Annotated in this window: 55 protein-coding genes (2 of these 55 only partly in view); 27 read left to right on the top strand and 28 right to left on the bottom strand. The window is 63.6% G+C overall.

Features of this window, described 5'->3' with window-relative positions; translation table 11 throughout:
- Positions 1-447 carry the 5' portion of an RNA polymerase sigma factor gene (locus AC6I6U_RS08375; RefSeq protein ID WP_497881503.1) on the bottom strand. The gene continues 75 nt to the left of window position 1, outside the view, so only the first 447 of its 522 coding nucleotides appear in the window; the start codon lies at positions 445-447; the stop codon falls past the left edge of the window.
- Positions 448-706: 259 nt separating this feature from the next.
- Here AC6I6U_RS08375 and aroQ point away from each other — a divergent pair, with 259 nt between their 5' ends.
- Together aroQ and AC6I6U_RS08365 are read left to right on the top strand one after the other, a co-directional pair.
- Positions 707-1,156, top strand: a complete 450-nt coding sequence (gene aroQ / locus AC6I6U_RS08370; protein ID WP_497881502.1) for a type II 3-dehydroquinate dehydratase — start codon at positions 707-709, stop codon at positions 1,154-1,156.
- Positions 1,153-2,007: a shikimate dehydrogenase gene (locus tag AC6I6U_RS08365; RefSeq protein WP_497881501.1), complete on the top strand. Its 855-nt coding sequence runs from the start codon at positions 1,153-1,155 to the stop codon at positions 2,005-2,007. The genes aroQ and AC6I6U_RS08365 overlap by 4 nt, the downstream gene beginning before the upstream one ends.
- Positions 2,008-2,030: 23 nt before the next feature.
- Here AC6I6U_RS08365 and AC6I6U_RS08360 read toward each other — a convergent pair whose 3' ends face one another.
- The 4 genes from AC6I6U_RS08360 to quiC form a co-directional block, all read right to left on the bottom strand.
- Positions 2,031-3,302, bottom strand: a complete 1,272-nt coding sequence (locus AC6I6U_RS08360) for a type II toxin-antitoxin system HipA family toxin (protein ID WP_497881500.1) — start codon at positions 3,300-3,302, stop codon at positions 2,031-2,033.
- Positions 3,299-3,820, bottom strand: a complete 522-nt coding sequence (locus AC6I6U_RS08355; protein ID WP_497881499.1) for a helix-turn-helix domain-containing protein — start codon at positions 3,818-3,820, stop codon at positions 3,299-3,301. The genes AC6I6U_RS08360 and AC6I6U_RS08355 overlap by 4 nt, the downstream gene beginning before the upstream one ends.
- Before the next feature lie 119 nt (positions 3,821-3,939).
- A complete protein-coding gene (locus tag AC6I6U_RS08350) occupies positions 3,940-4,617 on the bottom strand; it encodes a TetR/AcrR family transcriptional regulator (protein WP_497881498.1) in 678 nt (225 codons plus the stop codon).
- Between the two features lie 102 nt (positions 4,618-4,719).
- Positions 4,720-6,633, bottom strand: coding sequence for a 3-dehydroshikimate dehydratase QuiC (quiC, locus tag AC6I6U_RS08345; RefSeq protein ID WP_497881497.1), 1,914 nt, complete (start codon positions 6,631-6,633; stop codon positions 4,720-4,722).
- A gap of 270 nt (positions 6,634-6,903) precedes the next feature.
- Here quiC and AC6I6U_RS08340 point away from each other — a divergent pair, with 270 nt between their 5' ends.
- The gene (locus AC6I6U_RS08340) at positions 6,904-8,238 is read left to right on the top strand and encodes an MFS transporter (protein WP_497881496.1); all 1,335 of its coding nucleotides are present in this window, start codon (positions 6,904-6,906) and stop codon (positions 8,236-8,238) included.
- 153 nt (positions 8,239-8,391) lie between these two features.
- Here AC6I6U_RS08340 and pcaG read toward each other — a convergent pair whose 3' ends face one another.
- The 3 genes from pcaG to pcaQ form a co-directional block, all read right to left on the bottom strand.
- A complete protein-coding gene (pcaG, locus tag AC6I6U_RS08335) occupies positions 8,392-8,997 on the bottom strand; it encodes a protocatechuate 3,4-dioxygenase subunit alpha (RefSeq protein ID WP_497881495.1) in 606 nt (201 codons plus the stop codon).
- A gap of 11 nt (positions 8,998-9,008) precedes the next feature.
- Complete coding sequence (gene pcaH, locus AC6I6U_RS08330; RefSeq protein WP_497881494.1) at positions 9,009-9,728, bottom strand: protocatechuate 3,4-dioxygenase subunit beta; 720 nt, start codon at positions 9,726-9,728, stop codon at positions 9,009-9,011.
- Between the two features lie 128 nt (positions 9,729-9,856).
- Positions 9,857-10,786 carry a pca operon transcription factor PcaQ gene (gene pcaQ, locus AC6I6U_RS08325; protein WP_497881493.1) on the bottom strand — a complete coding sequence of 310 codons (930 nt, stop codon included), beginning with the start codon at positions 10,784-10,786 and terminating at the stop codon, positions 9,857-9,859.
- A 181-nt stretch (positions 10,787-10,967) separates the two neighbouring features.
- On the opposite strand from pcaQ, the gene ypfJ reads away from it, so the two are divergent.
- Positions 10,968-11,861 carry a KPN_02809 family neutral zinc metallopeptidase gene (gene ypfJ / locus AC6I6U_RS08320; RefSeq protein WP_497881492.1) on the top strand — a complete coding sequence of 298 codons (894 nt, stop codon included), beginning with the start codon at positions 10,968-10,970 and terminating at the stop codon, positions 11,859-11,861.
- 113 nt (positions 11,862-11,974) lie between these two features.
- Entirely contained in the window at positions 11,975-12,928 is a 954-nt protein-coding gene (locus AC6I6U_RS08315; RefSeq protein ID WP_497881491.1) for an alpha/beta hydrolase, read from the top strand.
- A gap of 25 nt (positions 12,929-12,953) precedes the next feature.
- Here the strand turns inward: AC6I6U_RS08315 and AC6I6U_RS08310 are convergent, their stop codons facing one another.
- The 3 genes from AC6I6U_RS08310 to AC6I6U_RS08300 all read right to left on the bottom strand — a co-directional run bounded on the left by AC6I6U_RS08310 (position 12,954) and on the right by AC6I6U_RS08300 (position 15,111).
- Entirely contained in the window at positions 12,954-13,550 is a 597-nt protein-coding gene (locus AC6I6U_RS08310; protein ID WP_497881490.1) for an HAD family hydrolase, read from the bottom strand.
- The gene (gene tesB, locus AC6I6U_RS08305) at positions 13,547-14,416 is read right to left on the bottom strand and encodes an acyl-CoA thioesterase II (protein ID WP_497881489.1); all 870 of its coding nucleotides are present in this window, start codon (positions 14,414-14,416) and stop codon (positions 13,547-13,549) included. The genes AC6I6U_RS08310 and tesB overlap by 4 nt, the downstream gene beginning before the upstream one ends.
- 125 nt (positions 14,417-14,541) lie before the next feature.
- Complete coding sequence (locus tag AC6I6U_RS08300; protein WP_497881488.1) at positions 14,542-15,111, bottom strand: GNAT family N-acetyltransferase; 570 nt, start codon at positions 15,109-15,111, stop codon at positions 14,542-14,544.
- Between the two features lie 93 nt (positions 15,112-15,204).
- On the opposite strand from AC6I6U_RS08300, the gene AC6I6U_RS08295 reads away from it, so the two are divergent.
- Both AC6I6U_RS08295 and AC6I6U_RS08290 read left to right on the top strand, forming a co-directional pair.
- Positions 15,205-16,125, top strand: a complete 921-nt coding sequence (locus AC6I6U_RS08295) for a histone deacetylase family protein (protein ID WP_497881487.1) — start codon at positions 15,205-15,207, stop codon at positions 16,123-16,125.
- A 345-nt stretch (positions 16,126-16,470) separates the two neighbouring features.
- Positions 16,471-17,721 (top strand): TIGR03862 family flavoprotein, encoded by a 1,251-nt coding sequence (locus tag AC6I6U_RS08290; protein WP_497881486.1) that lies wholly within the window; start codon positions 16,471-16,473, stop codon positions 17,719-17,721.
- A 131-nt stretch (positions 17,722-17,852) separates the two neighbouring features.
- Here the strand turns inward: AC6I6U_RS08290 and rhlE1 are convergent, their stop codons facing one another.
- On the bottom strand, positions 17,853-19,190 hold the full coding sequence (gene rhlE1 / locus AC6I6U_RS08285) for an RNA helicase RhlE1 (RefSeq protein ID WP_497881485.1): 1,338 nt from the start codon (positions 19,188-19,190) through the stop codon (positions 17,853-17,855).
- 58 nt (positions 19,191-19,248) lie between these two features.
- The gene (gene yedA, locus AC6I6U_RS08280) at positions 19,249-20,139 is read right to left on the bottom strand and encodes a drug/metabolite exporter YedA (protein WP_497881484.1); all 891 of its coding nucleotides are present in this window, start codon (positions 20,137-20,139) and stop codon (positions 19,249-19,251) included.
- 159 nt (positions 20,140-20,298) lie between these two features.
- Between yedA and AC6I6U_RS08275 the strand changes: the two genes are divergently transcribed.
- Positions 20,299-20,766 (top strand): Lrp/AsnC family transcriptional regulator, encoded by a 468-nt coding sequence (locus tag AC6I6U_RS08275; protein ID WP_497881483.1) that lies wholly within the window; start codon positions 20,299-20,301, stop codon positions 20,764-20,766.
- 235 nt (positions 20,767-21,001) lie between these two features.
- Here the strand turns inward: AC6I6U_RS08275 and AC6I6U_RS08270 are convergent, their stop codons facing one another.
- Entirely contained in the window at positions 21,002-21,499 is a 498-nt protein-coding gene (locus AC6I6U_RS08270; protein WP_497881482.1) for a BRO-N domain-containing protein, read from the bottom strand.
- Between the two features lie 465 nt (positions 21,500-21,964).
- On the opposite strand from AC6I6U_RS08270, the gene AC6I6U_RS08265 reads away from it, so the two are divergent.
- A complete protein-coding gene (locus AC6I6U_RS08265) occupies positions 21,965-22,252 on the top strand; it encodes a type II toxin-antitoxin system Phd/YefM family antitoxin (RefSeq protein WP_497881481.1) in 288 nt (95 codons plus the stop codon).
- Positions 22,242-22,532, top strand: a complete 291-nt coding sequence (locus AC6I6U_RS08260) for a type II toxin-antitoxin system RelE family toxin (RefSeq protein ID WP_497881480.1) — start codon at positions 22,242-22,244, stop codon at positions 22,530-22,532. Before AC6I6U_RS08265 ends, AC6I6U_RS08260 begins: the two co-directional genes overlap by 11 nt.
- A gap of 9 nt (positions 22,533-22,541) precedes the next feature.
- Here AC6I6U_RS08260 and AC6I6U_RS08255 read toward each other — a convergent pair whose 3' ends face one another.
- The 3 genes from AC6I6U_RS08255 to AC6I6U_RS08245 all read right to left on the bottom strand — a co-directional run bounded on the left by AC6I6U_RS08255 (position 22,542) and on the right by AC6I6U_RS08245 (position 24,606).
- Entirely contained in the window at positions 22,542-23,153 is a 612-nt protein-coding gene (locus AC6I6U_RS08255) for a 3'-5' exonuclease (protein ID WP_497881479.1), read from the bottom strand.
- A gap of 28 nt (positions 23,154-23,181) precedes the next feature.
- Positions 23,182-23,661, bottom strand: coding sequence for a LabA-like NYN domain-containing protein (locus AC6I6U_RS08250; protein WP_497881478.1), 480 nt, complete (start codon positions 23,659-23,661; stop codon positions 23,182-23,184).
- Positions 23,662-23,859: 198 nt separating this feature from the next.
- The gene (locus tag AC6I6U_RS08245) at positions 23,860-24,606 is read right to left on the bottom strand and encodes a DUF2076 domain-containing protein (protein ID WP_497881477.1); all 747 of its coding nucleotides are present in this window, start codon (positions 24,604-24,606) and stop codon (positions 23,860-23,862) included.
- A 180-nt stretch (positions 24,607-24,786) separates the two neighbouring features.
- Here AC6I6U_RS08245 and AC6I6U_RS08240 point away from each other — a divergent pair, with 180 nt between their 5' ends.
- A complete protein-coding gene (locus AC6I6U_RS08240) occupies positions 24,787-25,449 on the top strand; it encodes a YciC family protein (protein ID WP_497881476.1) in 663 nt (220 codons plus the stop codon).
- Between the two features lie 87 nt (positions 25,450-25,536).
- On the top strand, positions 25,537-26,619 hold the full coding sequence (locus tag AC6I6U_RS08235) for an endonuclease/exonuclease/phosphatase family protein (protein ID WP_497881475.1): 1,083 nt from the start codon (positions 25,537-25,539) through the stop codon (positions 26,617-26,619).
- 157 nt (positions 26,620-26,776) lie between these two features.
- Here AC6I6U_RS08235 and AC6I6U_RS08230 read toward each other — a convergent pair whose 3' ends face one another.
- Both AC6I6U_RS08230 and AC6I6U_RS08225 read right to left on the bottom strand, forming a co-directional pair.
- Positions 26,777-27,541 (bottom strand): SDR family oxidoreductase, encoded by a 765-nt coding sequence (locus AC6I6U_RS08230; RefSeq protein WP_497881474.1) that lies wholly within the window; start codon positions 27,539-27,541, stop codon positions 26,777-26,779.
- A 28-nt stretch (positions 27,542-27,569) separates the two neighbouring features.
- The gene (locus AC6I6U_RS08225; protein ID WP_497881473.1) at positions 27,570-28,367 is read right to left on the bottom strand and encodes an SDR family NAD(P)-dependent oxidoreductase; all 798 of its coding nucleotides are present in this window, start codon (positions 28,365-28,367) and stop codon (positions 27,570-27,572) included.
- A 109-nt stretch (positions 28,368-28,476) separates the two neighbouring features.
- On the opposite strand from AC6I6U_RS08225, the gene AC6I6U_RS08220 reads away from it, so the two are divergent.
- Positions 28,477-29,421, top strand: a complete 945-nt coding sequence (locus AC6I6U_RS08220; RefSeq protein ID WP_497881472.1) for a GlxA family transcriptional regulator — start codon at positions 28,477-28,479, stop codon at positions 29,419-29,421.
- A 58-nt stretch (positions 29,422-29,479) separates the two neighbouring features.
- On the opposite strand, the gene hrpB is transcribed toward AC6I6U_RS08220, so the two are convergent.
- Entirely contained in the window at positions 29,480-32,011 is a 2,532-nt protein-coding gene (gene hrpB / locus AC6I6U_RS08215; RefSeq protein WP_497881471.1) for an ATP-dependent helicase HrpB, read from the bottom strand.
- A 109-nt stretch (positions 32,012-32,120) separates the two neighbouring features.
- Between hrpB and pmcY the strand changes: the two genes are divergently transcribed.
- On the top strand, positions 32,121-32,540 hold the full coding sequence (pmcY, locus tag AC6I6U_RS08210; RefSeq protein WP_497881470.1) for a periplasmic Zn2+ metallochaperone PmcY: 420 nt from the start codon (positions 32,121-32,123) through the stop codon (positions 32,538-32,540).
- 22 nt (positions 32,541-32,562) lie between these two features.
- Positions 32,563-33,453 (top strand): cation diffusion facilitator family transporter, encoded by an 891-nt coding sequence (locus AC6I6U_RS08205; RefSeq protein WP_497881469.1) that lies wholly within the window; start codon positions 32,563-32,565, stop codon positions 33,451-33,453.
- Here AC6I6U_RS08205 and AC6I6U_RS08200 read toward each other — a convergent pair whose 3' ends face one another.
- A complete protein-coding gene (locus AC6I6U_RS08200; RefSeq protein WP_497881468.1) occupies positions 33,454-34,599 on the bottom strand; it encodes a DUF6515 family protein in 1,146 nt (381 codons plus the stop codon). It lies immediately after the preceding gene.
- A gap of 430 nt (positions 34,600-35,029) precedes the next feature.
- Between AC6I6U_RS08200 and AC6I6U_RS08195 the strand changes: the two genes are divergently transcribed.
- Positions 35,030-35,509, top strand: a complete 480-nt coding sequence (locus AC6I6U_RS08195; protein ID WP_054061508.1) for an Lrp/AsnC family transcriptional regulator — start codon at positions 35,030-35,032, stop codon at positions 35,507-35,509.
- A gap of 309 nt (positions 35,510-35,818) precedes the next feature.
- A complete protein-coding gene (locus AC6I6U_RS08190) occupies positions 35,819-36,028 on the top strand; it encodes a DUF2788 domain-containing protein (RefSeq protein WP_017903158.1) in 210 nt (69 codons plus the stop codon).
- Here AC6I6U_RS08190 and AC6I6U_RS08185 read toward each other — a convergent pair.
- The 4 genes from AC6I6U_RS08185 to AC6I6U_RS08170 form a co-directional block, all read right to left on the bottom strand.
- Positions 36,023-36,655, bottom strand: coding sequence for a pseudouridine synthase (locus AC6I6U_RS08185; RefSeq protein ID WP_497881467.1), 633 nt, complete (start codon positions 36,653-36,655; stop codon positions 36,023-36,025). The genes AC6I6U_RS08190 and AC6I6U_RS08185 overlap by 6 nt on opposite strands.
- Positions 36,656-36,773: 118 nt before the next feature.
- On the bottom strand, positions 36,774-38,237 hold the full coding sequence (gene amn, locus AC6I6U_RS08180) for an AMP nucleosidase (RefSeq protein WP_497881466.1): 1,464 nt from the start codon (positions 38,235-38,237) through the stop codon (positions 36,774-36,776).
- 303 nt (positions 38,238-38,540) lie between these two features.
- Entirely contained in the window at positions 38,541-40,190 is a 1,650-nt protein-coding gene (locus tag AC6I6U_RS08175) for an acyl-CoA dehydrogenase family protein (protein WP_497881465.1), read from the bottom strand.
- A 76-nt stretch (positions 40,191-40,266) separates the two neighbouring features.
- On the bottom strand, positions 40,267-42,633 hold the full coding sequence (locus AC6I6U_RS08170) for a hybrid sensor histidine kinase/response regulator (RefSeq protein WP_497881464.1): 2,367 nt from the start codon (positions 42,631-42,633) through the stop codon (positions 40,267-40,269).
- Positions 42,634-42,918: 285 nt separating this feature from the next.
- Between AC6I6U_RS08170 and AC6I6U_RS08165 the strand changes: the two genes are divergently transcribed.
- The 4 genes from AC6I6U_RS08165 to AC6I6U_RS08150 all read left to right on the top strand — a co-directional run bounded on the left by AC6I6U_RS08165 (position 42,919) and on the right by AC6I6U_RS08150 (position 46,459).
- Entirely contained in the window at positions 42,919-43,716 is a 798-nt protein-coding gene (locus AC6I6U_RS08165) for a hydroxymethylpyrimidine/phosphomethylpyrimidine kinase (RefSeq protein WP_497881463.1), read from the top strand.
- A gap of 32 nt (positions 43,717-43,748) precedes the next feature.
- Positions 43,749-44,372, top strand: a complete 624-nt coding sequence (thiE, locus tag AC6I6U_RS08160; RefSeq protein WP_497881462.1) for a thiamine phosphate synthase — start codon at positions 43,749-43,751, stop codon at positions 44,370-44,372.
- Positions 44,373-44,389: 17 nt separating this feature from the next.
- Complete coding sequence (hemL, locus tag AC6I6U_RS08155; RefSeq protein ID WP_497881461.1) at positions 44,390-45,673, top strand: glutamate-1-semialdehyde 2,1-aminomutase; 1,284 nt, start codon at positions 44,390-44,392, stop codon at positions 45,671-45,673.
- 237 nt (positions 45,674-45,910) lie between these two features.
- Complete coding sequence (locus AC6I6U_RS08150; RefSeq protein ID WP_497881460.1) at positions 45,911-46,459, top strand: tetratricopeptide repeat protein; 549 nt, start codon at positions 45,911-45,913, stop codon at positions 46,457-46,459.
- Positions 46,460-46,561: 102 nt separating this feature from the next.
- Here AC6I6U_RS08150 and AC6I6U_RS08145 read toward each other — a convergent pair whose 3' ends face one another.
- Positions 46,562-46,888: a DUF1820 family protein gene (locus tag AC6I6U_RS08145; RefSeq protein WP_497881459.1), complete on the bottom strand. Its 327-nt coding sequence runs from the start codon at positions 46,886-46,888 to the stop codon at positions 46,562-46,564.
- 136 nt (positions 46,889-47,024) lie between these two features.
- On the opposite strand from AC6I6U_RS08145, the gene miaB reads away from it, so the two are divergent.
- The 5 genes from miaB to lnt all read left to right on the top strand — a co-directional run bounded on the left by miaB (position 47,025) and on the right by lnt (position 52,515).
- A complete protein-coding gene (gene miaB / locus AC6I6U_RS08140) occupies positions 47,025-48,353 on the top strand; it encodes a tRNA (N6-isopentenyl adenosine(37)-C2)-methylthiotransferase MiaB (protein ID WP_497881458.1) in 1,329 nt (442 codons plus the stop codon).
- Positions 48,354-48,631: 278 nt separating this feature from the next.
- Entirely contained in the window at positions 48,632-49,639 is a 1,008-nt protein-coding gene (locus tag AC6I6U_RS08135) for a PhoH family protein (RefSeq protein WP_497881457.1), read from the top strand.
- A complete protein-coding gene (gene ybeY / locus AC6I6U_RS08130; protein ID WP_497881456.1) occupies positions 49,632-50,090 on the top strand; it encodes an rRNA maturation RNase YbeY in 459 nt (152 codons plus the stop codon). The genes AC6I6U_RS08135 and ybeY overlap by 8 nt, the downstream gene beginning before the upstream one ends.
- Before the next feature lie 46 nt (positions 50,091-50,136).
- Positions 50,137-50,976 (top strand): CorC family transporter, encoded by an 840-nt coding sequence (locus AC6I6U_RS08125; protein ID WP_497881455.1) that lies wholly within the window; start codon positions 50,137-50,139, stop codon positions 50,974-50,976.
- Between the two features lie 15 nt (positions 50,977-50,991).
- Complete coding sequence (gene lnt / locus AC6I6U_RS08120; RefSeq protein WP_497881454.1) at positions 50,992-52,515, top strand: apolipoprotein N-acyltransferase; 1,524 nt, start codon at positions 50,992-50,994, stop codon at positions 52,513-52,515.
- 270 nt (positions 52,516-52,785) lie between these two features.
- On the opposite strand, the gene AC6I6U_RS08115 is transcribed toward lnt, so the two are convergent.
- The gene (locus AC6I6U_RS08115) at positions 52,786-53,544 is read right to left on the bottom strand and encodes a YdcF family protein (protein ID WP_497881453.1); all 759 of its coding nucleotides are present in this window, start codon (positions 53,542-53,544) and stop codon (positions 52,786-52,788) included.
- 122 nt (positions 53,545-53,666) lie between these two features.
- Positions 53,667-53,987 carry a hypothetical protein gene (locus tag AC6I6U_RS08110; protein ID WP_497881452.1) on the bottom strand — a complete coding sequence of 107 codons (321 nt, stop codon included), beginning with the start codon at positions 53,985-53,987 and terminating at the stop codon, positions 53,667-53,669.
- A 223-nt stretch (positions 53,988-54,210) separates the two neighbouring features.
- On the opposite strand from AC6I6U_RS08110, the gene leuS reads away from it, so the two are divergent.
- Positions 54,211-54,545: the start of a leucine--tRNA ligase gene (leuS, locus tag AC6I6U_RS08105; protein ID WP_497881451.1), read on the top strand. It continues 2,272 nt past the right edge of the window; 335 of the gene's 2,607 nt are visible here — the first part of the coding sequence; its start codon is at positions 54,211-54,213; its stop codon lies beyond the right edge, outside the window.

The following is a 54,545-nucleotide window of genomic DNA, read 5'->3' as shown; positions in this document are numbered from 1 at the left end:
CTGCACCGAGCTGTCGGAAATATCCAGATGCCGGGCCACCTCGGCGTGGGTCATGCCCTCGATCCGATTCAACCGGAAAATTTCCCGGGTGCGCTCCGGCAGCTCGGCCACCGCTTCGCGCAACGCTGCCCGCTGTTGTTCTGCCATCGCCTGAGCCTCCAGCCCGGCCAGTTCGTCCTCGATGTCCGCCAATGCCTCATGGGGCACTGAATCGGTCTTGCGCCGATGCTCCTGGCGGACATGGTCCACCAGCAGATTGCGCGCCGTGCGGTAGAGGTAACCCGGAGAGTTGTCGATGCGCTCCTTGCGCGTCTGTTCCGCCAGGCGCAGGAAACTCTCCTGCACCAGGTCGGCCGCCAATTGAGGGTCTCGTACCCGGCGCACCAGATAACTGCGCAGCGTGCTGGCGTGCTTGAGAAAGAGCCCCTTGAGATCCGCGTCCGACAAACCGACTCCATGGCTTACGAAGAAATGGGCAGCCATATTACGTTTTGTCGAGAATGATTTTCAATTGATATCCAACATCAAGTAGCGATCACTTCTTCGCCCTACCGAAACCGCTGTCCGCTGATCGAACAAAAAAGTGCCGGCTTCTCCTGCTGCCCGTGCTGTTCATTTGACTTGGATTAACCAGTTAGTACATTTTACCCGTACAGACCCGATTCCCTCTGCGGTCCAAGCCAAAAACAACAATGGAGACTTGCCCATGCCCCCTATCGTGCTGGTGCTCAACGGCCCCAACCTGAACCTGCTGGGAACCCGTGAACCGGCGACCTACGGCCATGAAACCCTGGCGGACCTTTCCGCGCTGTGCGGACGTACCGCGGCTGAACTGGGCCTGATCGTGGAGTTTCGCCAGACCAACCACGAGGGCGAGTTGCTCGACTGGATCCACGCGGCCCGTGGCCGCTGCGCCGGCATCATCATCAACCCGGCCGCGTGGACCCACACCTCGGTCGCGATCCGCGACGCACTGGTGGCCAGCGAACTGCCGGTGATCGAAGTCCATCTGTCCAACGTTCATGCCCGTGAGCCGTTCCGCCATCACTCCTTCGTCTCCGGCATCGCCAAGGCGGTGATGTGCGGGTTCGGCAGCCACGGCTACCGCCTGGCGCTGGACTATTTCAGCCAGACCCTCAAGGGAGTGCAGCCATGAGTTCGAACACTCCCAAGGCCATCCTGGCCGGCCTGATCGGCGCCGGCATCCAGGCCTCGCGCACGCCCGCCATGCACGAGCGCGAGGGCGATGCCCAGGGGCTGCGCTACCTGTACCGACTGATCGACCTGGACCCGTTGCAACTGGACGCCAGCGCCCTGCCCGAACTACTGCAAGCCGCCGAACGCATGGCGTTCACCGGGCTGAACATCACCTTCCCGTGCAAGCAGGCGATCATCCCGCTGCTCGATGAGCTGTCGCCCGAAGCCAGGGGCATTGGCGCGGTCAACACCGTCGTATTCAAGGATGGCAAACGGATCGGCCACAACACCGACTGCCTGGGTTTCGCCGAAGGTTTTCGCCGTGGCCTGCAAGACGTTGCCGTGGAGCGCGTGGTACAGATGGGCGCTGGTGGTGCTGGTGCGGCGGTGGCCCACGCCCTGCTCGACGAAGGCGTGAAACAGCTGACGATCTTCGACGTGGACGTCGAGCGGGCCCAAAGCCTGGCGGACAACCTCAACCAGCATTTCGGCACTGGCCGTGCCCGAGCCGGCAGCGACCTGCCAGCCGCCATGGCGGCAGCCGACGGCCTGGTCAACACCACGCCGATGGGCATGGTCAAACTGCCTGGCATGCCGGTACCGCTGGAACTGCTGCACAGCGAATTGTGGGTCGCGGAAATCGTCTACTTCCCGCTGGAAACCGAATTGCTGCGCAACGCTCGGGCCCTGGGCTGCCGTACGCTGGATGGCGGGACCATGGCGGTGTTCCAGGCGGTCAAGGCGTTCGAACTGTTCAGCGGCGTGACGCCAGACTCGCAGCGGATGCTGGAGCATTTCCAGAGTCTGTGAGGCTCATCCGACATGATGAACCGCTAGGCAGCCGTCAGTCGGAACGCGGGCGCCATATAAGCCTGCTCTCGTTTCGACAACCCCAGAGCATCGGCCACCACAGGCCATTGCCGGACCACGTCCAGAAAATCGCTGATAATGTCTTCGGCATCATCTCGCCGGACACGAAAATACCCTGCCACTTCCCTTGCAAGCTCGAGGTCCAGAGCATTGTCCGCATCGGTGATATTGAGCTTCAGCCCATCAGCGTGGGGAACCGGGTTCAGGTCGTAGGCCGGAGACAATCGCCAACCCTTGCCCGGTTCAAGGATGAAGCCATGGTTGCGAAGATGATCGTCCGTGTTGGAAACCAGAATATTGAAGACAATCCGCGACCACAATTCACGAAGATCCGCATTGGTTTGCGCGCCCTGCCTGATGAGTACCTCGGCCAATTCCAGATAACTTGCGCCCACCGCGCCATCATCCCCGTCAACCCGATCAGTCAGAGTCATGGCCGAGGCAAAGTGCAGGCGACCTCCTGTGTCAGTTCGATCAAAGCGCTTGACCATGAAACAGTGATGATCGCTGGCAAACCGATGGGCCATGCCGCGCGCCACACGCAAACCACAACTCTCACCCAGTGCATTGACTACCATTTCCCAACCGCCGACATCATGGTCATCGCGTATGCTGGGAAACTTGGCGATCCAGAGATGGCCCTCATCGTCGACGACACTAGCCTTGGGCCTGGCTCCGCCCAACGATCCGCCGGGAGCAATCAACATTCTCAGCCAGTCGCCCCCTTCGGCGGCCGTATTGCCAGAGTCCGTTTCCAGGGCGCGGCTGGCCCGCTCCAGAGCCCGCAGTTGCACAAAGGGAGGAGCAGCGACGCCTTCGCGATCATCCAGGAACCGGCCTTCATCATTGAGCCTGTAGCGAAGGGCTCCCACCCGATAACGGTCATGCACACCGAGCAGGAAATCAGACTCGTGCAGTTTGCTCCCCTTGGGAGCCAAGCCCTCACGAATGTCCCGTTCAAGTCGTCGCTTCATCAACAACTGCCCCCAGCGGTCCGGACTGGAGTCAGCAAACATGCCGAACCGGCTCTGGTGCGGACCTGGGTATTGAGGCCCCTCGAAGAAACCAACACGAGGGTCCAGGGGAGTGCCATTCAATTCAGGATCGCTCAATGCTCCCCGGTCCTGCTCGAACTCGAATACCTCGGAGGCCCTGATTCTCCTGACATGCAGGATCCCCAGGCGCCTGGGGCCTGCCAACCTGTCCCAATCGGCATACACAGCAATCTCAGTCATTCGTCACCTGTCACAGGTTTGCGTCCTGGCTTTTTCGCCAGAGTGCTGGATAGCTTCTTCGAGACCAATTGGGATAGCGCTTGTGTGTTGCTGGAGAATTCATACGGTTGGTCAGGCCGGTAACTCTGGGCCGTGTCCTGCTCTGCCACCTGTCCTACAGGGACAGCGGGTGGTTCCGAGCGCACCGCGCGAGAAGCAGTAGGCGGAATGCCAGTCCCCGACCGAGCAGACCGGACAAGTTGGGCATCCTGCAGATGACGGCCGACCTCATCCTCTGCCGCAACCTTGCTCAGGTCCCTTTCCAACCCCAGTACCTGCATCACCGAAAGGTAGGCCCCGATAGTCACACCGGAGCCGCCCGACTCCAGGGAGCGCAAGGTCATCAAGGACATGCCGGCACGCTCGGCAACCTGCTTGGCGGTCAGTTTTCGCCGCAAACGGGCAAGCTTGAGCCGTTCCCCGAGAGCGGAAAGCAGTTGAGTCGTGCCCGGCAGCAGAGGAGCAGTCTTCTTGGCCATAGTGCTAATATTCCTTCACCTTTCAGCGACAACAGCCAGAATAATAGCACCAAAGAAATTGACCGCAGCCACACCTGACGACAGGCGCTTAGCCGTTGGCGCAATTGAGGTCGAGTTCCTCAGGCCTGCAGATACCTCAACACCGCCTCGCAGATCATTTCCCGATGCCGCGCCTTGACCTCTTCGCTCGGCAGGTCGATCGGGAACAGCGCACTCAGCGTGTGGCGGTTCGAGACCCGGTAGAAACAGAACGAACTCACCAGGATGTGCACGTCCAGCGGGTCCAGGCCGCTGCGGAATACCCCGAGCTGCGCACCACGCTCGAGGATCTCGCCCAACGCCGTGAGGATGGTCACGTTCAACGAACGGATCGCCCCGGACTGCTTGACGTACTCGCCCTTGTGGATGTTCTCGATGCTGACGATCCGAACGAAGTCGACGTTGCGGTCGTGGTGGTCGAAGGTGAACTCGACCATCCGCCGGATCGCCTCGCGCGGCTCCAGCTCCGTCAGGTTCAGCCGGCTTTCGGTACTGCGGATGTCGCCGTAGAGCTTTTCCAACACCTCGACGTAGAGTTGCTCCTTGCTGCCGAAGTAGTAATAGATCATCCGCTTGGAGGTGTGGGTGCGCTCGGCGATCGCGTCGACGCGCGCGCCGGCCAGACCCTGCTGGACGAACTCGACGATGGCTTCCTGGAGGATGTTCTCGCGGGTCTTCTCGGGATTGTTCTTGCGACTCTTGCGCGGCGCGGCGACGGACGCGTCGGCCGCGGCGGATAGTTCTGAAGTCATGGTCACTCTGGCTCACGGCCATCTCGGCGGGTATAGGCGATTATGGGCCGCGTGCCAACGCGAAGGAAGCAGGGAGACCGGTCAATTCGCCCCCCTGCGTCGGCCAGGCTAGAGGCGGGCGTGACGAGCCGCGCCGCTGCGGGACTTGGCCATGGCGGCCAGACGCACCGCCACGTTCGCCGCGCCATAACCGACATAGCCGTTGCGGCGCTGCAGGATCTCGAAGAAGAACCGCCCTTCGAATGGCTCGGTGTACACGTGGAACAGCTCGCCGCCCTGGGCATCACGGTCATACAGCACGTTGTAGTAGGCCAGCTCGCTGAGAAACTCGTCGTCGAAATCGAAGCGGGCCGCCAGATCGTCGTAGTAGTTGAGCGGGATATCCAGCAACGGCACCCCGGCCTCCTTGGCCCGGCGAACCTCGGCGAAAATGTCCTCGCAGTCGAAGGCGATGTGGTGCACGCCGGAACCGCGGTAACTCGACAATGCGTGGGAAATAGCCGTGTTGCGGTTCTCGGAGATATTCAGCGGCAGGCGGATCGAACTGCAGCGACTGCGCAAGGCCCGGCTCTTGACCAGGCCGTAGGGGTCGGGCAACACCACTTCGTCGTCGGCCTCGAAGTCGAGCAGGCTCTTGTAGAACAGCACCCAGCTGTCGAGGCTGTCGGCGGGCAGCGCCATGGCCATGTGGTCGATGCGCTTGAGACCACCCGTGCTCGAAGGGCTGGCGGGCGACAGGTGGAAATCGGTTTCGTAGAGCTTCTGTCCGGCGGTTTGCTGGTCGGCCAGGTAGATCAGGCTGCCATCCGGCGCACGGACTGCCGCCAATTCCAGCTCGTTGGGACCGACCAGGCCACGGTAGGGCTGGCCCTTGTAGGCCACCGCGCGAGCCAGGGCGCTGGCGCTGTCCTTGACCCGGATCGCCGTGGCGCACAGCGACGGGCCATGGGCCTCGAAAAAGCTGTGGCCAAAGGAATAGGGCTCGGAGTTGAGGATCAGGTTGATATCGCCCTGGCGCAACAGGCTGACGCTTTTCGAACGGTGCTGCCCGGCCTTGCTGAAACCGAGGCGCTCCAGCCAGTGGGTCAGCTTGGCGCCGAGGCTTTCGTCCACGGCAAATTCGAGGAACTCGATGCCGTCGTTCTCGCTGACCGGCGGCGGCGCGAACAGCGTGTCGAGATTGGCTACCGGCGCCGCCTCCTGGGCCAGCCGCTCGCGGGTCTTCTCTTCCAGATACAGCAGTGAGCGCAGGCCATCGGCGGCATTGGCCCGCGGTGGCGCGGCACGAAAGCCGTCGTTGAAGATTTCCAGCGACAGCGGCCCGGTATAGCCACTCTTGATGATCGGCGCGAGGAATCCCGGCAGGTCGAACTCGCCCTGCCCCGGGAAGCAGCGGAAATGCCGGCTCCACTCCAGTACATCCATCGCCAGGATCGGTGCATCGGCCATCTGCACGAAGAAAATCTTGTCGCCGGGAATCTGCGCGATGGCGCTCGGATCGCCCTTGAGCGACAAGGTATGGAAGCTGTCCAGCAATACACCAAGACTCGGATGATCGGCCTGGCGGACGATATCCCACACCTGCTGGTAGGTGTTGACGTGCCGGCCCCAGGCCAGGGCCTCGTAGCCGATACGCAGGCCACGGGCGCCGGCGCGCTCGGCCAGCAGGTGAAGGTCATCGACCAGGATCTGCCGTTCGCCCAGGCTGTCAGCCGAGGCGTTGCTGCACACCAGCACCAGGTCGGTGCCCAACTCCTGCATCAGGTCGAACTTGCGCTCGGCCCGCTCCAGGTTGCGCGCCAGACGATCGCGGCGGCAGCCTTCAAAATCGCGGAAAGGCTGGAACAGGGTGATGGCGATGCCCAGGTCCGCGCACATCTGGCGGATTTCCCGTGGGCTGCCGTCATAGTAAAGCAGGTCGTTTTCGAAGATTTCCACGCCATCGAAACCGGCGGCGGCAATGGCATCGAGTTTTTCCGGCAGGGTGCCGCTCAGGGACACGGTGGCGATGGAACGCTGCATGAATCGACTCCCGGCAGTGGGCTTCTTATTGTGGACACGAACCAAAACCGAGGGTTCTTCAACCTCGGGAAGTGACCGGATTATTGATGCAGCGAAGCCACGACTTCAATCAAAGTGTACGAACTGGTTAGTTTTGTGTGCGATTATCGACCACAATGGTCCGCAGCGAATTGACGGTTTTTTGCCTGCTGCGCACCATCGTCCGGGCCAAGGCAGTGCTTCAAACGTTCCGCAAACCCAGTCACAATTCCAAAAAACGGGTAATCGCTCATGCTTTCATCTTCACAAAGCTCCCCTGTGACCCAGGGCAGCACCGGCGGCGGCATCGCTGCCAAACTTCGCGGCGCCATGGCCGTCGGCTCGACCCGCTGGGGCATGCTGGCCCTGGTGTTTTTCGCCACCACCCTGAACTACATCGACCGTGCCGCCCTGGGCGTCATGCAGCCTATCCTCGCCAAGGCCATGAACTGGACGGCGATGGACTACGCCAATATCAACTTCTGGTTCCAGGTCGGCTATGCCGTCGGCTTCGTCCTGCAGGGCCGGATGATCGATCGGCTTGGCGTGAAGAAGGTGTTCTTCTGCGCCGTGCTGCTGTGGAGCCTGGCCACCGGCGCCCACGGCCTGGCGACGTCGGCGGTGGGTTTCATGATCTGCCGCTTCATCCTCGGCCTGACCGAGGCCGCCAACTACCCGGCCTGCGTGAAGACCACCCGGCTGTGGTTCCCCGCCGGCGAGCGGGCGGTGGCCACCGGCATCTTCAACGCCGGGACCAACGTCGGCGCGATGTTCACGCCGATGTTGCTGCCGATCGTCCTGCAGGTCTGGGGCTGGCAGGCGGCGTTCCTGTGCATGGCGGCGCTGGGCGGCATCTGGCTGCTGTTCTGGGGCCTGAAGTATTTCAACCCGGAAGATCACCCGTCGGTGAAAGCCTCGGAACTGGCCTACATCCAGAAGGAAGTCGAGCCTGAGCAACCCGGCGTGCCGTTCTCGCGAATCCTGCGCATGCGCGGCACCTGGGCCTTCGCCCTGGCCTACTCGCTGACCGCACCGGTGTTCTGGTTCTACCTGTACTGGCTGCCGCCGTTCCTGAACCAGCAATACAACCTGGGCATCAGCGTGACGCAAATGGGTATTCCGCTGATCATCATCTACCTGACTGCCGACTTCGGCAGTGTCGGCGGAGGCATCCTGTCGTCGTTCCTGATCGGTCGCGGGGTCAACCCGATCCGTGCCCGCCTGATGTCGATGCTGCTGTTCGCCTGCTGCATCATCGGCGTGGTGCTGGCGGCCGGCTCCAGCCACCTGTGGGTCGCGGTGGGGGCGATTTCCCTGGCCATCGGCGCGCACCAGGCCTGGACCGCGAACATCTGGAGCCTGGTGATGGACTACACGCCCAAGCACATGATGAGCACGGTCTTCGGTTTTGGCGGGATGTGTGCGGCGATCGGCGGGATGTTCATGACGCAGTTGGTGGGGCATATCCTGACCATCACCAACAACAACTACGCGGTGCTGTTCACGCTGATTCCGGCAATGTACTTCCTGGCGCTGACCTGGATGTACTTCATGGCACCACGCGAAATCCCGAAGCTGGAAGGCTGAAACCAGCCGCCTGAAAAACCTGTGGGAGCCGTCCTGCTGGTGATTGCGACCTGACAGCCAATATCGTGGTTGACTGAAAGGACGCTATCGCCAGCAGGACGGCTCCCACAAGGCATACAGCGTGTGGGCGATACCGCATCGCCCACACTGGCGTCAGAAGTCGAAGAACACCGTCTCGCCTTCACCCTGGATGCGGATGTCGAACCGGTAGGCGGTCCGGCCATTCACTTCGCAGCGCTGGGCAACCAGGGTCTCGCGACGCTGCGGTTGCTCGATCAGGTTGATTACCGGGCACTGGGCGTTGGCCTCGGCCTCGTCGGAGAAATACAGGCGGGTCTGCAGGTGGATGTTGATCCCCCGGGCAAACAGCGAAACGTTGATGTGCGGCGCCATCGGCACACCGGCGGCGTTGTTCACCACGCCCGGCTTGATCGTCTCCAGGGTCCACTCCCCCGCGTCGAAGGTGGTCGCGGTGCGGCCGAAGCTGTTGAAGGCCTTCTCCGAATCGAATGCGCTGTCATAGATCCCTTCGTGGTTGGCCTGCCAGAACTCCAGGAAGGAGTCGCGCACCAGATGGCCGTTGCCGTCATAGACATTGCCGAACAGCAGGATGTGTTCACCGGGGGCCTCGGGCTTGGCCATCCGGTTCCAGATTTCCTCGGGCCGTGGCGGGTTGCCCGCGGCCGCCAGCGCCAGGCCGATATGCACGTAGGGACCGGCGGTCTGGGACGGGGTTTCCATGAGCAGTTGAACAGGCATGGTCGGTCTCCTCAGCAGTTTTCGAAGTGGGTCTTGCGCTGGCCGCGCAACACGATGTCGAAGCGATAGGCCAGGCAATCCATCGGATTGGCGTTGCCCATGTCGAGCCGCGCGACCAGGCTCTGCACCGCTTCGGGGTTGGCGGTCGACTTGACGATGGGGCACATCGGAATCAGCGGGTCGCCTTCGAAATACAGCTGGGTGATCAGCCGCGTGGCAATCGACGGGCCGCTGATCGACACGTGGATATGCGCCGGACGCCAATCGTTCGGGCCGTTGCGCCATGGGTATGGCCCGGGCTTGATGGTGCGGAAGGTGTAGTGGCCGTCGCGGTCGGTCAGCGCCCGGCCGACACCGCCGAAGTTCGGGTCCAGCGGCGCCAGGTAGCGGTCGTTCTTGTGGCGGTAGCGGCCACCGGCGTTGGCCTGCCAGATTTCCACCAGGGTGTGGGGGATCGGCTTGCCGTACTGGTCGCAGACCCGGCCGGCAAGGATGATCCGCTCGCCCACCGGCAGGCCGCCGTTGTTGAAATTGAGCAGCAGGTCGTTATCGAAACGGCCGAATTTCAGATGGGAAAAGTCCGGGCCGGTACTTTCGCTGGCCGACTGCGGGATGCTCACCAGCGCCTGGCGCGGGGAACGGGCGATGGAGGTCTTGTAGTCCGGGGTGAGGGCCTTGGGGTGCCAATTACGGTCACGAATGACAAAACGACTGCTGTCTGCTTCAGACATGCCGGTCTCCTGTTGTTTTTATGGGAAAGGTAGCTGCACGCTACACACTGCAAATCACGCGCTTGCAGCCTGCCCCAACCGGAAACCGCTGAAAATTGAAAAGCCAGGTTCAATCCATAACCATATGGTTATGGATATTGTCCCTCGCGATAGGCCTGCCCGACTTCCCGCAGCACGTCCACCGCCCATTGCGCGGCCAGCGGCAGCGGCAGGCTGGCATTGCTGGAAATACCCACCGAACCACCCGGCTCACGCTGGCCCAGGTCGATCTCGCGCAACTCGCCCCGTGCCAGGTCCAGGCGCACCGCATCCAGCGGCGCCAGCCACAGCGCCGCACTGGACAACACGTAACGCCGGCTCAAGGCCACCGACAGGGTTTCCAGGCGTTGGCGCGACTGACTGAGGCCGCACTGCACGAACAGGCTGTCGGCGAACTTGCGGATGGTGGTGCCCGCCAGCGGCAACACCAGTGGGAAATTTTCCACCGCCGCGCGATCCAGCGCGCCGTCCAGCAGCGGATGATCGGGGCGAGCCACCAGGGTCATGGATTCGCTGTACAGATGTTCGAAGGTCAGGCCCTGGATTTCCGGGCTGTCGGTCATTCGCCCCACCACCAGGTCGACATCGCCCACCCGCAGTTGCGAGAGCAGGTAGGCGCTCGGCCCGGTCACCACGCTGACCACCAGGGCCGGGTGCCGCTCGTGCAGGCGCCGCACCACTTCCGGAACCAGCAGGCTTTCCACGGTCGACAGCACCCCGAGCCGCACCACACCGGCGGCGTATTCGCCTTCGCGCAGCGCCTGCACGCCCTCGCGCAGAGTCTGCACCGACGGCCCGGCATAACGCAGGAACGCCACCCCGGCCTCGGTCAGGCTGATGCCGCTCTTGCTGCGCACGAACAGGCTGGTCTCCAACAGCTCTTCCAGCTCCTTGAGAGTCTTCGACATCGCCGGCTGGCTCACCGCCATGACATCTGCCGCCCGCGCCAGGCTGCCCTGGCGGGCCATTTCGAGAAAGCACACGAGGTGGCGGAATTTGATGCGGCTATCGATGTTCACAAGACGACGGGCTCCGGTTAGGGATCGGGACGGCGGCCATTGTGTCTGATATTCGGCGCGGGCGGCGGTTTCTGAACCAAACCCCTGGCCAGGCCTCTATCTGCCTGGCCTGACGACCGGACTGGCGGTGGTGCGTCGGGGCAACGACACTCAAATGGCACAACGACGGGAGGATTCCCACATGCTCTGGAAAAAAGGACGGCGCAGCGACAATGTGGTCGACGCTCGCGACGACAGCAATGCCGGTGGTGGCGGTCTACGTTTCGGCGGCGGCAAGGGCTTGAGCCTGACGGCAGTGGTGTTGATCGTCGGCATCGGCCTGCTGACCGGCCAGGACCCGATGCAGATCCTCGGCCAGCTCAGCGGCCAGATGAGCCAGCCATCAGCGGTACCCACCACCCAACAGACACGCCAGGCGCCGGCGGCCAATGACGAGCAGGCGGACTTCGTCCGGGCGATTCTGGGCGACACCGAAGACACCTGGGGCCAGATCTTCCAGCAGGCCGGACGGCAGTACCGAGACCCGACGCTGGTGCTGTTCCGTGGTCGGGTAAACTCGGCCTGCGGCCTGGCCTCCTCGGCCACCGGACCGTTCTACTGCCCGGCGGACCAGCGGGTCTACCTCGACCTGGATTTCTTCCGCGAGATGTCCCAGCGCTTCAAGGCTGCCGGTGAATTCGCCCAGGCCTATGTCATCGCCCACGAGGTCGGCCATCACGTGCAGACCCTGCTCGGCGTATCGGCCAAGATCCAGGCGGCGCGCCAGCAAGGGCGTCGGATGGAAGGCGACGGCGGGCTGCTGGTGCGCCAGGAGTTGCAGGCCGACTGCCTGGCCGGCGTCTGGGCCTGGCACGCGCAGCAACGCCTGCACTGGCTGGAACCTGGCGACGTGGAGCAAGCCTTGAATGCCGCCAATGCAATCGGTGATGATCGCCTCCAGCAACAGGGTCAGGGCCGCGTGGTACCTGACTCGTTCACCCATGGCACGTCCGCGCAGCGGGTGCGCTGGTTCAAGGTCGGCTTCGCCCAGGGACAACTCAGTCAATGCGATACCTTTGCCGCAAAGCGTTTATGAATGAATGGGGGAGTGGCTTGCTCATGGGCGTGTTTCATCAGTTGGCTTCCCGGTTGTCTGGTCAGACGCTATCGCCAGCAAGCCGGCTCCTACAGGGGAGCGTGTTGCTGGGGATGTGCATCAGTTCGGGGCTGGCCGGAGCGGCGGAACATGGCGTCCGGGAGGTCAGCCCCAACCACCTGAAGCTGTCGGCCGGCGAGCTGAGCGTCGGCCTCAATCGCGACTGGCAGGGGCCGATGCCCGATGTGCAGCGGGTGCTGATCATCGTTCACGGCCGCCTGCGCAATGCCATGACCTACCTCCAGAGCGCGGAGACGGCTGCCTCCCAGGCGGGCCAGGCCGGCAACACGCTGATCATCGCGCCGCAGTTTTTGAACGAGAGCGATGTACGCCGCAATCACCTGCCAGACCGGCTGCTGCGCTGGCATGGCAATGACTGGATGGCCGGCGAAGCCGCCACCGGCTCGGCGCCGATGAGTTCCTATGCGGCACTGGACGAGGTCCTCGCCCGCCTGGGTAACCGCGAGAAATTCCCGGCATTGCGCGAGGTGGTGATTGCCGGCCATTCCGGGGGTGGCCAGGTGGTCCAGCGTTATGCGCTGGTCGGACACGGCGACGAGCAATTGGCCGGCAGCGGCATCCGCCTGCGTTACGTAGTGGCCAATCCGTCGTCCTACGCCTATTTCAGTGCGCAGCGACCGGCGAAGGGTTTCGATCCGGCAGGTTGTCCGGGCTTCAATGAATGGAAGTACGGCCTGCAAAACCTGCCGGCCTATGTCACGGGGCAATCACCGGCGCAGTTGGAACAGGCCTACGTGCAGCGCGACGTCACCTACCTGCTGGGGCAGAAAGACACCAACCCGAACCACCCGGCGCTGGACAAGAGTTGCGCCGCCGAAGCTCAGGGCGCCTATCGGCTGATTCGTGGGCACAACTACTTTGCCTATCTGCAGCAACGGCATCCGCAGCGGTTGGCGCAGAGGCTGGTGGAAGTGCCCGGCGTCGGGCATGACGGCAATCGGATGTTCACTTCGCCACAGGGGCAGAAAGTACTGTTCAGCCAGTAACCGCACACAGTGTGGCGGCGACTTACTATGGCCTGCTGATCAACTGCTGCAGCGCGGCACAATCCTCGGCATGCCAGTCGGCCAGCTCCGGCCAGGGATTGTCCGGCAGGTTCACCAACACCGTGCGGGTTCCCGCTGCACGGCCGCAATCGAGGTCGAAACGGTAGTCGCCGACCATCACCATCTCGCTGGGCGCCACGTCCCAGGCTTGGGCCAGTTTCAACAGGCCGCCTGGATGGGGCTTGGGCGGTGCGTCGTCGCGGCCCAGCACATCCTCGACCGCAAAGCAGTCGGCCAGGCCGATAGCCTCCAGCGTGATATGGGCCAGCTCGCGGGCATTGCGCGTCAGGATGCCCAGGCGATAACCCCGCCCGGCCAGCTCGCGCACGAGCTCCACCGCGCCCACCGCGGCTTTCGAACCCAGCGCCAGGTCACGCTCATGCTCCAGCAACCAGGCATGCTTGGCCGCCGCCTCGTCGGCTGGCAACGCTGCCAGGTGAGTGAGGATGTCGTCTTCCGGCGGAATCGACAGGGCCACGCGAATCGCCGCGAAGTCATGCACGGCGACGGTCAGGGTGCCGTCCATGTCGAACACCCAGTGACTCACCTCGGCCAGGCTCATGCCCAATCCTTGCGATGACGAATCAGCCCTTCCTGGGTCACCGAGGCCACCAGCACGCCGGCCCGGTTGTACACGCTGCCGCGGGAGAAACCACGGGAGTTGCCGGCCCAGGGGCTGTCCATCGCGTACAGCAGCCAGTCATCGGCGCGCAGGTCGGCGTGGAACCACAGTGCGTGATCGAGGCTGGCGACCTGCATGTCCTTCTGCCACACCGACTTGCCATGGGGCAGCATCGAGGTGGTCAGCAGGCCGAAGTCCGAGGCGTAGGCCAGCAGGTACTTGTGCAGCGCAGGAATGTCAGCCAAAGCACCGTCGGCGCGGAACCAGACGTACTTGACCGGGTCGGCCGGCTGCGGGTTGTAGGGGTCTTTCTCGGTCACCGGGCGCACTTCGATCGGCTTCGGGCACAGCAGCTTGTCGCGCATGTGCTCGGGGATCAGGTGGGCGCGCTGGCGGGTGATCTCCAGCTCCGACGGCAGGTTCTCCGGCCCCACCACCTGCGGCATGCTGCTCTGGTGTTCGAAGCCCTGTTCGTCGTACTGGAACGACGCGCTGCAAGTGAAGATCGGGTGGCCCTTCTGGATCGCGGTCACGCGCCGGGTGCTGAAGCTGCCGCCGTCACGCACGCGATCGACCGAATACACCACCGGCAGCGCCGCATCGCCGGGGCGCAGGAAGTAGCCGTGCAGCGAATGCACATGCCGCGCATCCTCGACGGTCTGGCTCGCCGCCGACAACGATTGGCCCAGCACCTGGCCACCAAACAGCTGGCGAAAGCCCAGGTCCTGGCTACGCCCGCGAAAGAGGTTTTCCTCGATAGATTCCAGGGTCAGCAAGTCGACCAGGTCTTCCAGCACTTGGCTCATTGAAACGCTCCTCACACAGGGCAATGCCGCCCAGCCTTGGCTGCGGCGGTCGAGGTCATTCGCTGTTCGATGACAGCACTCATGCCGTAAATGATACAGCGTTTACAGGCGCAGGCGTTGCGCCACTAGCCGTGCAGGGTTTCCAGCCACTGGTCGCGGCTGATGCGATACAGCACGTGCTTGCGCAATGGGTGGTCCTCGGCCAGCCTGGGGTGCTCGAAATCCGCCGCCGGGTCGTAGTGCATGCCGATCGCCTGCATGACCTTCTGCGAAGGGGTATTGGCCTCGGTGGTGAAGGCCACCACCTCCTCCAGCGCCAGGCGGTCGAACGCGCAGCGCAAGGCGGTCCACGCCGCCTCGCTGGCATAACCCAGGCCCCAGTGTTCGTTGGCCAGGCGCCAGCCGATTTCCACCGCCGGGGTGAAATCGGCGTCGAAATTGACATGGGCCAATCCGGTCAGGCCGATGAACGCACCGGTGTCCTTGCGCTCCAGCGCCCACAGGCCAAAACCGTGCTCGGCGAAATGCCCACGGATGCGCCCGATCAGCGCGGCGCTTTCCAGCCGGCTCAGGGCCACCGGGAAATAGCGCATGACTTGAGGGTCGGCGCACATCCGGGCAAATTCCGGCAAGTCCTCGTCGCGCCACTGACGCAACAGCAGGCGCGCGCTCTCAAGTTCCAGTATCGGCTCCATCACTCCCCCTCGAGAATTCCTTGTCACGCTGTTTCCTGCCCGCAAGTGTATCGCGCTGATAAGATCCTTCACTCATTCCTACATGAAATCGCCATGCCGCTGCCTCTGATCTATCACGATGACTACAGCCCGGAGTTTCCGCCGGAGCATCGTTTCCCCATGGACAAGTTCCGCCTGCTGCGCGATCACCTGGTGGACAGCGGCCTCACCAGCGACCCGGCCCTGCTGCGCCCGGAGATCTGCCCCGTGGATATCCTCGCCCTGGCCCATGACCGCGACTATATCGAGCGCTACATGGCCGGCGAGCTCTCCCGCGAAGACCAGCGGCGCCTCGGTCTACCCTGGAACGACGCCCTGGCCCGCCGTACCGTACGGGCAGTGGGCGGCTCGCTGCTGGCCGCCGAACAGGCCTTGCGGCACGGCCTGGCCTGTCACCTGGCTGGCGGCACCCACCATGCCCACTACGATCATCCGGCGGGTTTCTGCATTTTCAACGACCTCGCGGTGATCAGCCGCTACTTCCTGGAAAGCGGGCGCGTCGACCGGATATTGATCTTCGACTGCGACGTGCACCAGGGTGACGGCACTGCCCGCATCCTTGAAGACACTCCCGAGGCCATTACGGTTTCGCTGCACTGCGAGAAAAACTTCCCCGCACGCAAGGCTCAAAGTGACTGGGACATCCCCTTGCCCATGGGCATGGGCGACGCCGACTACCTGCGGGTGGTGGATGACGCGCTCAATTACCTGCTGCCGCTGTATCAGCCGGACCTGGTGCTGTATGACGCCGGCGTCGATGTACACAAGGATGACGCCCTCGGCTACCTGAAGCTGACCGACGAGGGCGTGGCGGCCCGTGATGAGAAGGTCCTGCGCCATTGCCTGGGCCGGGATATCCCGGTGGTCGGGGTCATCGGCGGCGGTTACAGCAAGGACCGCCAGGCCCTGGCTCGGCGCCACGGCATCCTGCATCACAGTGCGCAACGGGTGTGGACGTCATCAGGCTGCCATTGAGTTGTGCAGGCTTACCCACAATGCCTGTGGAACCGCCTGTGGATAACCTGCGGGGAAGGCTCGGCAGACCTTGCAGGGCAAGGCTCACAGACGGTTGTATGTTTTTCGTACACATGCCGATGTCGTGCCCGTTCTATCGATGAGTGCAACACAGGAGGGCCCATTCGTGGGCAAGCCCGGCTCGGGGTCTGCGTCGTACACAAGGCATGAGTTTGGCGCGGTCACCGTAGGGGCAGGGCTTGCCCACGAACAGGCCCGCAAGTCCTGCCCCGCAACCGCCCACACAACACAAGGCTGTGGAAAAACGTAGAATACGCACCCCGTCCAGCCGATTCGCAGCCCGTCATGACCCGTCCAGCCCCCGACACCCCTTCCCGCGTCGCCATCATCGGCGGCGGCCCCGCCGGCCTGATGGCCGCCGAGGTCCTGAGCCAGGCGGGTATCCAGGTCGACCTCTACGACGGCATGCCCTCGGTCGGGCGCAAGTTCCTGCTGGCCGGCGTCGGCGGCATGAACATCACCCATTCCGAGCCCTACCCGGCCTTTCTCTCGCGTTATGCCGAGCGCGCGCCACAGATCGCGCCAATGCTGCGGGCCTTTGGCGCCGACGAACTGCGCGAGTGGATTCACGGCCTGGGGATAACGACTTTCGTCGGCACCTCCGGCCGGGTTTTCCCCAGCGACATGAAGGCCGCGCCGCTGCTGCGCGCCTGGCTCAAGCGCCTGCGCGATGCCGGGGTAGTTATCCACACGCGCCATCGCTGGACCGGCTGGCGGGACGGCAAGCTGGTTATCCACAGCCCGGACGGCGAAAAGCTCGTCAGCGCCGACGCAACGTTGCTGGCCCTGGGTGGCGGCAGTTGGACGCGGCTGGGTTCCGACGGGGCCTGGTTGCCGCTACTGCAACAACACGCCGTTGGGGTGGCGCCGCTGCAACCGAGCAACTGCGGGTTCGAGGTCGGGGCCTGGAGCCAGTTGCTGAAGGACAAGTTCGCCGGCGCGCCGCTGAAGAACGTCGCCATCGGCCTGCAACACCAGGCCCTGCGCCTGGGCGAATGCGTGATCACTGCCAGCGGGATCGAGGGCAGCCTGATCTACGCGTTGTCCGCCGGCATCCGGGAACAGATCAACCAGCACGGCTCGGCCGTTATCGAAATCGACCTGTTGCCTGGCAAGACCCGTGAGCAACTGCGCACGGCACTCGCCAAGCCACGCGGTTCGCGCTCGATGGCCAAGCACCTGCACAGCCAGGTAGGCATCGACGGGGTCAAGGCGGCGCTATTGCGGGAACTGGCGGATGCCACCTGCTTCGGCGATCCCGAGCGGTTGGCAAACGCGATAAAAGCCCTGCCATTGAAACTGGTGGCGCCCCGTCCGCTGGACGAGGCCATCAGCAGTGCCGGTGGCGTGACCTTCGAAGCGATGGACGAACACCTGATGCTCAAGGCCTTGCCGGGGGTGTTCTGCGCCGGCGAGATGCTCGACTGGGAAGCGCCGACCGGCGGCTATCTGCTGACCGCCTGCTTCGCCAGCGGGCGGGTGGCGGGGAAAGGCATTCTGGAATGGCTGCAGCGCCAGCCAACACGGCATCTGTAGAAGCAGGGCTTGTCGGGACGCCGAACCGCCGCGAGGGCGTCCTCAAGGACGCTAAAAGCTTCGCGGGCAAGCCCTGCTCCTACAGGTTTGTATCAGACGTTCATTCTGTGTACGGGGCTTTATGATCAGGTTCAGGGCTTGCGCTTGCGCGGCCCGGTATTGAAGGCAGGCACCTTGCGCACCGGCTTGACCGGCGGCGCCACGTCTTCCGGCTTCTCGCCGCTGTCCACCCAACGTCCCAGGTTGCGCTTGCCGCCGCCCGACTCCTTGGGTTTCTTCGGCTTCTTCGGCTTTTTCACCACGTTGCCAGATGCATCGGTCTCCGGCACCCGGTGATCCGGTTCGAAGCCGGCTTCGTCGTTACGCTTGAGGGTCTGGCGCGTCAGGGTCTCGATCGCCGACAACAGGTTTACCTCATCGGCACACACCAGGGAAATCGCCTCGCCTGTGGAACCGGCGCGACCGGTGCGACCGATTCGGTGCACGTAGTCCTCGGCGACGATCGGCAGGTCGAGGTTGACCACCAGCGGCAGGTCCTCGATGTCCAGGCCACGGGCGGCAACGTCGGTCGCCACCAGGATCTGCACCTCGCCCTGCTTGAAGCTGTCCAGCGCGCGCTGGCGGGTCGCCTGCGGCCGATCGCCGTGGATACCGTCGGCGCTGATGCCCAGGCCCTGGAGTTTTTCCACCAGTTGGTCGACGCCATTGCGGGTCTTGGCGAACACCAATACCTGCTTCCACTTGTTCTTGCGCAACAGGTGCACGAACAGCTCCGACTTGCGTTTCTTGTCGACCGTCACCACCCACTGCTTGACCGTGCTGGCCGCCACGTTGCGCGGGCTGACCTCGATGCTCAGCGGGTTGTTCAGCGTCTGGCCGGCCAGCAGGCGGATGGCATCGGAGAAGGTCGCCGAGAACAGCAGGGTCTGGCGCTTCTTCGGCAAGGCGCGGTAGATGTTGCCCAGTTCTTCCTGGAAACCCAGGTCGAGCATGCGGTCGGCCTCGTCCAGCACCAGGGTCTGCAACTGGTTGAACTTGATCGCGTTCTGGCGGAACAGGTCGAGCAGACGTCCCGGCGTCGCCACCAGCACGTCGACGCCGCGGCGCAGTTTCATCATCTGCGGGTTGATGCTGACCCCGCCGTACACCGCATAGGTGCTCAGCGGCAGGTGCTCGGCGTACTGGCGAACGCTTTCGTGGACCTGCTCGGCCAGCTCGCGGGTCGGCACCAGGATCAGCGCGCGCACCGAGTTGGCAGCGACCTTGGGACCTTCCATCGCCAGCAATTGCAGCAATGGCAGGGCGAAACCGGCAGTCTTGCCGGTACCGGTCTGGGCGGCGGCCATCAGGTCGCGGCCGGCCAGCACGGCGGGAATGGCCTGGGCCTGGACCGGTGTCGGCTCCTTGTAGCCGAGGGTGTCCAGGGCCCGGGTCAGGGGTTCGATCAGGCCAAGCGTGGCGAATGTCATGGGGATACCGTAGGAAAAAGTGTCAGCGCAGTGAAGCAATGCGCGGCAGTTTACCCTGTTAGGCCCCTTTCGGCTTGCGCCACTGCGGCAAACCGATCAACACCACGGCACTGATGATCACCGCCATGGCCATGCATTCGTGCCAGCCGATGTGTTCGTCGGCGAACAGGATGCCCAGCAGCACCGCCACCGCCGGATTGACGTAGGCGTAGCTGGTGGCCGCGGCCGGCCGGACATGCTTGAGCAGATACATGTAGGCGTTGAAGGCGATGATCGAGCCGAAGACAACCAGGTAGGCCATAACCGCCCAGCCTTCGACGGACGGCATGTGGGTCAGACGCTCGCCACGGGCAAAGCTTGCCAGCAGCAACACCACGCCCGCCACCAGCATTTCCGCCGCACTGGCCATGCCGCCGGGAGGCAGTGGCAGGTGCTTGCTCCACACCGAGCCGAACGACCAGGTGGCCGCCGCCAGCAGGATCAGGCCAGCGCCCAGCGGGCTGCCTTGCAGGTTGGAGCCCATGTTGAGCAGGCCAATGCCGATCAGCCCGAGCACAATGCCGGCCCATTCCAGGCGAGTGGCGCGGCCGCCCCAGAAGTAGCCACAGAGCAGGGTGAACAGCGGCACGGTGGCCACCGTCAGCGCGGCGATGCCCGAGGCCACGCCGATGTGCTCGGCGAGGGTCACCGCACCGTTGCCGAAGGTCAGCAGCAGCACACCGATCACGGCGGCAGCCTTCCATTGCTGCCAGGTGGGGGCCGGCACGCCGCGCCAGCGCTGGTAGCCATACATCAGGGCGCCGGCGATCACGAAGCGGATGCCGGCCATCAGCAGCGGCGGCCAGGACTCGACGCCGATCCGGATCGCCAGGTAGGTCGACCCCCAGATGAAATAGAGCGCGAAGAAGGCACCGATCAACGGCAGCGGAAAGCGGCGAGGGGCAGGCATGGGAGGCTCAGGGCAGCACAAGGGAACGCTATTCTAGAAAGGCCAACGGCAAATAATAAGTTACAAAACCGCGTTATCACGCCAGTACACTTTCTAAAACACGGATATCACGGGTATAACCCGTGCTTTCGAAAGCTCGCGTTGCAGAGGCCTTTGTAGATGGACAAGTACGACCGATTGATCCTGGGAGCCCTGCTGGAAAACGGCCGCGCCTCGTTCGCCGAACTGGCGCGCAAGGTCAACCTGTCCGCCCCGGCGGTGGCCGAACGGGTGTCGAAGCTGGAGAGCAGCGGCGTGATCACCGGCTACCAGGCCAAGGTCGATCTGGACAAGCTCGGCCTGCCGATCCGCTGCGTGATCGAGCTGCGATTGAACCAGCATGGCAAGCAGCAGATCTACGACGAGCTCGCGCAGATCCCGCAAATTACCGAATGCCATCGGGTCACGGGTGATCCCTGCGTGATCATGCAGGCGGCAGTAGGCTCGATGGGCGAGTTGGAGGAACTGATCAACCGGGTGGCCCAGTTCGGCCTCAGCAAGACCTCGGTGGTGCTGTCCAGCGCCATCGAGCCGCGGGTGCCGTTGGGGCATCTGGACACCAACGGCAATGGCAAGGCCAAAGGCTGACGCGGCGCGGAAGCAGACTGGCCTCGCGTGGTGAGCACACTTTTTGACGAGCGGGCTTTTGTGGCGAGCGGGCTTGCCCGCGCTCGGCTGCGAAGCAGCCGCAGAAGCGGCCTCCTCGGTGGATCAGATCGTTCTCGGTTGCCTGGTTTCAGGGCCGCTTTGCGCCCCAGCGCGGGCAAGCCCGCTCGCCACAAAAGCCCAGCCCGCTCACCCTGGATTCAGTTCGGGTTGCCCCTTACCAGAGACAACCACTCCCAGCCACCGGCACCACCTGCGGCATGTCCCGCAGGCGGATCCAGGGCTCCTTGCGCCAGTGCAGCAGGCTCAGCGCCCCACCTTGCCACTCCAGCAAGCCCAGGCTCGGCGCCTGGGTCTGCGCCGGTTGCGGCTGGTCGCGCAGCATCGGCAGCACTTGGTGAGTCAGCCACTGGCGCAAGTGGCGGTTCTCCGGCAGGTAGTGATAGACCAGCATCGCATAGACACCGGACTCGCTGATCATCAGATGTTCCTCGGAGCCGCTGTTGCCCTGCAGGTTCAGGGTACGGCGCTGATCCGGGTCGAGCTTGAGCGCCTTGCGCTCGTGCCACTCGATCCCCATCAACCGCGCGACATCGCGGGCGCAGAACCAGGCTTCGTCATGCAGGAGCAAGGCGCGGAGTTTCAGGTGGTGGCGGGTGAAAATATGGGGTTCGAAGCTGATATCGACTTGCGCTTCGAGAATGGAATTTTCCATTTTGGATCACTCTTGGCTGTCTGAAATCAAGCTGCCAAAAGCCTTCCTACGGACTTGGGTGGCAGCCGTACGCGGGGTAGGAACCGAGTTTTCAGACAACCCCGGCCACGCAAGAGCGTGCCCGCGCACGGCCACCATGGCTGATTATCCGGGCATAAAAAAAGCGCCGCAATCAGTAGGTGGACGCAAAGCGTCTGAAAAGGTCAGCAAGGGTTCCTACGCCCTGTCACCGATTTGGCGATGACGCAGAAAGGCTAGCGGCGGCACACCACGCGGAAAAGACAGCACATGTCGACACCAGAAGTACGACATTTCTGAAAAGCTACAGGACAGCCGAATGCGCCATGCAACCCCGCAAAATCCCTAATACCATCCCGACTTCTGCAGACGACTGACGGTGGGGTACGAGCATTGATTGGCTGCGAAATAAAGACCAAAATAAAGACCGATCAAGGAGTCTTTATTATGCAAAGCGTTTTGAGCAAGATGGTTGTCAGCGTCTCCGAGCTCAAGAAGAATCCGTCCGCCGTGTTGACTGGCGCAGGAGGAGAGCCTGTGGCCGTGCTCAACCATAATCGTGTCATGGGTTACATGGTGCCTGCTGAGGTGTTCGAAGCACTGATGGAGCGACTGGATGACCTGGAACTGGCTCAATTGGCCAGAGAGCGCATCGAAGCCAATGAAACGCCGGTACAGATTTCCTTGGACGATTTGATTGCTGAAGCTCAGGCCGATCTCGAAGATGGGCGCTGAATACCGTGTTGAATGGGATCTCAAGGCCGTAAAGGAGCTGCGTAGCCTGGACGCGGCTCTTCGGTTGCAATTGCTGCACAAATTGGAAGAACGTCGGCATGCACCACGCGTGCAAAGCGATGCACTGTACGGGCTTAAGGACTGCTACAAGATCAAGTTGCGCGCAGCAGGGTATCGACTCGTCTATCGTGTCGAAGATGAACGAATCGTCGTTGTAGTACTGGCGATAGGCAAACGAGAGCGCAGCGCCGTGTATGAGCAGGCCAGGAAACGCACCTGACCGGCTGTTTCAGACACCCCGAAACCGCTTCAACTGCTCCCCCACCTTCGCCGCCGGCACCTTCTGCAGCTTGCACAGCAGGTCATGGGACAATTCCCGCAGCCCGTGCCTGTCCCGCAACTCCCCGGCCATGTGCGCCAGCAGGTTCGCCGCCATCTCGGCGTCGGCCATGGCCCGGTGCGCCTTGCCGGTGTTCGGCAGCTGTGCATAAGTAGTCAGCGTGCCGAGCTTGTGGTTCGGCGCCGATGGCATCAGGCGGCGTGCCAGCAACAACGAGCAGGCGAAGTTCTGCAGGCGGGTGCGCTTGATGCGCGACATTTCATAGTCCCAGAACTTCTGGTCGAACGCCGCATTGTGCGCCAGCAGTGGCGTGATGCCGACGAACTGGTTGACCTCGTTCATCACCTGCTCGGCAGGTGGTGCGGTGCGCAGCATGGCATTGCTGATGCCGGTCAGTTGTTCGATGAACGCCGGCACCCGTACGCCGGCATTCATCAGGCTCTGGTAACGGTCGACGATGCGCCCTTCTTCCAGGATGACCACGGCGATTTCCGTCGCCCGGCAACTGCTGCTCGGCGAGATACCGGTGGTTTCAAAGTCGATGACCGCAATACGTTCCAAAAGCCCTGCCCTTTCAATGATCGGTTGTTCAGTTTTTCAGCAGCAACGCGCCTTCGATCGGCACGTAGCGGCTCGCCGCGCGAATCAGCGAGTTGGCGGTCAGCCCCGGCACGCCATAGGCCACCGCCTCGACCCCGTGCTTGCCGATGATGCGCTCGAGCAGCAGGTCGAAATCGCCATCGCCGGACGCCAGCACCACTTCGTCGACGTTCGGCGCGGCGTCCATGATGTCGATGGTGATGCCCACGTCCCAGTCGCCCTTGGCCGAACCGTCGCTGCGCTGGATGTACGGCTTGAGTTTCACTGTGAAGCCCAGGTTGCGCAGGATCTGCTGGAACTGCTGCTGCTTGCTGTCGCCCCGGTCGATCGCATAGGCATAGGCCTCGACGATCTGCCCGCGCCGGCTGATATCGGCCCACAGGGCGGCATAGTTGAAGTGACAACCATAGGCCTGGCGGACGGTGTAATAGAGGTTCTGCACATCGGCGAACACTGCGATTTTCTTCACCGCGGATCCTCATGGCGCAGACGCGCACTGACAGGCTGACGGACACTCGAGAGCGAGCAGACGCCCAGTATGCCAGCATGGGAGAGGATTCAGCGAAACAATCGCCGACCGCAGTTGGCCAGTAGATAGCCGGTGCAGCAGGTTTTCGTGCGGGGAAAAGGTAATCCGGGGCGCACTCGCGCCCCGGATAGCGAGGGATCAGACGTAGGAGTCGTCGTCAGAGAAAGAGCTGTCGTCGCTGTCAAGGAAGCCGCCCTGGTCGTTGTTGCCCCAGGCGTCGTTGTTGGCCATGCGCGGCTCGTCGTTCCAGCCGCCACCATTGCCCCAGCCATCGTTGTTGCTCATCGGCGCGGGCTCGATGATTTCCTCGATGATCTGTGGCTGTTGCTGGTTGTGATGGAACAGGCTGCTGATGCCTTCAGCCAGCATCACGCCACCGGCCACGCCCGCGGCGGTTTTCAACGCGCCACCGAGGAAGCCGCTGCCGACGGGAGCGGCGGGTGCCGCCTGTGGCTGGGCATAGTTGGGCTGCGGGTTGTAGTTCTGCTGCGGCGGGGCGTTGAATGCCGGGCGCGCAGGTTCGCGCCAGCCACCCGTGGAACTGCTCGGTGCCGGAGCCGGCTCGCGATTGCCACCGCCAAAGATGCTCGACAGGAAACCGCCGCTGCTCTGCGCTGGCGCCGCATGCTGGGCACGGGCCTGCTGCAGCTCGTCCTGGAGCTGCTGGAGCTGGGCCTGGAGTTGCTTGTTCTGCTCGTCGAGACTCTTGATCGCGTGCTCCTGCACCAGGATCGATTGAGTCATGTAGTACGGCGCAGCCGGTTGGCGCGTCAGATGCTCCTTGATCCGCGCCTCGGCCTGGGCGTCACGCGGGGCTGAATCCTTTTCGGCTTGTTGCAACCGTGAAAACAGTCCATCGATCAGGGTTTGCTCTTCGCTATTCATGGCGACCTCATCAGATTGCCGGGTAGAAATCGGTCGTCCGGGCCAACACTGGCAGGGACGTGCATCAGTTATGGGGTTGTTGCAGGAAGTTTCAATGATCCTTACGCAACGTTTACATTCGAGTGTCGCAGAGCGTCATCGGTTAAAGTGGCGCCTTGCTTTGACCTTGATAGCGACCCCATGACTCCGTTCACCGTGCTACGCGACTCGTTCTACTTCTTCCGCCGCAACCTGGGGCGGATCGCCCAACTGTGCCTCCCCCTGGTGGTACTCGAAACCGTGCTCCAGCATCTGCTGGACAACGCCATCGGCCCCGACGCCCCGCCCAGCTACGACCTGCTGGCCGGGCTGGTGGTCTACCCGTTGTACACCGCGGCGCTGATCCTGTTCCTCGATGCCCGTACCCGTGGGGAGGCGCCCGGCAATCGCATCCTGCTGGCCGCCGCCCTGAGCCTGTGGCCCCGCATGGCACTGCTGGCAGCCACCACCACCGTCGCCACCGTGCTGGGCCTGTCGTTGTTTTTCCTGCCCGGCATCTGGCTGACCGTGGTGCTGGCATTCGCCGAATACCGGCTGGTGTTGCACCGCAGCGAGCCGCTGCGGGCACTGAAGGAGAGCTTCACTCTCAGCCGCGGGTATTTCTGGCTGACCTTCACCTGCATCCTCTGCGTCATGGCACCGTTGTGGATACTCAAGGGCATCAGCGCCAACCTCTACCCGGAGCCGCAGAACCCGGTGCTGACCGTGGTCATCGACAGCGCGCACAGTTTTTTACAACTGTTTACCAGCGTCGTGCTGTTCCGCTTGTATATGCTGATCACTGAAAAAGCTGGCCGGGACTGACCGGACAGCCCCCAGGGACAGGGGTTAACCCCTGACAAGGCCGTCGGGTATGCTCCTACACCAACAGCAACGTCATAAGCCGCGCCCATGACCCGTTTATTACGTTACACCTTGCTGACCCTCGTCCTTGTCGCCGCCCTGCTCGGCCTTTCCCTCTACAGCCTGACCTGGCGGCCCGACGACAAGGAGACACTGCCCGTCAGTTGCACCGCTCAGGCGCCGGTGCTAGTCGCGGGCCAGGCGCTCAAGGTGATGACCTGGAACGTCCAGTACCTGGCCGGCAAGCGCTACGTGTTCTGGTACGAAACGGCCGACGGCCACGGCAAGGATGAACGTCCGACTCCGGCCGACATGGCCTTCAGCCTCGATGAAGTGTCCCGGGTGATTCGCGACGAGAAGCCTGACCTCGTGCTGTTGCAGGAAGTCGACGAAAACGCCAAGGCCAGCGCCTACCAGGACCAGCTGAAGTTGCTTCAGGAGCGGGTGGCCGACCTGTATCCCTGCAGCACCCAGGCCTTCGACTGGAAAGCCGATTTCGTACCCAACTGGCACATTCTCGGCAGCGTCGGCCGCAAGCTGGCGGTCCTCAGCCGCTACCAGATCGAGCATGCAGAACGCCTGCAACTGCCCCTGGCGCCGGACAACCTGGTCGAACGCCAGTTCCAGCCGCGACAGGCCCTGCTGCTCAACTACCTGCCACTGAGCAACGGCGACCAACTGGCGGTGATCAACACCCAACTGGCGCCCTTTGCCCAGAACGACACCCAACTGCGCCAGGTGCAGGCCACCCTCCATCTGCTGGACAAGCTCGAAAGCCAGGGCACGCCATGGCTGATCGGCGGTGACTTCAACCTGCTGCCGCTGGGCCAGTACCTGCGCCTGCCAGCCAACCTGCGTGGCGGCTATTCGGCGGACAGCGAGCTGCATGTGCTATGGGACAAATACCCGATGGTGCCGAGCAACAACGAGGCCAGCGGGATCGATCGCGAGCAGTGGCTGACCTTCTACCCGAACAACCCCGCCGTCAGCGGCCCGGACCGGACGCTGGATTACTTTTTCTACAGCGCGAAGATGCGCCGTGTGGAGGCGCAGGTGCGGCAGGACGATACGTTGAAGATCTCCGATCATCTGCCGCTGGTGGCGCGCTTCCTGCTGCCGGCCGGGCAATAGTCCGCCGCATGCCCCCCCAGTGGGTCGCCACCGGCTGGGCATCGATCCATACCCGCATCAGCCGCTGGGGTTTCTCCCGCTTGTCCTGGCCCGTCGTTGAAACCTGGCGAGCGATAGTGGCGGGACACCTGCCACGGCGTAGCAGGGGCCTGTTTGCTCAAGCGACGGGGATCGGGTTGTCGACCAGTGACAGGTTGAACTGGTGGATCAGCTTATGTTCGTCCTTGCCCTGGTTGGCGCGCAGCGGCGCGACACGGTCCACCAGCACTTCGGTGGTCGCGGTTTCGAGCTTGGCCAGGGTTTCCCGGATGAAGTCATCCAACGGCATGGCGCGCTCGTCGCCGCTCTTGTGAACCAGATCGGTATCTACCCAAGGTGGCGCAATTTCCAGGACCTTGACGCTGGTATCGCGCAGCATGAAGCGCTGGGACAGCGAGTAGGAATGGATCGCCGCCTTGGTAGCCGAGTACAGCGCCGTGATAGCCAATGGCAGGAAGGCCAGCACCGAGCTGTTGTTGATGATATAGGCATCCGGTTGGCGCTTCAGGTGTTCGACGAATGCCGCGCTGATCCGTACAGGGCCAAGCAGGTTGGTCTGCAGCAGTCCGACCGCCTGCTCGTCATCCAGATCACCGGAACCGGCGTTGTCGAAGGGCATGATGCCGGCGTTGTTGATCACCACGTTCAGCGTGGGATGACGGCGGATGACCTCCCCCGCGACCGCCTTGATCTGCTGCGGGTCGTTGATATCGAGCTGGATGGTGTCGATTCCCGGGTTGGCCTGGGCGATCTCGTCCAGCAACGCCTGGCGCCGGCCGGCGACAATGACCTGGTTACCGCGTTGATGGAACGCCTCGGCCAGAGCCCGGCCAATTCCTGAAGTGCCGCCCGTGATGAAGATGGTGTTTGCGCTGAGTTTCATGGTTCGTGTCCTTCTGAATGAAATCGAATTAGCTGGCGTTGTAGCGTGGCGCGAGGCGGTTGCTGGAAAGCTGGCTGAACAGGGCCTGCCGGCTAGCCTCGTAGTGCTCAAGCGGCTGCAGGTCATGCAGCGAGGGGATGGAGATCAGCACGCCCTTGTCGAAGTCCTGCAGGGCCCCATCGACCAGATCGGTAGCCGACATCACGATGCCAGGATCGAGGTTTTCCACCGGCAGGCCGCCGATCTGCCAGAAGTCGGTTGCGGTGGCACCGGGCAGGACCGCCTGGACCTTGATGCCCTGCGGGGACAGTTCCTTGTGCAACGACTGGGTGAAGGCGGTGACATAAGCCTTGCTGCCGCCGTACACACCATTGAGCAGCTCCGGGGCCAGGCTGACGATCGACGAGATGTTGATCAGGGCACCCTGCCTGCGGGCGATGAAACCGGGTGCTGCGGCGTAGGTCAGGCGGGTCAGCGCGGTGACGTTGAGGCTGATCATTTCGGCCATGCGCTCCACATCGCTTTCCAGCAGGCCGGTGTGGGTGCCGATGCCGGCGTTGTTCACCAGCAGGGTGATGCTGGCGTCTTCGCGCAACTTGCGCTCGACCCGGGCCAGGTCCTGCGGGTTGGCAAGGTCAGCCGGGAAGACTTCAACATTGCGCTGGGTGTCGGTGGTGATGCGACTGGCCAGCGTGTTGAGACGGTCACGGTTGCGGGCAACCAACACCAGGTCATAGCCGCGGCGGGCCAGGCGCTCGGCATAGATCGAACCGATTCCGGTGGATGCGCCGGTGATGAGTGCGGTGCCTTTGTGTTCCTGAGTCATGGTCCTGCTCCGTTGTGTGTTGGGGATTGGAGCCATGATGCGGAAAACCGATTTTGTCTTAAACGACGTATATGGTACGTTTTTAGGACACGAACAAAGGAGCGTCATCATGCATCGAGTGGGCTATCTGCTGACCGAGGGCTTCCAGGTGATGTCCCTGGCCACCCAGGCAGTTTTCGAATTCGCCAACATAGTCGCGGGAGAACCGGTCTACAGGATCCAGAACTTCTCCCAGGCGGGAGGCATCGTGCGCTCGTCCCTCGGCATGCAGATCGAGACATTGCCGCTGGGTACGCCCGGCCTCGCCGACAGCTGGATGGTGGCCGGCACTCTTGCACCCCTGACGCCACCGGCCGATGACGTGTTGCACAGCGTGCGGGGCTTCGCCGAGAGCGCGCGGCGCACTGCCGGGATTTGCACGGGGGCCTTCGTCCTGGCTGCGGCGGGCGTGCTTGACCGGCGTCGCGCGACCACGCACTGGGCTTATGCCCAAGCCTTGCAAGCGAACTACCCGAACATCGAGGTCGAAGACGACCGGATCTTTATCGTCGACGGGCCGGTGTGGACATCCGCCGGCATGACGGCCGGGATGGACATGACCCTGGGGATGGTGGAAAAGGACCTTGGGGCAGAGCTCGCACGCTCGGTGGCACACCGCCTGGTCATGCATCAACGCCGCTCCGGAGGGCAGTCCCAGCACTCCGAACTGCTCTCGCTGTCGCCCAAGTCGGATCGGATTCAAAGCGCCCTGGACTATGCCCGCCAGCACCTGAATCGCCCGTTGAGCGTCGAGGAACTGGCCGAGGTGGTGCACCTGAGTCCGAGACAATTCACCCGAGTGTTCACCGCGGAAACCGGGCAGTCGCCGGCCAAGGCCGTAGAGAGCCTGAGACTGGAGGCGGCGCGCTTGATGATCGAGCAGAGCCGTCACAGCCTGGATGTCGTGGCGAGGGAAACCGGCTTCCGAGACCGGCGCCATATGCGCGAGGTGTTCATGCGCGGCTTTGGCGTGCCGCCGCAGGCGGTGCGGCGAGATGCGCGGCGGGTCGGCTGAACAGACACCCACCACTCTCCGCGTCGCCCCTCGCAGGAGCAGGGCGATGTACTTGCGACTATTTGCGCGGCTTGGCCCGAGCCGTCGCTTCCGCCACCAGCGGGTCATCCGGCCAGTAGTGCTTGGGGTAACGCCCCTTGAGGTCCTTCTTTACCTCGGCGTAGGTGCTGCGCCAGAAGTTCGCCAGGTCCTGGGTCACCTGCACCGGACGCCGCGCCGGCGACAGCAGGTGCAGCTTGACCACTTGCCGGCCTCCGGCCACCCGCGGCGTTTCCGCCAAACCGAACAACTCCTGCAGGCGCACCGCCAGGATTGGCGGCTGCTCGCTGTAGTCCAGGCGGATCGACGAGCCCGAGGGTACGCTCAGGTGATGCGGGGCAAGCTCGTCCAGCCGCTGCGGCAACGGCCAGGGCAGCAGGTTGTGGATAATGCTGGCCAGTTCCAGGTTGGCGAAGTGGCTGAGCCGCGAGACCCGCCCCAGGTACGGTGCCAGCCACTGTTCCATGCTCGCCAGCAAGGCCTGGTCGCTGACATCCGGCCATTCGCTCTGGCCCTTGTCCGCCAGGTCGAGCTGGCGCAGCAACGCTACCCGCGCCTGCCACTGACGCAACTCCGGGGTCCAGGGCAACAGCTCCAAGCCCTTGCGCCGCACCAGGTTGACCAGCGCCTGGCTGCGAGCGGCTTCGTCCAGCCCCGTCAACGGCTCGCGGCTCAACACCAGCTCGCCGACCTTGCGCTGGCGCTCGGCACGCAGCACGCCCTCGCGTTCATCCCAGTCCAGTTGATCGACGTCGCTCACCTGCTCGGCCAGCACCGTGTCGAACAGGCCGGGGTCGAACTCGGCCGCCAGGTAGATCCGCTCTTCACGCTGGCCCTGGCGACTGCCCAGGTCGGCGACCACCAGCCAGGGCTGCTTCATCAGGCTGTCGGTTTCACTGAACATCGCCGCCCGGCCGTTGGCCAGGCGATATTCCGCGCCACCGGCCCGCCGCTGTTGGGCGACCCGATCCGGGTAGGCCAGCGCCAGCAGGGCACCAAGCCAACGCGAATGTTCGGGGTCGGCCACCGGCTCGGTTGCCTTGCCGCGCAGATAGCCACGGTATTGCCGCGCCAGTTGCCGGGCTCGTTGCACCCCGCCCTGACCGCCGCGTGAAACCCGCTCTGCTCCCGCCAACAACGCCAGGCGGCTGTGCAGGTCCGCACCACCGCCCCGCTGGATATCCCGCTCGCCGAGCAAGGCCGCGACATCACAGGCCATGCTCGCCAGGCCCAGCGCCTGGCCGCGCAACAGCAAGTGGGCAATACGAGGATGCGCCGGCAGTTCGGCCATTGCCTGGCCGTGGCGGGTCAGCGTCGAGTCTTCACCGGGCTTGGCTGCCAAGGCGCCCAGGCGCTGGAGCAGGTCGCGGGCCTGTGCATAAGCCGCCGCCGGTGGCACATCGAACCAGACCAGTTGCTCGACCGCCACGCCCCAGCGCGCCAGTTGCAGAGCCAGCCCGGCCAGGTCGGCCTGGAGAATCTCGGCACTGCCGTAGGCCGCCAGTTGTTCATGCTGGGTTTCTGACCACAGTCGGTAGCACACCCCAGGCTCCAGGCGCCCTGCCCGACCGGCCCGCTGGGTCGCGCTCGCGCGGGAAATGCGCTGGGTGTCCAGGCGGGTCATGCCGCTGCCGGGGTCGAAGCGCGGTACCCGCGCCAGCCCCGCATCGATCACCACCCGCACGCCGTCGATGGTCAAACTGGTCTCGGCGATGTTGGTCGCCAGCACCACCTTGCGCTTGCCCGCCGGGGCCGGCTCGATCGCCGCGCGCTGGGCGGACAGGTCCAGTTCACCATGCAGCGGGCACAGCAGGATATCTGGCCGACTGCCCAGGGATTCTTCCAGTTGCTGCTGCACACGACGGATCTCGGCCTGGCCCGGCAGGAAGACCAGCACGCTGCCACTTTCATCGTTGACGGCCTCGAGTACGGTCTGCACCACCCGTGGCTCGATGAACTCGCCGGGCTGGAAGGGGCGGCCCCAGCGGGTCGCCACCGGGAACATGCGCCCCTCGCTGCGCACCACCGGCGCATCCCCCAACAGGCTGGACAGGCGCTCACCTTCAAGGGTCGCCGACATCAGCAGGATCTTCAGCGGCTGCTCGTCACGAAACATCTCGCGACCATTGAGGCTCAGCGCCAGGGCCAGGTCGGCATCCAGGCTGCGCTCGTGGAACTCGTCGAAGATCAGCAGGCCGACGCCCTCGAGCGCCGGGTCGTCCTGCAGGCGGCGGGTGAGGATACCTTCTGTCACCACCTCGACCCGGGTGCCGGGGCCGACCTTGCTCTCCAGCCGAATCCGGTAGCCGACCGTTTCGCCGACCTTCTCCCCCAGCTCTGCCGCCAGCCGCTCCGCCGCCGCACGGGCCGCCAGACGCCGGGGTTCGAGCATCAGGATGGTTTGCCCGGCCAGCCACGGCTCGTGCAGCAGCGCCAGCGGCACCCGGGTAGTCTTGCCCGCGCCGGGCGGGGCTTCGAGCACGGTTTCGTGGCGTTCGCCCAGGGCCTGGCGCAGTGCAGGCAAAACTTCATCAATCGGCAAGGAAATCATGGTGGCTCCAGAACAGGCCGCCGAGTATAACGGCGAACCGAGCTGCATTATTCAAGGTCTTATCCGTCGACCCTTGTATAGTTTGCCTTTCCCCTCAGGAGATCCTTGCATGCGTATTCCTTCGCGCCTTATCGGTGGTGTTGTGGTTGCCACCCTGCTGACCCAGTTGACCGCCTGTGGCTCGATCTTTTTCCCCGACCGCCGCGGCCAGATCGAAGGCAAGATCGACCCACTGGTAGCCGGCCTCGATGCCATCGGTATCCTGTTCTACGTGATCCCCGGCCTGATCGCGTTCGGCATCGACTTCGCCACCGGAGCCATCTACCTGCCCAACGGCACTACCGCGCAGATCGCCCCGGAAAAACTCCATGAGTCCATCGGTACCGACGGCCGTGTCGACAACCAGAAGCTCCAGGCGATCATCCAGACCGAACTGGGCCAGAGCCTGCCGCTGAACGACCCACGGCTGATCCAGCACAAGGGCAGCCTGCAACAGCTGGCCATGTACGGCCTGCGTCCTTCCGCCTGATGCCGCACAAGGACCGCCACGCATGAGCAACAGCCCCGAACACGCTCGCCTGCTGCGCCTGGCCACCCGGGCCTCGGTCGCGGTCGCCAGTATCCTGATCGTGACCAAGGCCATCGCCTGGTGGCTGAGCGGCTCGGTGAGCATGCTCGCCGGCTTGACCGACTCGGCGCTCGACGGCGTGACCTCGTTCCTCAACCTGCTGGCGGTGCACTATGCGCTGCGCCCCGCGGATGATGATCACCGCTATGGCCATGGCAAGGCCGAGTCGCTGTCCGGCATGGCCCAGGCGCTGTTCATTGCCGGCAGTGCGATCCTGATTGCGGTGCAGGCGTTCGACCGGATCCGCCATCCGGAGCCGGTGGGTGCGCCCTGGCTGAGCATCGGCGTGATCATCCTGTCGCTGCTGCTCACCGCCGCGTTGCTGATGCTGCAGCACAAGGTCATCCGGGAAACCGGCTCGACCGCCGTGCGCGCCGACTCGCTGCACTACCGCTCGGACATGTTGCTCAACGGCAGCATCCTGCTGGCCCTGGTGTTCGCCAGCCTCGGCTTCGCCCAGGTGGATGCCTGGTTCGGCCTGGGGATCTCAGCCTATATCCTCTGGAGCGCGATCCAGATCGGTCGCGAGAGTTTTGCCGTGCTGATGGATGAGGAGTTGTCGCCGGAAATCAGCGAGCACATGCTGGAACTCGCCAAGGGCGTGCCGGGCGTGCTCGGCGCCCATGACCTGCGTACGCGGGTGTCGGGCAACCACTGGTTCGTACAGTTGCACCTGGAACTGCCAGGAGAATTGACGCTGTCGGTGGCCCATGGCCTGAGTGACCAGGCCGCCGACGCGATCCATGCCGCCTACCCGAAGGCCGAGGTGCTGGTGCACGCCGACCCTCGGGAAGTGGTGAAGCGTCGCGACTGATCAGTAGTTGACCTGGTAGCCACGACTGCTCAGGCAATTGCCCTGTGCCTGGCGATAGGTCTGCACCACCGCCGGGTCCGGTGCATAGGTGACGCGGGCCGGATCGAAGCCACTCTGCTGCACGGCCCAGCGATAGCAATCCTCGCCATCCTGCTGCACCTGCTCCGGGCTCTGGCCGTTGGCCGGGTAGGCCACCACGTCATAACCATTGCCCGATGGCGGCGGCGCCACCTGCGGAGCCGCGGCGGGCGGGTCGACCACCACGTAGTCCTGGGTATCTTCCTGGTAGAGGTAATAGGCCCCGGCCGCGAGGAAGAACAGCGAACTGCCAACCCAGACTTCCCGCGCATAATCGGGCAAGTAGCTGACGCGAATCCCGCGCGGCGGCGCGACCACCACGTAGCGTGGGCCCTGCGGGCGATACCAGTAGCCGCCGGAGAAGAAATAGTCCTGGCCACGGTACGGCACCCGCCAGTTACGGTCGGGGAAGCGGTCGATCACGTAGCCGGGACGATATTGCGGCCCTGGCCCCCAGCCATTGCCGTGACCGGACGGACGCCCCGGCCAGCGATGGTCGTTGGGATGATCGAAGTTGCCACCGGGACGGCCGTTGCCCTGCCAGCCAGGGTTGTAGCCATTGCGCCGGGGGATGTCCGAGTAATTGCCGCGTAGCGGCTCCTGGGTCTGGCGAACGGTATCGGGCCGGCCCTGGATCGGCAGGTTGTTCTGCGGCTGCGGCGCCGGGCGAGGCTGCTGGTTGGGGTCGTTCTGTGGTGGACGACCCTGCCACTGGCCACCGAAGTTCTGCTCGCGACGCTCGAAATGCGGGTTGTTCTCCGGGCGTGGCTGATTGTTCTGCTGCTGGAAGTGGTTCTCCGGACGGGCTTGCGGCGCCTGTGGTCGAACCTCCGGCGCCTGGGGACGCGGCGGCTGGACCTGCGGGCGTGGCTGGACGTTCTCCGGCCGCGGCTGGTTGTTCTCCGGCCGCCCCTCGTGACCGCCAGGTCGTCCTTCGGGGCCGCGCTGGCCACCGTTGGGGTGGGGATGTTGCTGGTTATCGTCACCCCGATCTTCAGCCAGCGCTTGCGCACCGACACTCATACAGAGCAAGCCAACACCTGCCAGACGCCAGATGCGCGATTTCATGCGGTTCCTCACTGCGGTTCAGGGCATAACCATAAGACTGGGAAAGCGAATTCCGGTTCTGCAACACTCTATCAGTCACGAGACTTATTTTACGCGCAATAAAAAAGGGAGGCTCGTCAGCCTCCCTTTGGGGAATTTCGTCCGTGCTCGACGCTTTTGACGCCGGCTCACCTCACACCGTCTTCTGGACAGTGTGTAGCCCGGGGGCCTGCACAACCCTGTGGGATTGCCGGCCGCGGAGCGCCTGATTCGGCGGGCCGCTGTGGACTCTATGTCCGGGCAGTGATTCGTGTTGCAGTGATTCTGGTGATAAGAATAGGCCGGCAGCGGCGGCAGGCGATTGCGAACATTGCTCGAATAAACATGACTTGCGCAATATTTCACTTCAGATGGATAATTCAGCGCAATAGTTATGAGAAAGGCCTGAATGATGAGCAAACTCGACCGATACGACCTGAGCATCCTGGCGGAATTGCAGCGCGATGCCCGCATCTCCAACCAGGAGTTGGCCGAGCGCATCGGCCTGTCGCCATCACCCTGCTCGCGGCGGGTGAAGCAGCTCGAAGACGACGGCTATATCTCCCGCCAGGTCGCCTTGCTGGACCGCAAGAAGCTCGGCCTCAGCTTGACCGCCTACGTACTGATCGGCATGGACCGGCACACGCCGGAACGCTTCGAGAACTTCGAGGCGGCGATCCGCAGCTTGCCGCAGGTGCTGGAATGCAGCCTGGTGACCGGGATGGACGCCGACTACCAGTTGAAAGTGGTGGTGGCCGACATGGATCACTACCAGAAGCTGCTGCTGGGCCACCTGACCCGCATCGAAGGCGTGACCAGCGTGCGCTCCAGCTTCGTGCTCAACCAGGTGCTCAACAGCACCGAGTTGCCGTTGAACCACCTGCGCAACTGACCTGACACCACGCTTTATGCCGGGGTGCCGAATCGGTACGCAGCGGCCGTGATTCCTACCCCTGTGGGAGAGTGGCTTGCCCGCGATCGGGCGCGCAGCGGCCGTGATTCGGCTCACTCGGTGTGCCAGATGGAACGCGTGCTCAGGTTTTGCGGCCGCTGCGCGCCCGATCGCGGGCAAGCCACGCTCCCACAGAGAGGGGATAGCGGAACAGGGCTGAGGCAAACCGACGCAGGTCAATGCCGGCCGATTCGTCGCTGGCGTATACTCGACGGGCTTTTTACCCCCCGCGTGCGCTGGAGAGTGTCGATGGATCCTGCCGTTTTCGAAGAGTGGATGATGACCGGCCTGGTCAGCATCCTGATCATTTTCATGGGTTTCATCGTCTGGGACCTGGCGAAAAAATCCAAGGCCGGCCGCTTCGGCACCCTGATCCTGTTCTTCGTGCTGGGCCTGGGCGTTGCCGCATTCGTGATCAAGAGCGTAGTGATCGGCCTGATCGAGTCCGGCTCGCTATAAGCGCGCCGGGACTTCCTTCCACTGGCCCTGGTCGAGCCCTTCGATCGTCCAGTCGCCAATCCGTACCCGCACCAGGCGCAGGGTCGGCAGGCCCACCGCGGCAGTCATCCGCCGGACCTGACGGTTGCGGCCTTCGCGGATGATCAGTTCCAGCCAATGGGTGGGAATGCTCTGGCGAAAGCGCACCGGCGGGTTGCGCGGCCAGAGTTGCGGCTCTTCGAGCAGCCGGGCCTGGGCTGGCAAGGTCATGCCATCGTTCAGCTCGACACCCTTGCACAGCCGCTCGATCTGCTCCGCCGTAGGAGTCCCCTCGACCTGTACCCAGTAGGTTTTCGCCAGCTTGTGCCTGGGGTCGGCGATCCGTGCCTGGAGCTGGCCGTCGTTGGTCAGCAGCAGCAGGCCTTCGCTGTCGCGATCGAGGCGGCCGGCCGGGTAGACACCTGCCACATCGATGAAGTCCTTGAGCGTCGCCCGCCCCTCGCCGTCGCTGAACTGGGTCAGCACATCGAAGGGTTTGTTGAACAGGATGAGCCTGGGCTCGCTCGGCGGTGCCTTGGCGACACGACGGGGAGCGACAGGGCTTTTCGCCGCCGAACGGCGGGCGACGGGGCGCGGGGGACGAGGCATGGTGAAATCGACATCTGAGAATCAGGAGTCGTCATGCTAGGGCGTATGGCGCATTAATTCCACCGGCGAGGGTCCACTGGGATTCGCGGGCATGCAAATCCCAGTGGGCCCCTCGATATCAGCGGAACGGCGGCTCGTCGAAACTGCGCAGTTTGCGCGAATGCAGCGAGTGCAGCTCGGTACGCAGCAGGTCCACTGCGGCGATGCCGATCTTCAGGTGCTGGCTGACCGCACGCTCATAGAAGGCGTTCGCCGAGCCCGGCAGCTTGATCTCGCTGTGCAGCGGCTTGTCCGAAACGCAGAGCAAGGTGCCGTAGGGCACGCGCAGGCGATAACCCTGGGCGGCGATGGTGCCGCTTTCCATGTCCACGGCCACGGCACGGGACAGGTTGATCAGCGGGCGCTCCTGGGCCCAGCGCAGTTCCCAGTTGCGGTCATCGTAGGTCAACACGGTGCCGGTACGCAGGCGCTTCTTCAGGTCGTCGCCCTTCTCGCCGGTGACGTTGGCAGCCGCCTGTTGCAGCGCCAGTTGCACTTCGGCCAGGGCCGGGATCGGAATGTTTGGCGGCACGACCCGGTCGAGGATGCCGTCGCGACGCATGTAGGCGTGGGCCAGCACGTAGTCGCCGATGGTCTGCGATTGGCGCAGGCCGCCGCAGTGGCCGATCATCAGCCAGCAATGCGGACGCAGCACCGCCAGGTGGTCGGTAATGTTCTTGGCGTTGGAGGGACCCACACCGATGTTGACCAGAGTCACGCCGTGGCCGTCGGCCGCCTGCAGGTGGTAGGCCGGCATCTGGTAGCGGTGCCAGACCACCGCAGCCGCGACAGTCTGGGCCTCGGCGTAGTCCATGCCCTTGTCGATGATCACGTTGCCCGGCAGCACCATGCGCACGAAACGCGGATCGTCACGCAATTGCTCCAGGCCATGCAGGATGAACTGGTCGACATAGCGGTGATAGTTGGTCAGCAGGATCCAAGGCTGCACGTGGCGCCAGTCGCTGCCGGTGTAGTGCACCAGGCGACGCAGGGAGAAGTCGACCCGGGCAGCGTCGAACAGGCCCAGCGGCAGCGGCTCGGCGTTTTCCCAGTCGTGCAGGCCGTCGGCGATATCGTCGGTGGCGGCGGACAGGTCGGTACTTGGGAACACCCGCGCCAGGGCGGCGGCGGTCACGCCGGAGCCGGCCAGTTCATCGCCCTGCTCGACTACATAAGGGTAGGGAATGTTCTGCTCGCTGACACCGACTTCCACCGTCACGGTGAAATCACGCATCAGCGGCACCAGTTGTTCCAGCAGGTATTTGCGAAACGCCTTGGGGTGGGTGACGGTGGCGCTGTAGGTGCCCGGCAACTGGACCTTGGCATAGGCGCGGGTGATCGTCGGGACTTCGCCCTGGTAGGTGTAGGTCAGGCGCAGTTCGGGGTAACGGAACAATGCGCGCTGCTCGGCGTCGGGTTCGATACGGTCCTTGAGGTAACGCTTGAGCGCCTGGCTCAGGGAAGTGGTCGCACGCTCGTGGAGTTCAGCCAGGCGGTCGACGGCCTGTTCGGGAGATTGCACGACAATAAAAGCTTCGGTCACGGAGAGTATCCTGTCTTTTGATGTTGCAGACCTTCATCTTGCCTGCAACATCGTCGGACGGGAATATCGGGTTTTCGTTTCCCTCGCGATTCGTGGACCGGCGTACACCGGTGGCGAGCGGGCTTGTCGGGACGCCGCACCGCCGCGCTCGGCTGCACAGCAGCCGCAAGGCTGGGATCGCTGTCTATCAATGCGTTGGCAGTTGCTACGACTGCTTCGCAGCCGAACGCGGGCCAGCCCGCTCGCCACGGTTCTGCTCAACTCGCCACAGTCGTCGTCGCCCCGCTCATTCCGCCTGTACTGTCAGAAACCCTGCGGGGTCGAACGGGCGACGATGGCCTCGACGTTCACTCCACGCGGCAATGCGCCGTAGACCAGACCGCTGCCACTCAGGCGAGCGGCGATGAAGCCGTCGCTGACCGCCGAATTGCCAGCTTCCAGCAGCAACTTGGCCTGCAGGGCCAGGGCAATGTCCTCGGTCAGTTGCCGGGCGCGGTACTGGATGTCGCCGGTGTCGGCGAACGCTTGCCTGAGCTGCCCGATATGCCGGGCCAGGCGCTGGTCGCCATGGCCATCGCCCAGCTCGTCGAACAGCACTTCAAGCACGCCCGGCTCCTTCGACAGCGAGCGCAGCACATCCAGGCACTGCACGTTGCCGGAACCTTCCCAGGTCGAGTTCACCGGTGCTTCGCGGTACAAACGCGGCAGAATGCTGTCTTCCACGTAGCCGGCACCGCCCATGCATTCGGCTGCCTCGTTGATCATCGCCGGCGCCCGTTTGCAGATCCAGTACTTGCCCACCGCCGTCACCAGCCGGGCGAACCGCGCTTCGCGTTCGTCGCCCAGATGGTCCAGTGCCTGGCCCATGCGCAGGCTCAGGGCCAGCGCCGCTTCGCTTTCCAGGGCCAGGTCCGCGAGCACGTTCTGCATCAGCGGCTGCTCGCTCAGCAGGCGTCCACCAACACGCCGGTGCGCACAGTGATGGCTGGCCTGGGTCAGGGCCTGGCGCATCAGGGCACTGGAGCCGACCATGCAATCGAAACGAGTCATCGCCACCATCTCGATGATGGTTGGCACGCCACGCCCCTCCTCTCCAATCATCCAGGCCAGGGCGCCACGGAACTCCACTTCGCTTGAGGCATTGGAGCAATTACCCAGCTTGTTTTTCAGGCGCTGGATGTAGAACTGGTTGCGGCTGTCGTCCGGGCGATGTCGCGGCAGCAGGAAGCAGGTCAAGCCCTTGTCGGTCTGGGCCAAGGTGAGGAAGGCGTCGCACATCGGCGCTGAACAGAACCACTTGTGCCCCACCAGCTCATAGGGCTGGCCGGGGCCACCGGCGCCCACCGGATAGGCTCGGGTGGTGTTGGCACGAACATCGGTGCCGCCCTGCTTTTCGGTCATGGCCATGCCGATGGTGGCGCCGCTCTTGTGGGCGATGCCGACATTGCGTGGATCGTATCGGGTACTGAGGATCTTCGGCAGCCATTGCCCGGCGATGTCCGCCTGCAGTTTCAAGGCCGGTACACAGGCGAAGGTCATCGTCAGCGGACAACCGCTGCCGGCCTCGGCCTGGCTGTGCAGGTAGGTCATCGCCGCGCGGGCGACATGAGCGCCGTCCCGTGGATCGGTCCAGGGCAACGAGGGCAGGCCGTGTTCGATGGCGGTACGCATCAGCTCGTGGTAGGCCGGGTGAAACTCCACCAGGTCCTGGCGATGACCGTAGCGATCATGGCTGATGAACACCGGCTTGTTCTGGTTGGCCAGAAACCCCGCCTCCATCAGCGGCCCACCGGCCAGCGCACCATAGTCGTCAATGCGTGCCTGGGCCCATCCTGCGCCGAAGCGCTGCGACCATTCCTGCAATGGCAGGTCGATACGATAGAGGTTGGCTCCCTCGAGCGAGGGCGGCTGGTTGGTAACCTCATGGGTTTCGGCGTACTGATGGAGATTCATCGGGCAAGCTCCTGCAGGAAGTACCTGGAAGCCCAGTGAATCACGCACTCCCCTGGGAAAAAAGCGACATATACGCCTAAATGCCGGCGCTTTCACCCTCTACCTGATTCAGCAGCCGCCGCCCCAGCACGCTCTGCAGTTCCTCGAAACGCACCGGCTTGTGCAGGTAGTCGGTGACACCAGCGGCCCGGCAACGCTCATGCTCCACGCCATTGACCAGGCCGGTCAGCGCGAGGATCGGCACCGCCGTGCTGCGCAACTGCTCGCACAATACCGCCGCCCCCTGCTGGTCGGCAGTGCCATCGAGCAGCAGCGCATCGACGTGCTCCAGGCCCGGGGTTTCAAGGGCTGCCCGCGGGTCATTGGCGGTCAGCACCCGGTAGCCGAGCTTGAGCAACATGCCCCTGACCACCAATTGGCTGACTTCGTTGCCGTCCACCAGCAATACCGTGCAGGCCTGCGGCTTGCGTGGTGTCGACAGCGAACGGGAAGGCCGCGGCGTCGGCACCTCCAGATCGACTTCGATCTGGAAGCGGCTGCCCATCCCCGGCTCGGACTGGTGCGTCATGCGCCCAGCGAGCAATTCGACCAGTTGCCGACAGATCGCCAGGCCAATCCCCAGGCCACCATATTCACGGGTCATCGAGCCATCGAGCTGGAAGAACCGCTGATACAGCGTGGCCTCGTCCAGATGGGTAAAACCGATCCCGCTATCGATCACGGCGAAGGACAGGGTCAGGTGACCCGGCTCGGCCGAGTGCCCGACCACCCGCAACACCAGCCCGCCCTCGCGGGTGAACTTGATGGCGTTGTCCACCAGGCACTCCAGGCACTGGAGAATCTTCGGCGCGTCGCCATGGAGGCTGTCGGGCAGTTCCTCGGCCACCTCGATAGCAAAGTGCAACCCCTTGTTCAGCACGTTCCCGGAGAACTGCTCCTGCAAGCCATTGAGCAGGCCACGCAGACTGAAGCTCTGCGGATAGACCTTCAGCCGTCCGGCCTGCAATTCGGTCAGGGTGAGCAGGCCATTGACCATGCGCATCATGTCCCGTGCCGAACCGGAGGCGGTCTGCTGGTACTGATCCAGTTCCGGGCTGAGCGCGACGGTCTGCATCAGCTCCAGCGAGCCGATCACGCCGTTCATCGGTGTGCGCAGTTCATGGGTGACCGTCGCCAGGAACTCATCCTTCAGGCGATTACTGTTGGCCAGCTCACGGTTCAGCACTTCCAGTTTCTGCCCGGACTCCAGCAGCGTCTGGGCCTGCTGTTCGCGCATGGCGTTGATCCGATCGGCCAGGGCCAGCGACAGCAGGCCCACCTCCAGGGCCGAGCCGATCTGGCTGGCGTACATGGTCAGGAACATGTTCGGCAGGTAGCCCAGCACCATCAGGGTATTGATCAGCCCACCCAGCAGGAAGGCCGACCAGGCGATGATGAAATAGCGTGCCACCCGCTGGCCACGGTACCAGGCACGGGCACCGGCGAAGAAAATGGTCACGGTGAAGGCCAGGGCCAGCGCTGTTGCCAGGCGCAGGGCCAATCCATAGCTGGTCATCAGCGACAGCACCATGACCAGTGCGCCGACAGCCATCAACAGCAGCAACAGGCGATCCAGCCAGCGGCCATGGGTCGCCGTATCGAGGAAACTGCGGGTGAACTGGCAACCGAAGAAACCCGCCGAACCGATCAGGAACGGCGTCGCGGCATTGGCCCACCAGGGGTTGTTCGGCCAGAAGTACTGGACTGCCGCCCCATTGACCGACAACTGGTAAAAACCGAACGAGGCGATATAGAAGATGTAGTACAGGTAGCTGGTGTCGCGCACGCTGAGGTAGATGAACAGGTTGTAGACCAGCATCCCCAGCAGCACGCCATAGATCAGCCCGAGCACATACAGCCGCACCGGCTGGTCTTCCAGGTAGGCCTGCGCCGACCACAGGCTCAGCGGAGCCTGGACCGAACCGGCGGTCTGCAGGCGCAGGTAGACCGTCTTGCTTTCGTTGGGGGCGAAATCCAGTTCGAACAGGTAGTTGTTCTGCTTGATCGGCCGGCTGGCAAAGGGCAACTCGTCACCCGTACGCTGGTTCAGGCGATATTCGCCGTCGGCGTCAGGCAGGTAGAGGTCGATATGGTCCATCGGCGGGTAGGCCATTTCCAGCAGCCAGGTCCGTCGGACATCGGGATTTTTCGGTTTGTAGGTCAGGTCGACCTTGAGCCAGAACGCCGATTGCGAGTAACCCGCATTGAGTGCGTCCTTGTCGTGGGGGCGAAAGTGACTGCCCATGGCAGGCGAAGCGATATCCGCGATAGCGGCCTGACCGCTCACGTCCTCGAATACCTGCATGACCCGGCCCAGGGGCAAGCTCTGAGTGGATTCATCAAACTCGACTGCGCTCGCCATCAGCGGCAGCCAGCTCAACAACATCATCAGCAAATAGCGCATACAGCCCCAGCATAGCCATTCCGGTCGCGTCAGGAGCCCCCATTCCCTTGAGACGACGTGATGCCGCATAGCCTGTTATTCGTTTGGATCCACTCTAGCATAGCCACTGACGGCTAAAAAACACCATTGAAATATTTGATGAAATGGCTCTAGAACGGGCTTTTCAGCGACTCAATCGCATTTATGAGTACCCGCTATCGGCCGTAGCGGACAAACCTTCAGGGCAAAAACGCAACGCGGCGTCGACGATTCCGAAAAAACCGATTGGTGGTAAGCTCGCGCCCCATGAATATCTACAGCTCTCGTCCCGTTGTTCTCTGCCTCTCCGGACACGACCCCAGTGGCGGTGCCGGCCTCCAGGCGGATATCGAAGCCCTGCTCGCCCAGGGCTGTCATGCAGCTCCGGCTGTCACCGCGCTGACTGTGCAGGACACGGTAAATGTCAGCGATTTCCGCGTGCTCGATCGCGAGTGGGTGTTGGCCCAGGCCAATGCGGTGCTCAACGACTCGACGGTCGCGGCGGTCAAGCTGGGCATGCTCGGTTCCCTGGAAATGGTCGACACGGTGGTCGAACTGCTCCAGGCGCACCCGCACCTGCCGATGGTCTGCGACCCGGTGCTGCGCGCTGGCGGCGGCGGCCGGCTGGGCAAGGACGAGGTCGGCTACGCCATGCGCGAGCGGCTGCTGCCACTGGCGAAGATCGCCACCCCCAACCTCCCGGAAGCCCGTATCCTGGCCGAACTGCCCGAAGGCAGCGCCGATGAATGCGCACAGAAGCTCCTGCCGTACTGCCAGTACCTGCTGATCACCGGCGGCCATGGCGACGAAGAGGAAATTCACAATCGCCTGTACGGTCGCGACGGCAGCCGCCAGACCTTCAAGTGCCAGCGCCTGCCCGGCAGCTATCATGGTTCGGGTTGCACCCTGGCGAGTGCCCTCGCCGGTCGCCTGGCCCAGGGCGAGCAGCTGGTCAGTGCCGTCAAGTCGGCGCTGGACTACACCTGGCGCACCCTGCGCGACGCCGAACAGCTGGGCAAGGGACAATTCGTACCACGCCGCCTGCCGCTGGACTTCTGCTCTTGATGTGCCACCCGTAACGCCTTGAGGCCGAACCGATGAAACTACGTGGCCTGTATGCCATCACCGACAGCCAACTGCTGGCCGGCAAGTTCCTCGCCTATGTCGAGGCCGCACTGGAAGGTGGCGTGACGCTGCTGCAGTACCGCGACAAGAGTACCGACGAGGCCCGCCGACTGCGCGAGGCCGAGACACTGCTCAGGCTCTGCGAGCGCTACAAGACCCGGCTGATCATCAACGACGACGCCGAACTCGCCGCACGCCTCGGGGTTGGCGTGCACCTTGGGCAGACCGACGGCCCGCTGACCCCGGCCCGCGCCCTGCTCGGCAGCCAGGCCATCATCGGTTCCACCTGCCACGCGCAACTGGAACTGGCCGAACAGGCGGCCAGGGAAGGCGCCAGCTACGTCGCCTTCGGGCGCTTCTTCAATTCCAACACCAAGCCCGGTGCACCGGCGGCCGATATCGCCTTGCTCGAACGGGCACGCCCTGCGCTGCACCTGCCGATCTGCGTAATCGGTGGCATCACCCTCGACAACGCCGCACCGCTGGTCGCCCATGGTGCCGACCTGCTGGCGGTGATCCACGGCCTGTTCGGCGCCGAAAGCGCCCAGGAAGTGACGCGCCGCGCGCGCGCCTTCAATGCCCTCTTCACTTCATGACTTTTGAGAGCCCGACCATGTCTCGTTCCGAAACGCTGTTTGCCAATGCCCAGAAACACATTCCCGGTGGCGTGAACTCGCCCGTTCGGGCGTTCAAGAGCGTCGGCGGCACCCCGCTGTTCTTCAAGCATGCCGAAGGCGCCTACGTCACCGATGAAGACGACAAGCGCTATGTCGACTACGTCGGTTCCTGGGGCCCGATGATCCTCGGCCACAGCCACCCGGACGTGCTCGATGCGGTACGCAAGCAGCTGGAGCACGGCCTGTCCTATGGCGCGCCGACCGCCATGGAAACCGAAATGGCCGACCTGGTCTGCTCGATCGTGCCGTCGATGGAAATGGTGCGCATGGTCAGCTCCGGCACCGAGGCGACCATGAGCGCCATCCGCCTGGCCCGTGGCTACACCGGCCGCGACAGCATCATCAAGTTCGAAGGCTGCTACCACGGCCACTCCGACAGCCTGCTGGTCAAGGCCGGTTCCGGCGCGCTGACCCAGGGCGTACCGAGTTCGGCCGGCGTGCCGGCGGCATTCGCCAAGCACACCCTGACCCTGCCGTTCAACGACATCGACGCCGTGGCGAAGATGCTCGGCGAAGTCGGCCAGGAAGTCGCCTGCATCATCGTCGAGCCGGTGGCCGGCAACATGAACTGCGTCCCGCCGGCCCCCGGTTTCCTTGAAGGCCTGCGCAGCCTGTGCGACCAGCACGGCGTGGTGCTGATCTTCGACGAAGTGATGACCGGCTTCCGCGTCGCCCTCGGCGGCGCCCAGGCCCACTACGGCGTGACCCCGGACCTGAGCACCTTCGGCAAGATCATTGGTGGCGGCATGCCAGTCGGCTGCTTCGGCGGCAAGCGCGAGATCATGTCGCGCATCGCCCCGCTGGGCCCGGTCTACCAGGCTGGCACCCTGTCCGGCAACCCGCTGGCCATGGCCGCCGGCCTGACCACCCTGCGCCTGATCAGCCGCCCGGGCTTCCACGCCGAGCTGACCGACTACACCACCCGCCTGCTCGACGGCCTGCAGCAGCGCGCCGATGCCGCCGGCATCCCGTTCGTCACCACCCAGGCCGGCGGCATGTTCGGCCTGTACTTCAGCGGTGCCGACGACATCGTCACCTTCGATGACGTGATGGCCAGTGATGCCGAGCGTTTCAAGCGCTTCTTCCACCTGATGCTTGAAGGTGGCGTGTACCTGGCGCCGAGCGCCTTCGAAGCCGGCTTCACCTCGATTGCCCACGGCGAGACCGAGCTGAAACTGACCCTGGATGCCGCCGAACGCGCCTTCGCCGCGTTGAAATAAGCAACACGTTCAGTGACAGATCCGACGCCGGGTGCAACCGGCGTCGACTTTCCTGCCTAAACTTTCCGTATTTCCTCCCGTCATCCCATCCATTACCTGCAAAACCAGGCCATATAACGCCCGCGCAGCAGAAAAACGAGTAAAGACTTTGTAAGGTGGCCCCCGCTTATTTCATAATGCGCGCCATACACATCCCCTGGCCGGGTACGCCCGCCCTTCAGAGGTACGTCGATTCCCATGAACCGCACCGGCCGCGCCCTTTCACTGGGCTGCCTGTTGCTCCTTCAGCCGCTGCTGGCACATGCAGGCGGTAACTCGTTGTTGATCCCGGCGATGGGGCGTTGCACCCTCAATACCCAGCCGCAGGATCTCGCCGAGGCCCTGAGCGCCTGCGAACAGGCAGCCAAGGGCGGGGATGCAGAAGCGCAATACGAGCTGGGCGAGTTCTATTACGACGGCAAGAACACCCCACGCGATTTCAACAAGGCCCTGAGCAGCTTCGAACAGGCCTCGCTACAAGGCCACGCCCAGGCACAGTTCCAGCTCGGTACCATGTTCTACAAGGGCGAGGGCGTACCGGCCAACAATGTCCAGGCCTATATCGTGCTGAAGATGGCGGCGGTCAACGGTGCCGAGGACGCGCTGGATGTCGCCGACGAAGTCGCCGCGCAGATGCCGCGGGACGAACTGGAGATGGCGACCCAGGTACTGGGACAGATCTTCCGCAAGTACCTGCTGGAATTGCAGACCGCGGACGGGCGCACGCCCTTCTCACCGCTGCCCTGACCCCTTGCTGGCGATAGCGACCTATCAGCCAGAATCCTTGCCGACTGACACGACGCCATCGCCAGCAAGCCGGCTCCCACAGCTGTGCGCGTCAGATCCGGGTCACTTCTCCGGCATCGGCATCGGAAACGGCGTGACATTCCCCATGCCCCGCGCCTCGCTGATCTTCGGCGTGCCCAGGCGCTCGACCTCATCGATCCGCACGATCGAATGCATTGGCACGAAGCTGCGCAACACACCTTCGAACTGTGCCTTGAGCTTTTCCTCGCCCGGATCGACCACCAGTTGCGTGCGCTCGCCAAAGACGAACTCTTCGACCTCCAGGAACCCCCACAGGTCGCTCTGGTAGATCTGCTTGGCGTACATCTCGAACACCTGGCCCTGGTTGAGGAAAATCACCTTGTAGATCGGGGTTTCACGTTTGCTCATGGTGGGCGGACAACACATCGGGGCTATGGAAAGAGGGCGCGAACTATAGCATAGCCGCCAGACGCGCAACGCTAGGAAGCGACCGCGATGACCCTTATAATGCGCGGTTCTTTGAACCACTTGATGACCCCAGCCCATGGCCAAGAAGCTCTATATCGAAACCCACGGTTGCCAGATGAACGAGTACGACAGCTCGCGCATGGTCGACCTGCTGGGCGAACATCAGGCCCTGGAAGTCACCGCCCGCGCCGAAGACGCGGACGTCATCCTGCTCAACACCTGCTCGATCCGCGAGCGCGCCCAGGACCGGGTCTACTCCCAGTTGGGCCGCTGGCGTGAACTCAAGGAAGGCAATCCGGACATGGTGATCGCCGTCGGTGGCTGCGTGGCCAGCCAGGAAGGCGAGGCGATCCGCAAGCGCGCGCCGTATGTCGACGTGGTTTTCGGCCCGCAGACCCTGCACCGCCTGCCGGAAATGATCGACGCCGCGCGTATCACCCGACTGCCCCAGGTGGACATCTCGTTCCCGGAGATCGAAAAGTTCGACCACCTGCCCGAACCACGCATCGACGGCCCCAGCGCCTATGTCTCGGTGATGGAAGGCTGCAGCAAGTACTGCACGTTCTGCGTGGTGCCCTACACCCGTGGCGAGGAGGTCAGCCGGCCGTTCGACGATGTGATCGGCGAAATCATCCACCTGGCCGAAAACGGCGTACGTGAAGTGACGCTGCTGGGGCAGAACGTCAACGGCTATCGCGGCACCACCCATGATGGCCGCCTGGCGGACCTGGCGGAGCTGATCCGGGTGGTGGCGGCTGTCGATGGCATCGAACGCATTCGCTACACCACCTCGCACCCGCTGGAGTTTTCCGACAGCCTGATCCAGGCCCACGCCGAGGTACCGGAGCTGGTCAAGCACCTGCACCTGCCGGTGCAGTCGGGTTCGGACCGGGTCCTGGCCGCGATGAAACGCAACCACACCGCCCTGGAGTACAAGTCCAAGCTGCGCAAACTGCGCGCCGCCGTGCCGGGCATCTGCATCAGTTCGGACTTCATCGTCGGCTTCCCCGGGGAGACCGAGAAGGACTTCCAGCAGACCATGAAGCTGATCGAAGACGTCGGCTTCGACTTCTCCTATTCCTTCGTCTACAGCCAGCGCCCCGGCACCCCGGCGGCAGACCTGGCGGACGATACTCCGGAAGAGCTGAAGAAAGAGCGTCTGAATGCCTTGCAGCATCGCCTGAACCAGCAAGGCTTCGAGATCAGCCGACAGATGGTCGGCTCGACCCAGCGCATCCTGGTGACCGACTACTCGAAAAAGGACCCTGGCGAACTGCAGGGGCGCACCGAGAATAACCGTATCGTCAACTTCCGCTGCGACAATCCGCAGTTGATCGGCCAGTTCGTCGACGTCCACATCGATTCCGCACAGCCGCACTCGCTGCGCGGCTCGATGTTGCAGTAGCATCACCACGATCGATGAACCATCCCCTGTGGCGAGCGGGCTTGCCCGCGTTGGGGCGCAAGGCGCCCCCAAAACCGATCACCGCGACCCGCCAGGCAAACCGCGGCGCATGGCTTTGCGGCCGCCTGGCAGCCGAACTGAGGCTGGCCCCCTCGCCACACAGGGTGAACGGCGTAAACAGGCAGGGACATCTGTCAGACAGAAGCGCTTTCGTCCCCAGGCTGCTAGCGTTATCCTTGAATTCATCTCCATTGCCGTCGGGCGGCTGATAAACAACCTTGAACGCACCCATAGAACCCCATCGTTTCATCCTCGAACCCTTCGAGGCCCATCGCTTCGCCAATCTGTGCGGGCAGTTCGACGAGCATTTGCGTCTGATCGAACAGCGCCTGGCGATCCAGATCCGCAACCGCGGCAATCAGTTCGAACTGATCGGCGAACCCAAGCTCACCACTTCCGCAGAACAACTGCTGCGCCGCCTGTACCGGGAAACCAAGGGTACCGAGCTGTCTCCGGACATGGTCCACCTGTTCCTGCAGGAGTCCACCGCCAACGACCTGGAAAACAATCCGGTCGCCGACGCCTCGGTGGCCCTGCGCACCAAAAAGGGCATGATTCGCCCGCGCGGGCTGAACCAGCAGCGCTACGTGAAGGAAGTGCTGGGCAACGACATCAACTTCGGCATCGGCCCGGCAGGTACCGGCAAGACCTACCTGGCGGTGGCCTGCGCCGTGGATGCCCTGGAGCGCGAACAGGTGCGGCGGATCCTGCTGGTGCGGCCCGCGGTCGAAGCCGGCGAGAAACTCGGCTTCCTGCCGGGCGACCTGGCCCAGAAGATCGACCCGTACCTGCGCCCGCTGTACGACGCACTCTATGAAATGCTCGGCTTCGAGTACGTCGCCAAGCTGATCGAGCGCCAGGTGATCGAGATCGCCCCGCTGGCCTACATGCGCGGTCGCACGCTGAACAACAGCTTCATCATCCTCGACGAAAGCCAGAACACCACCGTCGAACAGATGAAAATGTTCCTGACCCGGATCGGCTTCGGCTCCACCGCCGTGATCACCGGCGACATCACCCAGGTCGACCTGCCACGCGGCACCAAGTCCGGCCTGGCCCATGTCATCGAAGTGCTGAAGGACGTGCCGGGTATCAGCTTCACCCACTTCCAGCCCAAGGACGTGGTGCGCCATCCGCTGGTGCAGCGCATCGTCGAGGCCTACGAGCGCTTCGAGAAGCGTCCGGTCGAGACCGCTGCGACCAAGGACAGCCAAGCCGATGCTTGAACTCGACCTGCAACTGGCCAGCGAAGCGCCAGCCCCGAGCGAAGCCGACTTCCGCACCTGGTGCGCACTGGCCTTGCGCCAGCGCAGCGCCGACTCGGAGCTGACCATCCGCCTGGTCGACGAGGCCGAGGGCCGCGAACTGAACCATACCTGGCGACAGAAGGACTACGCGACCAACGTGTTGTCCTTCCCCGCCGACGTACCGGACGAACTGCTGGATATTCCCTTGCTGGGGGATCTGGTCATCTGCGTTCCGGTGGTCGCCCGCGAGGCGGCCGAGCAAGGCAAGACACTGGAGGCCCACTGGGCCCACCTGGTCATTCACGGCTGCCTGCATCTGTTGGGTTACGACCATATCGATGACGAGGAAGCCGAGGAAATGGAAGCGCTGGAACGAGAGTTGCTTGCTGAACTGGGTCATCCTGACCCTTATGCCGATGACGAAAACTGATCAACAAACCTTTGATCAACAAACCAAGGGAAACGAGTAGATCGCTATGAGCGAAGACCGATCGAGCAACGGGCAGAAGTCCTGGCTGGGTAAGCTGACCCAGGCTTTTGCCCATGAGCCGAAAAACCGCCAGGAGCTGCTGGAGCTGCTGCGCGAAGCCCACCAGAACAAATTGCTGGACAGCGAAGCGCTGGCCATCGTCGAAGGCGCCATCCAGGTAGCCGACCTGCAAGTACGCGACATCATGGTCCCGCGCTCGCAGATGATCAGCATCAAGGCGACCCAGACACCCCGCGAATTCCTTCCCGCCGTCATCGATGCCGCCCACTCGCGCTACCCGGTGATCGGCGAGAGCCACGACGACGTCATGGGCGTCCTGCTGGCCAAGGACCTGCTGCCGTTGATCCTCAAGGAGAACGGCGACGGCTTCAATATCAAGGACCTGCTGCGCCCGGCGACCTTTGTCCCCGAGTCCAAGCGACTGAACGTGCTACTGCGCGAGTTCCGCGCCAACCACAACCACATGGCCATCGTGATCGACGAATACGGCGGCGTGGCGGGCCTGGTGACCATCGAGGACGTGCTGGAGCAGATCGTCGGCGATATCGAGGACGAGCATGATGTCGAGGAAGACAGCTACATCAAGCCGCTGCCCAGCGGTGACTTCCTGGTCAAGGCGCTGACGCCGATCGAGAACTTCAACGAGTTCTTCGACAGCGAATTCTCCGACGACGAGTTCGACACCGTTGGCGGGCTGGTGATGAGCGCGTTCGGCCATTTGCCAAAGCGTAATGAAACCACCGAGATTGGCGCGTATCGTTTCCGTATCCTGAATGCCGACAGCCGTCGGATTCACTTGATCCGACTGACGCCCATCAACCGCTAAGGACCGAAGCTCCCTATGCTGCGCTTAACCCGTCCCGGCTGGCCCGGTAACCTGCTGGCCGTGGTGGCTGGCGCGCTGACTACCCTGGCCCTGGCGCCGTTCGATATCTGGCCGCTGGCGCTGCTGGCGGTGGGCCTGTTCTACGCAGGCCTGCGCGAACTGACGCCACGCCAGGCGCTATGGCGCGGCTGGAGTTTCGGTTTCGGCCTGTTCGGCGCCGGCACCAGCTGGATCTACGTGAGCATCCATACCTACGGCGGCGCCTCGGTGCTGCTGGCAGGCCTGCTGATGCTGGCGTTCATCGCCGCCATCGCCTGGTTCTTCGCCCTGCCCGCCTGGCTCTGGGCCCGCTGGATACGCCGCAATGAAGCGCCGCTGGCCGACGCGCTGGCCTTCGCCGCACTGTGGGTCGCACAGGAAGCCTTTCGCGGCTGGTTCCTGACCGGTTTCCCATGGCTTTATTCCGGCTACAGCCAGCTGAACGGCCCATTGGCCGGCCTCGCCCCGCTGGGCGGGATCTGGCTGATTTCCTTCGCCCTGGCCCTGACCGCCGCCCTCCTGTACAACGCCCGGCGCCTGCTCAGGGGCGGTCGCAAGGCGTTCATCGCCGCCGGCGTGGTATTGCTGGTCGGCCCATGGGCCATTGGCCTGGCACTCAAACACCACGCCTGGACCAGTCCGGCAGGCGAACCGCTGAGTGTCGCCGCCATCCAGGGCAATATCGAACAGAGCATGAAGTGGGACCCGGCACAGCTCAACGCACAGTTGGCGCTGTACCGCGACATGAGCTTCAGTTCCAGGCGGGTCGACCTGCTGGTGTGGCCGGAGACGGCTGTTCCGGTCCTGAAGGAATCTGCCGAAGGCTACCTGTCGATGATGAGCAATTTTGCCGCCGACCGGCATTCGGCGCTGATCACCGGCGTGCCGATTCGCCAAGTGGTGCATAACGAGAAACGCTATTTCAACGGCATCGTCGCGGTCGGCGAAGGCGACGGGATCTACCTGAAGCAGAAACTGGTGCCGTTTGGCGAGTACGTCCCCCTGCAGGATCTGCTGCGCGGGCTGATCGAGTTCTTCGACCTGCCGATGTCCGATTTCGCTCGTGGCCCGGCTGACCAGCCGCTATTGCAGGCCAAGGGCTATCAGATCGCGCCGTTCATCTGCTACGAAGTGGTCTACCCGGAATTCGCCGCCAGCCTCTCGGCGCGCAGCGACCTGCTGCTGACCATCAGCAACGACACCTGGTTCGGCACCTCCATCGGCCCGCTGCAGCACCTGCAGATGGCGCAGATGCGCGCCCTGGAAGCCGGGCGCTGGATGATCCGCGCCACCAACAACGGAGTGACCGGGCTGATCGATCCGTTCGGCCGGATCACCACGCAGATTCCGCAGTTCGAGCGCGGTATCCTGTATGGCGAAGTGGTGCCGATGCACAACCTGACGCCGTACCTGCATTGGCGTTCGTGGCCGTTGATCATCCTGTGCGGTCTGCTGTTCGGCTGGGCGCTGCTGGCGAGTCGGATTGCCAAGACGGTCTGAAGGCACCTCGCCCCCTCCCGACGCCGAACCGACTTTCCAGGGCGAGCGGGCCTTTTGGGGTGAACAGGCGTCTCGAGGTGAAGAGGCTTCCAGTGGCGAGCGGGCTTGCCCGCGCTGGGCTGCCAGGCAGCCCTGAAGCCTGCCGACTCGTTGTACCTGATGCAAAGCGCTCGCTGGTTTTGGGGCCGTTTCACGCCCCAGCGCGGGCAAGCCCGCTCGCCACGATACCCACGCGGGCATGCTCCATGGCCTGGACAGGCAGAAGCCGGCTCAGTAGAAAATCCTGTAGCCCACCTGCCCCACCGCCTCATTGATCAATTGCCCGCTGCGCCAGATCGCCTTGAACTCCGGCAGCCAGCCGCCCAGCGGACTGGCGTTGTCCCGCCCCAGGAAACCCATCGGCGCTGGCACTACGCTGAAACCGGCCCGTTCAAAGCTCCACACCGCCCGCGGCATATGCGCCGCATGGGTAACCACCACCACCCGCTTGATCCCCAACGGCGCCAACAGCTCATGGCTGAACAGGGCATTTTCCCAGGTCGTGGTGCTGCGCTCCTCAAGCCAGCGCACCGTCACCCCGGAATCGTCACGCATCGACTCGGCCATCAACGCTGCCTCGCTGGGCGGCGTACCGTAATGCAGGCCGCCGCTGGTCAGCACCGGCAAGCCCGAGGCCTTGGCCAGCCGGGCCGCATAACGCTGGCGCTCGAGGCCGATGCCGGTCGGCTGGTCGCTGCCCCAGGCCGGGTCACCCCGCTCGCGCCCCGAGCCGAGCACGACAATGGCATCGGCACGCTGTGCCAGCCCGGCCCACTCGCCCTGCTCCAGTGGCGGCACGGTCTCCAGCGCCCGCGCGGACCACTCGACCACCACCGGCAGGCTGATCAGCCAGAATCCGCCAAAACCCAGGGTGAAACACAGCGCCGCCAGGCGAGGACGGCTGCGTCGCAGCCACCAGGCAAGCGCCAGCAACAGCAGGAACAGGCCGGGTGGCAGGAGTAGTTGTTTTAGGATGTAGCGAACGGGCATCGGGCACCTCCAGAAGATGCCCGAAGCCTAAGTGCATAAGGATCAATCAACAACCTTGCAAATCCCTGGCTCGGTGAACGAACCAGGTCCATGACAGACAACAGGATGCAGCCGGGCGGACCTCACTTGGCCCGAAATGACTTGAAACGCGCCGCATACAGCTTCGGCGCCCTGTCCTTCAACCAGATGATCTCGGCCGAACGTGTCCCGTACCCCTGGGGTGGCACCGCTGCCTCTGGCGTGGGTGCGCCGCGACCGCTCAGGTCCAGATAGGCCCTGATCAGTTCGAACTCGGCGCTGCTCAAGCCACGCAGCTCCAGCTCGGCAGGCCGCTCGTCACGCAGGCGGACCGCCGTCCTTGCCGCATCCAGGGCCAGCCCCAGACGCGTGATCAGACGCTCGTACAACTCGGGATCAGTTACATTTCGCTGCGACTCCACCATCCGCTCACCTCATAGAAGACAAGTATCACTTCCCCCTCTATGAGCTTAGCGGCGCACGGCCAACCGGCCCGGCGCCGCGACCAACGGCCTTGGTCACGCAATCAGGGTTTCCCTCGGTAGAGCGGCCTCATGTATGCTACGGGGCTTCCTGTAACTCCACTTCCAGCAGCACCGGCACGGTGCGTTGAAGAGGATTGGGCCACCCTTTCCAGAACAAGTAGCCATGCACGAACACTATCAGCCCCGAGAAATCGAAAATGCCGCCCAATCGTTCTGGGATGAGCAGAAGTCCTTTGAAGTCAGTGAACAGCCAGGCAAGGAAACCTACTACTGCCTGTCGATGTTCCCTTACCCCAGCGGCAAGCTACACATGGGGCATGTGCGCAACTACACCATCGGCGACGTGATCGCCCGCTACCAGCGCATGCAGGGCAAGAACGTCCTGCAACCGATGGGTTGGGATGCCTTCGGCATGCCGGCGGAAAACGCCGCGATGAAGAACAAGGTGGCTCCAGCCAAGTGGACCTACGAAAACATCGCCTACATGAAGAGCCAGCT

The organism is Pseudomonas sp. UTLPPB19802 (assembly GCF_059730225.1).
This window is presented reverse-complemented; position numbering and strand designations above follow the sequence as displayed.

What these genes read in the sequence shown, in the direction of transcription:
- AC6I6U_RS08230 (WP_497881474.1), bottom strand. Translation starts at nt 27,541, where the DNA reads ATGAAACTCAGCGCAAACACCATCTTCATCACGGGCGGCACTTCAGGA.
- ybeY (WP_497881456.1), top strand. Translation starts at nt 49,632, where the DNA reads ATGCTTGAACTCGACCTGCAACTGGCCAGCGAAGCGCCAGCCCCGAGC.
- AC6I6U_RS08315 (WP_497881491.1), top strand. Translation starts at nt 11,975, where the DNA reads ATGTGCATCAGTTCGGGGCTGGCCGGAGCGGCGGAACATGGCGTCCGG.
- AC6I6U_RS08290 (WP_497881486.1), top strand. Translation starts at nt 16,471, where the DNA reads ATGACCCGTCCAGCCCCCGACACCCCTTCCCGCGTCGCCATCATCGGC.
- AC6I6U_RS08165 (WP_497881463.1), top strand. Translation starts at nt 42,919, where the DNA reads ATGAATATCTACAGCTCTCGTCCCGTTGTTCTCTGCCTCTCCGGACAC.
- AC6I6U_RS08300 (WP_497881488.1), bottom strand. Translation starts at nt 15,111, where the DNA reads ATGGAGCCGATACTGGAACTTGAGAGCGCGCGCCTGCTGTTGCGTCAG.
- pcaH (WP_497881494.1), bottom strand. Translation starts at nt 9,728, where the DNA reads ATGTCTGAAGCAGACAGCAGTCGTTTTGTCATTCGTGACCGTAATTGG.
- AC6I6U_RS08225 (WP_497881473.1), bottom strand. Translation starts at nt 28,367, where the DNA reads ATGACTCAGGAACACAAAGGCACCGCACTCATCACCGGCGCATCCACC.
- AC6I6U_RS08275 (WP_497881483.1), top strand. Translation starts at nt 20,299, where the DNA reads ATGGACAAGTACGACCGATTGATCCTGGGAGCCCTGCTGGAAAACGGC.
- aroQ (WP_497881502.1), top strand. Translation starts at nt 707, where the DNA reads ATGCCCCCTATCGTGCTGGTGCTCAACGGCCCCAACCTGAACCTGCTG.
- AC6I6U_RS08145 (WP_497881459.1), bottom strand. Translation starts at nt 46,888, where the DNA reads ATGAGCAAACGTGAAACCCCGATCTACAAGGTGATTTTCCTCAACCAG.
- AC6I6U_RS08245 (WP_497881477.1), bottom strand. Translation starts at nt 24,606, where the DNA reads ATGAATAGCGAAGAGCAAACCCTGATCGATGGACTGTTTTCACGGTTG.
- AC6I6U_RS08260 (WP_497881480.1), top strand. Translation starts at nt 22,242, where the DNA reads ATGGGCGCTGAATACCGTGTTGAATGGGATCTCAAGGCCGTAAAGGAG.
- AC6I6U_RS08365 (WP_497881501.1), top strand. Translation starts at nt 1,153, where the DNA reads ATGAGTTCGAACACTCCCAAGGCCATCCTGGCCGGCCTGATCGGCGCC.
- AC6I6U_RS08170 (WP_497881464.1), bottom strand. Translation starts at nt 42,633, where the DNA reads ATGCGCTATTTGCTGATGATGTTGTTGAGCTGGCTGCCGCTGATGGCG.
- miaB (WP_497881458.1), top strand. Translation starts at nt 47,025, where the DNA reads ATGGCCAAGAAGCTCTATATCGAAACCCACGGTTGCCAGATGAACGAG.
- lnt (WP_497881454.1), top strand. Translation starts at nt 50,992, where the DNA reads ATGCTGCGCTTAACCCGTCCCGGCTGGCCCGGTAACCTGCTGGCCGTG.
- AC6I6U_RS08185 (WP_497881467.1), bottom strand. Translation starts at nt 36,655, where the DNA reads ATGCCTCGTCCCCCGCGCCCCGTCGCCCGCCGTTCGGCGGCGAAAAGC.
- AC6I6U_RS08340 (WP_497881496.1), top strand. Translation starts at nt 6,904, where the DNA reads ATGCTTTCATCTTCACAAAGCTCCCCTGTGACCCAGGGCAGCACCGGC.
- pcaG (WP_497881495.1), bottom strand. Translation starts at nt 8,997, where the DNA reads ATGCCTGTTCAACTGCTCATGGAAACCCCGTCCCAGACCGCCGGTCCC.
- pmcY (WP_497881470.1), top strand. Translation starts at nt 32,121, where the DNA reads ATGCGTATTCCTTCGCGCCTTATCGGTGGTGTTGTGGTTGCCACCCTG.
- tesB (WP_497881489.1), bottom strand. Translation starts at nt 14,416, where the DNA reads ATGAGCCAAGTGCTGGAAGACCTGGTCGACTTGCTGACCCTGGAATCT.
- hemL (WP_497881461.1), top strand. Translation starts at nt 44,390, where the DNA reads ATGTCTCGTTCCGAAACGCTGTTTGCCAATGCCCAGAAACACATTCCC.
- AC6I6U_RS08125 (WP_497881455.1), top strand. Translation starts at nt 50,137, where the DNA reads ATGAGCGAAGACCGATCGAGCAACGGGCAGAAGTCCTGGCTGGGTAAG.
- AC6I6U_RS08150 (WP_497881460.1), top strand. Translation starts at nt 45,911, where the DNA reads ATGAACCGCACCGGCCGCGCCCTTTCACTGGGCTGCCTGTTGCTCCTT.
- AC6I6U_RS08295 (WP_497881487.1), top strand. Translation starts at nt 15,205, where the DNA reads ATGCCGCTGCCTCTGATCTATCACGATGACTACAGCCCGGAGTTTCCG.
- AC6I6U_RS08265 (WP_497881481.1), top strand. Translation starts at nt 21,965, where the DNA reads ATGCAAAGCGTTTTGAGCAAGATGGTTGTCAGCGTCTCCGAGCTCAAG.
- AC6I6U_RS08235 (WP_497881475.1), top strand. Translation starts at nt 25,537, where the DNA reads ATGACCCGTTTATTACGTTACACCTTGCTGACCCTCGTCCTTGTCGCC.
- AC6I6U_RS08310 (WP_497881490.1), bottom strand. Translation starts at nt 13,550, where the DNA reads ATGAGCCTGGCCGAGGTGAGTCACTGGGTGTTCGACATGGACGGCACC.
- rhlE1 (WP_497881485.1), bottom strand. Translation starts at nt 19,190, where the DNA reads ATGACATTCGCCACGCTTGGCCTGATCGAACCCCTGACCCGGGCCCTG.
- ypfJ (WP_497881492.1), top strand. Translation starts at nt 10,968, where the DNA reads ATGCTCTGGAAAAAAGGACGGCGCAGCGACAATGTGGTCGACGCTCGC.
- hrpB (WP_497881471.1), bottom strand. Translation starts at nt 32,011, where the DNA reads ATGATTTCCTTGCCGATTGATGAAGTTTTGCCTGCACTGCGCCAGGCC.
- quiC (WP_497881497.1), bottom strand. Translation starts at nt 6,633, where the DNA reads ATGCAGCGTTCCATCGCCACCGTGTCCCTGAGCGGCACCCTGCCGGAA.
- AC6I6U_RS08115 (WP_497881453.1), bottom strand. Translation starts at nt 53,544, where the DNA reads ATGCCCGTTCGCTACATCCTAAAACAACTACTCCTGCCACCCGGCCTG.
- AC6I6U_RS08270 (WP_497881482.1), bottom strand. Translation starts at nt 21,499, where the DNA reads ATGGAAAATTCCATTCTCGAAGCGCAAGTCGATATCAGCTTCGAACCC.
- AC6I6U_RS08175 (WP_497881465.1), bottom strand. Translation starts at nt 40,190, where the DNA reads ATGAATCTCCATCAGTACGCCGAAACCCATGAGGTTACCAACCAGCCG.
- AC6I6U_RS08195 (WP_054061508.1), top strand. Translation starts at nt 35,030, where the DNA reads ATGAGCAAACTCGACCGATACGACCTGAGCATCCTGGCGGAATTGCAG.
- AC6I6U_RS08240 (WP_497881476.1), top strand. Translation starts at nt 24,787, where the DNA reads ATGACTCCGTTCACCGTGCTACGCGACTCGTTCTACTTCTTCCGCCGC.
- AC6I6U_RS08360 (WP_497881500.1), bottom strand. Translation starts at nt 3,302, where the DNA reads ATGACTGAGATTGCTGTGTATGCCGATTGGGACAGGTTGGCAGGCCCC.
- AC6I6U_RS08190 (WP_017903158.1), top strand. Translation starts at nt 35,819, where the DNA reads ATGGATCCTGCCGTTTTCGAAGAGTGGATGATGACCGGCCTGGTCAGC.
- AC6I6U_RS08220 (WP_497881472.1), top strand. Translation starts at nt 28,477, where the DNA reads ATGCATCGAGTGGGCTATCTGCTGACCGAGGGCTTCCAGGTGATGTCC.
- AC6I6U_RS08205 (WP_497881469.1), top strand. Translation starts at nt 32,563, where the DNA reads ATGAGCAACAGCCCCGAACACGCTCGCCTGCTGCGCCTGGCCACCCGG.
- yedA (WP_497881484.1), bottom strand. Translation starts at nt 20,139, where the DNA reads ATGCCTGCCCCTCGCCGCTTTCCGCTGCCGTTGATCGGTGCCTTCTTC.
- thiE (WP_497881462.1), top strand. Translation starts at nt 43,749, where the DNA reads ATGAAACTACGTGGCCTGTATGCCATCACCGACAGCCAACTGCTGGCC.
- AC6I6U_RS08200 (WP_497881468.1), bottom strand. Translation starts at nt 34,599, where the DNA reads ATGAAATCGCGCATCTGGCGTCTGGCAGGTGTTGGCTTGCTCTGTATG.
- AC6I6U_RS08355 (WP_497881499.1), bottom strand. Translation starts at nt 3,820, where the DNA reads ATGGCCAAGAAGACTGCTCCTCTGCTGCCGGGCACGACTCAACTGCTT.
- AC6I6U_RS08110 (WP_497881452.1), bottom strand. Translation starts at nt 53,987, where the DNA reads ATGGTGGAGTCGCAGCGAAATGTAACTGATCCCGAGTTGTACGAGCGT.